Here is a 57671-nt window from a genome sequence, read left to right on the forward strand (position 1 = left end):
GCCCTCCCCGAAGGAGAGGGAGCCGAGAAGTGTTATTATTTACTCCCTATCCTTTCTCCCCTCCTTCGGAGGGGTTGGGGGAGGACTATTTCTTCTTCTTAGGAGCAATGAACATAATCATTCTCTTTCCTTCTAGAACTGGCATCGCTTCAACTTTACCAAATTCTTCTAGATCCGTCGCTAATCTTAATAATAAGATTTGACCTTGATCTTTATAGATAATAGAACGTCCTTTAAAGAAAACAAATGCTTTTAATTTTGCACCCTCTTTTAAGAATTTTTCAGCGTTCTTTCTCTTGAATTCGTAATCATGCTCATCGGTTTGAGGTCCAAAACGAATTTCCTTCACAGTTACCTGAGTAGACTTTGCTTTTAGGACTTTATCACGTTTCTTTTGTTCGTAAACAAATTTCTTGTAATCCATGATTTTACAAACTGGCGGCTCTGCATTAGGTGAGATTTCAACTAAATCCAGTTCAAATTGATCTGCTAAACGCAAAGCTTCTGTAAGTTTAAAAACTCCAGGCTCTATGTTTTCACCTACAAGTCGTACTTCTTGTATACCACGAATAAGGCCGTTTATTCTATGGGCATCTTTTTTTTCTACGCGAGGTTGGTAACCTCTGTTGCTTCTTATTGCTATGACTTTATAATTTAAGTTAAACTGTAAATACTTTTAATGTTTTGCTGATCTCATCATTTACAATTGCAGCAAATTCATCGATTGTAATTGTAATATTTCCTTTTCCTTCCTGACCATGACGGCGGATAGAAACTGTTCCATTTTTCTCTTCTTCTTCACCAACGATCAGCATGAATGGGATTTTTTGCATTTCGGCATCCCTGATTTTCTTACCAATAGTTTCGTTTCTGTTATCTATGAGGGCGCGAATTTCGTGATTTTCTAGCAAATCTAAAACTTTTTTCGCATATATTTCATATTTCTCGCTCAAAGACAATATTATAGCCTGTTCTGGCATTAACCACAATGGGAAATTTCCTGCAGTATGCTCTAATAAAATTGCTATAAAGCGTTCCATTGAGCCAAATGGCGCTCTGTGAATCATCACAGGTCTATGTAATTCGTTGTCAGAACCTTTGTAAGTCAAATCAAAACGTTCTGGTAGGTTATAATCTACCTGAATTGTTCCTAATTGCCATTGTCTTCCTAAAGCATCTTTGACCATGAAATCTAATTTCGGACCATAAAAAGCGGCTTCACCATATTCAATAACCGTATTCAATCCTTTATCGGCTGCAGCGCTTATAATTGCATTCTCTGCTTTTTCCCAATTTTCATCGGTACCAATATATTTTTCTCTGTTTTCTTTGTCTCTTAATGAAATCTGAGCAGTAAAATTCTCGAATCCTAAAGAACCAAATACATAAAGTACAAGGTCAATTACTTTCTTGAATTCCTCATCTAGTTGATCTGGAGTACAAAAAATATGCGCATCATCCTGAGTAAACCCACGTACACGAGTTAATCCATGTAATTCACCACTTTGTTCGTATCTGTAAACAGTTCCAAACTCAGCGTAACGTTTTGGTAAATCTTTGTAAGACCATGGTCTTACATTATAAATTTCACAGTGATGTGGACAATTCATTGGTTTTAATAAAAACTCTTCACCTTCATGCGGTGTACTTATCGGTTGAAAGCTATCTGCACCATATTTTGCATAGTGACCAGAAGTTACATACAATTCTTTCTGACCAATATGCGGTGTTACTACTTGTTCGTAACCGCCTTTTTTCTGTGCTTTTTTCAAAAATTGCTCTAAACGATCTCTTAAAGCAGCTCCTTTTGGTAACCATAATGGTAAACCTTGACCTACTTTTGCTGAAAAAGCAAACAATTCAAGCTCTTTTCCTAATTTTCTATGATCTCTGCGTTTCGCTTCTTCTAATAATGCTAGATATTCTGTAAGATCTTTTTGTTTAGGAAATGATGTTCCGTAAACACGAGTTAACTGTTTGTTTTTCTCATCACCACGCCAGTAAGCACCAGCAACACTCATAATTTTCATCGCTTTGATAATTCCAGTATTTGGAATATGACCACCGCGACATAAATCAGTAAACGTATCATGATCGCAGAATGTAATTGTTCCGTCCTCAAGATTAGTAATTAATTCTGTTTTATAAACATTGTCTTTGTATAATTCTAAAGCTGCTGCTTTAGAAACCGGACGTAATTTAAATTCGTGCTTTCCTCTTGAAATTTCTAGAACGCGGTCTTCAATTTTTTTGAAATCAGCATCTGTAATTTTATGATCTTCAAAATCTACGTCATAATAAAATCCATTTGCAATTGCAGGTCCTAGCGTTAATTTAATTCCAGGATACATTTCTTCTAAAACTTGTGCCATTACGTGAGAAGTAGAATGCCAAAAAGCTTTCTTACCATTCTCATCATTCCAAGTGTATAATGTAAGATTTCCGTCCGTCGTCAATGGAGTAGTGGTTTCAATAGTTGTACCATTAAAAGAAGCCGAAATCACGTTTCTAGCAAATCCTTCACTTATGCTTTTCGCAACATCCATAGGAGTTACATCAGAAGCATACTCTCTAATTGACCCATCGGGTAAAGTAATCTTAATCATTTTTTAAAATTTTATGAATGCAAAGATAGATGATTAGAAAAAGACAACCAATAAATAGCCAAGGTTTGTTAGTCTAAACTTTACAAAATATAGAAGTATTGTAAAAATAGTGTGATTAAGCATGAAAAGTAGCATTCTTTTATATAAATAAGCTTCTGAAATACAGAAATGCAGATTTTAATTTGTAATTCAAGGAAATGATTTACAGATCAATTTTCTTTAATTCTACATAATTTCTATTCAACTTCTTTAATAATATTCCATAAATTAATTGATAAAAAAGCCATACAACACCAATTATAAGTGCTATAAAAAACAGCATTAACAGGCATATGAAAATCATTTTTGCTCCATTGTTGTTGGCATATTCAATTTGAAACTCATTAAAAAACACCACTATTGACATAACAAATACAAGCAATATATTAAAAATAATATAATAGCGTACTGTTTTTCTGGTGTTTAAAATGCATTCCATTAATTTTTTTGTATTCGAAGTAACGGATATAGAACGGTAATTTCTATAAAATAAATACATAAAAAATAGTGCCACTCCGTAGCTAAAATAATCTAAAATACTAATTACTAGCTCCACAATTGTAGAATCGCTTATTTTTTCATTCGGCATTAAATAGCTAAGCGAATTCAAAACTATAAATTCTAAAATACTAATTATAAAAATCCACTTCACAATGGAAGATGATTTTTTATGAATCATTTTGTAAATCTCAGTTTCCGATACTTGTACAAAAGAATTATCAATCTTTTGCCAATCTTTTTTTAGTAAATCCAGCTCTTTCATATTCCTAATGGATTTAATATTTTTTTTAATTTCCCTTTTATCCTGTTCATTTTTACGCGAGCATTTACTTCGCTAATCCCTAATGTTTCTGATATTTCATGATAATCTTTGTCTTCAAGATACATAAATATCAACGCTTTCTCAATGTCATTCAGTTGGTAAACCGCTTGGTACATTAGTTTTAATTGTTCTTCCTCCTCATAATCATATTCTACATCATTCAGAAAATGTTGACGCCCTTCAAATTCTACTGTGTTTATAGAACGTTTGGTTTTTCTATACAAAGTGATCGCGGTATTAAGAGCGACTCGGTACGCCCAAGTAGAAAACTTACTGTCTCCTCTAAACTTCGGAAACGCCTTCCACAACTGAATCGTAATTTCTTGAAACAAATCCTTGTGAGCGTCGTCGTCGTTAGTATATAACCTACATATTTTGTGGATTATATTCTGATTTTCGCGCAACTGCTTTACAAAAGAATGTTCTAGATTATCACTCATACATACGTTAGTAATCCAATGATCGGTTTTGTTACAAAGGACAGTCTTTTTTTTAGGAGCACCAATTTTTTAATGCTTAACAACTAGTCATCCCGCTTTACGCTATATCCTCGCTGTTGCTGTTGCTCCGCACAACATCAGCAAGGGATGCCGCTACAATCGGGGCTAATTACATCATTTAATTTTCATTAAACGTTTTAAGAAAAGTAAATTATTTAAAAAAAGTTCCTAATAATTAGTTTAAATCTGCAAGCAAAAACCGTTGATCTACAATCAGAAATCTATTTTTTCTCAAGGCTAGACTCGCCTCACCTTAGGAGATAAATTAAAAAAGAGGATATTACTTCGTATATTAGCCACTCTTAATTTCAGCATCTCAATATATATGAATATCCCAAATTCAACTTTACCAAGAATAGTAATTATAGGTGGCGGTTTCGCCGGAATTGCATTAGCCAAAAAACTCAAAAATAAAAAAGTACAGGTTGTGCTGTTAGACAAACACAACTATCATAATTTTCAACCTTTGATGTATCAAGTCGCAACTGGCGGACTCGAAGCAGGTTCTATTGCCTATCCAATTAGGAAAGTAATTCAGGAATATGATGATTTTTATTTTAGACTCACTAATGTAGAAGAAATTGATACCAAAAACAAAAAAGTAATCGCTGAAATTGGAGAATTAAGTTATGATTATCTGGTAATAGCAACGGGTTCTAAAACCAATTATTTTGGAAATAAAGAAATGGAACGCAATAGTATGGCGATGAAAACCATACCGCAATCGCTTAATATTAGAAGTCTGATTTTAGAGAATTTCGAACAAGCAGTTCTAACTAAAGATGTAGCAGAGCAAAACAGCCTTATTAATTTTGTTCTTGTTGGTGGTGGACCAACAGGAGTAGAACTTTCTGGAGCTCTTGCCGAAATGAAAAAAGCGATTCTACAAAAAGATTATCCCGATCTTGATATTGCCAAAATGCAAATCAATTTGATTCAGAGCGGAGACCGAATCCTAAACACCATGAGTGAGAAATCCTCAGCTGCCGCAGAAAAGTTTTTAACGAATCTTGGTGTCAAAATTTGGAAAAATGTTCGTGTTACTAATTACGACGGTCGTACAATAACCACAAATTCCGATTTGATTTTTGATACCGCTACCGTAATATGGACCGCAGGAGTGCAAGGAGCAATCGTTGCGGGATTAGACAGTAAATCATTGGTAGAAAAAGTAGAACGCATTCGAGTAAACGAATTCAATCAAGTGGTGGGTTACAGTGATATTTTTGCTTTGGGCGATATTGCTTCTATGGAGTCAGAAGCTTATCCGCAAGGACATCCAATGATGGCACAACCTGCTTTGCAACAAGGAAGATTATTGGGGGAAAACTTGCTTAAATTAATTCAAAACAAACCTATCAAAGCTTTCGAGTATCATGACAAAGGCTCTATGGCAACAATTGGTAGAAATAAAGCCGTGGTCGATTTGCCTCATTACCATTTTAGTGGTGTATTTGCTTGGTTTGTTTGGATGTTTGTGCACTTATTTTCACTTATCGGATTCAAAAATAAAGCCGTGGTTTTCCTAAATTGGGTTTACAATTACATCCGTTTTGATCGCGAAGGCCGACTCATCATTAGACCTTATAAAAAGAAAAGTTTTACTACTTTTATAAGCGACGAGATATAAAGGGTTTAATTTCAAAAATCAATTTCAAAAGTAGATAACAATTTCAAAAGTCAATATCAGTAGCAAAAATCAAGTTCAAAATTAAATTTCACTTGTCATTTAAAATAGTCTACAGCGTTATTTTGTCATACTGACGAAGAAAGTATCTCAGCGATGCTGATTACATGATGGTATCATAAATTGTTTTTTCTTTTTCTAAGTTAAAAATATACAATAAATTTATTCCAGTTTCGGCTCCTCTCTCCTTCGGAGAGGGGTTGGGGGAGAGGATTTCAAAACTCTCTTTCCTTATAATAATTCACCATCAAATTCACGAATTTGCTATAACTCTCTAAACCGTCTTGTTGCTGATTCGCTTTTAGAAATTGATCATAAAAAGCATGAAAACCTTTATCAATAATGGTGTCATACTGTTTCCAGAAAAGTTCACTTTCTTTATAATTTTTCAAAATTCCGGGGTGAACTGTTTTTAATAATTCATCATAAACTTTTTCATCTCTTGCGTACCAATTTCCTAAACAATAGCGCAAAGCATTACTATAGCCAGAATACTGAATATAATAATCTTCATTACTTACACAAGCTAGAAAACCGATAAAGTTACATTCGCTTTCGCTGGCAAAACCCATTTGGTGCGCCATTTCATGATTAGTCGTCATCGGAAAACTATACATCGGACCAAGATAATTTACTTGTGCCTCATTGGTAAACGGATTCAAGTATCCACCAAAACCCATATAAGTTAGTGGTAAGCTGAATAATGATTTTTTGATGCTTGGATTTTTATAGTCAAAGAATGCATATTGATTTGAAAGCATTTTATATCCATTCAAACTCATTTTAAAAACCTTTTCTTGAGAATAAGGAACTACGACTTTCAAACTATCATTTTTAGTAATCAGATTATGGACAGCATTTGTTTTAGCAATAATTTTTTTGGTGAAAGCCAAAAGATCGGCATCAGAATAATCACGCTCAATTGACATTTTTTCAAAGAGAGGTTGGCGGTAGTAATTAAAACCCCAAAGCAGATGAAAGCAAAAATAAAAAATAGACAGAAAACTTAAAACTGCCAAAATATTATTTTTCCAATCTAATTTCCACGTTTTTCTTTTTGCAAATAGCCATTTGATTCCTAAAATAATAAGAACAAAATAAAGGATATCACCAATAGAAAATGGAATGATTCCTAAAATAATTCGTTCAATTTTAGAAATAACAGGGTAGATTCCGTTACTATAATAATGTTCTACAACTTCAGGAAAATAGGGAATGATTTTCAAGAGTACTATTTGCAACAGTAAAAAGAAAGGAAGAATGTATTTGCGTTTCACAGTATGTTTTTCTAAATGTAAATATAATTACAATATCAATTAGTACTGAAAAAGAATTTAAACTTTGTAACTTTGGAATCTTAAATTGTAAAACCTGAAACTAAAATAAATGAGTCAAGAAATAAGAAATCTAGAGCCAAAAGCACTTTGGAATAAATTTGCTGATTTGAATGCTGTTCCTCGCCCTTCTAAAAAAGAAGATCGCGTAATTGAATTCATGAAGAAATTCGGCGAAAGCCTTGGATTGGAAACTTTTGAAGATGAAATCCGTAACGTAATTATTCGTAAACCAGCTACGGCAGGAATGGAAAACCGTAAAGCAATTGTGCTTCAAGGACATTTAGACATGGTGCATCAAAAAAATAACGATACCGTTTTTGATTTTGACACGCAAGGAATCGATATGTATGTTGATGGGGATTGGGTTCGTGCAAGAGGAACTACTCTTGGTGCTGATAATGGTCTTGGAGTTGCGGCTATCATGGCAATTTTAGAAAGTACCGATATTCCGCATCCTGCTATCGAAGCTTTGTTTACTATTGATGAAGAAACAGGAATGACTGGAGCTTTAAATCTTAAAGGAGGTGTTTTACAAGGTCAGATTTTGTTGAACATGGATACTGAAGAAGATGATGAAATTGATATTGGTTGTGCTGGAGGAATTGATGTAACTGCAACTGCAGAATATGATGAAGAGGAAACTCCTGAAGGTTCAGTAGGATATACCATTACGGTTAAAGGTTTGAAAGGGGGACATTCAGGAATGGATATCCACAAAGGTTTGGGGAATGCTAACAAAATCATGAACCGTTTGTTATTTGATGGTTTTGATAATTTTGGATTGCAAATTTCGGAGATAATTGGAGGTAGTTTGCGTAATGCAATTCCTCGTGAAAGTACTGCTAAAGTTAGTATTGCGGGAGTTTATGATGAAGCATTTGTTTTTGATATGCAACAAATTGTAAACGAAATAAAAACAGAATTCAAAACTACAGAACCTGATTTAGAAGTTGTTTTTGAAAAAATGGATGTTGCTCCTGCTAAAGTAATGCCGTCTATTGCACAGTTTTATTTTGTAAGATCGATGTACACCGCTCATAATGGCGTTTACAGAATGAGTGCCGATTTTGATAATCTGGTAGAAACATCAAACAATATAGCAAAAGTAGTTTTAGGCGATGGACAACTTTCTGTACAATGTCTAACACGTTCTTCTGTTGAAACCTCTAAATTCGATTTGGCTAACGCTTTGCGTTCTGCATTTGAATTGATGGGTTGCGAAGTAGAGTTTTCAGGTTCATATCCTGGATGGACTCCTAATTCAGAATCAGAAATATTAGATGTTTTGGTTGGAATCTATGAAAAACAAAATAACGAAAAACCTCAGGTGGTAGCTTGTCACGCCGGTTTAGAATGTGGAATCCTTGGAACTAATTATCCAGAAATGGATATGATTTCTTTTGGTCCAACTATTCACGGTGCGCATTCACCAGACGAAAGAGCTAGTATTACCTCTTCTCAGAAATTCTGGAAATTTGTTTTAGAAATTTTAGCTAATATTCCAGTAAAATAATTTTTAAGTATAAAAATAAAGCATAATTAATTTCCCTTTAGGATTTTAATTATGCTTTGTTATTTAATTTCATTTTAAAATTTAAAAATTAAGCGAAACTTACATGTTATTCGTTATTGTCGGCTAAGTTATTTTTTAGATGCTCGCTATCCCAACTGTGGTTTGTTGCGGCAACTTGCGAATAAATATCAGTCTTAAGCAGTTGTTCTTGTAAATCTACTTCCTCTTTCATTGTAATCATATAGGCCATTTTATCGTGCCTTTTTTCAGCTAATTTTTTAGTTGTAATTTCGTCGTATTTTATAAATTGTTGTCCTTGTCTTGTGGCTGAATATTTGCGATGTCCTAATGCAACTAACGCATCAACACCCATATTTACCGCACTGTATAAAGTTTCTCTATAAATATGTTTAACTTGATGATCAATGAGTTCATAGGCATCATTACGGTTTCGAGCACGTGTTAGGATTTTTAAATTTGGAAAATGCTTTTTTAAGGTTTCAATCACTTGCAAATTGACCGTTGGATTATCAATTGCAGCTATAAAAAGTTTTGCATTTTCACAACCCGCTGCTTTTAATAATTCTAATCGTGTAGCATCACCATAATAGACTTTAAACCCCATTTTTCTTAATAAATCAATACGCTCCGAATCGTAATCTAGAATGGTTAGTTTTACCTTATTGGCTTTTAATAACCGTCCGACAGTACTTCCAAAATGACCAAAACCTGCAATGATAACGGGAGTAGGTTCATCTATATAATCATTTTCTTTTTTTGGTCCAGTAGCTCTTTCTCTATTTCTGGTAAATGGATAAATGAGTTTTTCATTTATTAACAACAAAAAAGGAGTCGCTACCATGCTCATGGCAATGACAGCCATTACTTGATTGGCTAGAATAGTTGGAATGATATTCAATTGCATACAGAAGCTCATGATCACAAAACCAAATTCTCCCGCTTGACTTAATCCAAAAGCAAAGAGAAAATTTTGATCTGTCTTTTTTTTATTAAATCTACTAATAAAGAATAAAACAGTAAATTTTACCAATGTTAAAATGGCTCCAAAAACAAAAATAAAAATAGGATCGTTGAGAATTAATTGAAAGTTTATGGAAGCGCCAACTCCCAAGAAGAAAAGTCCCAAAAGTAATCCTTTAAAAGGAGCAATATCACCTTCTAATTCATGTCTAAATTCTGAGTTTGCCAACACGACTCCTGCCATAAAAGCACCAAGTGCAGGACTTAGGCCTACTAATTGCATGGAATACGAAACACCAACTACCAATAATAAAGCAGAGGCAGTAAATAATTCCTGTAATCTCGTTTTTGCAATAATGTGTAATATAGGAACAAGAACATAACGGCCAGCAAAATAAATAGTAGATATGATTCCCAATACAATTACCGTTTGTAACCAACTAGGAAAACCCGCAATCAATGATTGGGGTCCGTCATTGGTTACATCAATATTAACTGTTGATAAAAGTGGTAAAAAAGCTAGGATAGGGATTACGGCAATATCTTGAAATAGTAAAACTGCAAATGAGGATCTTCCTAACGAGGTGTTTAATAATCCCTTTTCTTTTAAGGTTTGCAATACAATTGCAGTCGAGGATAGTGTTAATGCCAGTGAAATAGCCAATCCTGTTTTCCAATTCCAATCCATAAAAAAGAGGAATCCCAAGAATAAAATTAGTGTTGTACCTGCTAATTGTGCAGAACCTATACCTAGAATGAATTTTCGCATTTTCCAAAACTTCCGAGGCTCTAGTTCTAAACCAATCAAAAACAACATCATTACCACTCCAAATTCAGCAAAGTGCATAATATCTTGACCTTCTTGACCAATAAATCCAAGTACGTAAGGACCAATTACTATTCCCGCTAATAAATATCCTAAAATAGAACTTAAGCCTAATTTTTTTGCAATAGGTACACAAATTACGGCTGCTGCTAAATAGATGATTGCTTGTAATAAAAAATCAGTTTCCATATTAAACTTGTATTGTTGCGAACCACTCGTTTAAATAATGGTATTGCAAAATTCCCTCAGAATCTATAATATTGTTTTCTAGATAATCTAAAAAATAGCCATAAATTATGCCGTTTTTAGAATAATCCTCTTGTGTCATATTGTGAGTTCCATGTACGACAAAAGGAGGTAAATATAGCATGTTACACACTTTTGCCGTCTGATTAAATGGTTCTAATAGTTCTAAAATACTATAACGATGACTTCCTGTTTCGCAATAATTTTCTTTATCCCCGCCAGTTGTAATGACTTGAAAAATAATTTTATCCTGCAAGGCTTTCCCTTTTTTTCCATAAGCCCAATTGTATTCTAAAACCATGTCAATCCACTGCTTCATTAGTGGCGGACAACTGTACCAATACATGGGATGATGCCATATAATGATGTCATGCTCACTTAGCAATGCTTGTTCGCGTTTTACATCAATATCAAAATCGGGATATTCCTCATATAAATCATGAAAAGTGATGTTTTCTGAATTGGGAATATTTTCTACCAATGCTTTATTCGCATGAGATTTTTCGAATAAGGGATGGGAAAACAAGATTAATATTTTATTTTTTGACATAAAGTCCTGTAGGATTAAGTCTATTTAGTTGATTTATAATCGTTTTGTTTGTTTTATGAGATGGAAAGATATAAAATATTGATTAATTCTAATCTTTATTGAAAAGTAAATCCTGTCAGACAAAAAGATAGGGTGACAGGATTCATTAAAAGGAGATAAAACTATTAATTTTTGAAAAATATATTTAATAATTTTTTACTCCCTACCACCCAAAGAATATCATTTTTTTCTAAAATCATGTTTGATTCGGGATTAAGAATTCTTTTTCCGCTTCTTTCAATTCCTACAATCAGAGCATTTGTTTTTTCACGAAGCTGTGATTCCCTAATTGTAGCGCCTATAAATTCTTCTTCTTTAATTTCTAGTTGCTTTAGGATAATATCAGTTTCAATAATTTCAGGAAGTTCAATTTCATTTTGATGCAAATAAAGTTTAAAATCTTTGACTTGATTATCGGTTCCAATGATACAAATTTCGTCGCCTGGAAACAGACGCTCATTTTTATTGGGAATATTTATCGTGAATTCACCTCGTTTGATAAAGGCGATATTAATACCTAATTGCTCTCTAATTCGCAACTCTTCCAATGTCTTTCCCACTACATTTGAAGTTGGAGCAATTTCAAAAGTAGACATATGTCCATCCCAAGGTGTTAAATCACTTCGGCTTCTAACTGCTTTTTTGATTTCTCTAGCATTTAGATTTCTTAGAAAATGATCTTCAATTTTATGGTAATGTGCATTTAGTTTTTTAGGGAAAATAAAGTAACCAAATACCACTACTATCAAGGCTACGAAAGCAATTATAGGAGAAAAAAAGATATTAAGTAACAAACCAATATAAAAAAGCGCTAAAACCATTCTCAATAAGATCATCATCAAAATCGGAGCACGGTATTTGCGTTCTTCTCTTAAAATTGCCACCTCTTTTACTGCTACTCGTCGTAAGGATAATGCCCATAAAAAAGGAGATATTATTACTAAAGTAATTAAGGCGCCAAAGATATTTCCGTATTGAGTGACTTCTACCAATGGTAAAATATATTTAGAAGAAAGCAGTATCATTGCTACGATAATTACCGAGTGTATAATTACTTGGGTTAAAAAAGCGCGAACCACTATTTGCCAATTGGTCACTAATTTGATTGACTGTGCATTGGCACTATATCTTTCAATTCGTTTAATCCATCTTCGGGGTAATTTCTTTTCTAAATATTCAGAAAATGGAGTGGAAAATTTAATCATAAAAGGCGTCGTAAAAGTCGTTACTGCAGATACTGCCACAACAATAGGATATAGGAAATCACTGGTTACTTTTAGCGACATTCCTAGTGTGGCTATGATAAAAGAGAATTCCCCAATTTGAGATAAACTCATTCCTGTTTGGACTGATTGTTTTAGAGGTAAACCCGAAAGTAAAGCGCCTGCTGTTGAGCTAATCGATTGTCCTATGATAACTACAACTGTTAATATCGCTACTGGAAAAGCATATTCATATAAAGTATCTGGATTAATTAACATTCCTACTGAAACAAAAAATACCGCTCCAAAAAGATCTTTTACCGGTTTTACCAAATGTTCAATATGTTCTGCTTGTGTCGTTTCGGCAATAATAGATCCCATTATAAAAGCACCCAAAGCAGGAGAAAAACCAACATTAGCGGCTAGAATAACCATCATTAAACATAAAGCAAGAGAGACTATTAATAGCATTTCGTCGGTTAATATGTTCTTTGCTTTTTTTAACAATGTGGGAATGAAAAAAATCCCTCCTACAAACCAAATGGTTAAAAAGAAAATCAATTTTAATACCGATAGTAATAATTCCGTTCCTGAAAATTGTTGGCTTACAGCTATAGTCGAGAGTAATACCATCATTAAAATAGCAACAATATCTTGTACAATTAAAGAACCTATAACTATTCCAGCAAATTTTTGTGTTTTTACACCTAGTTCTTCAAAGGTTTTGAGAATAATTGTCGTGGATGAAACAGAAAGAATAACTCCTAGAAATACACTGTCCATGGGTTTCCAGCCGATCCATTGTCCTACCATATATCCTATTGCAATCATTGCAATTATTTGTGTGACCGCGGTAATTGATGCTGATCCGCCGACCTTCATTAGTTTTTTAAAACTAAATTCAAGCCCTAAGCTAAACAGTAAAAAAATTACTCCAATTTCAGCCCAAACTTCTACACTTTTTAAATCTTTTACAGAAGGAAAAAAATCAAAATGATTTCCCGCTAAAAATCCAGCAATCAAATAACCTAAAACCAGCGGTTGTTTTATTTTTTTAAATAATAAAACTGCAACAGCAGCTGTCATTAATATTAATCCTAAATCACTAATTAAGGGTTCTAAATGGAGTGATACATTTGCTACTGTTTCTGCGGTACTCATAGGCGTTTATTCGTTTTTTTATGGTTTTCTGTATTTTGGTAAGATATATAAAATATTTTTTTTATAACAGTATGTTTTGTTAAAACGAGCATTTATAGTACGATTTAAATGAAAAATTCCCATTAAAAAGAAGTGTTTTGTTCTTTTTAATGGGAATTGATTATTTTAATTAGAAAACGTAGTATTTATATTCCCAAGAAATTACTAGGAGTAATTTGCATTAATTCAGCTTTGATTTCTGCTGATACGTCAAGTGTTGCTATAAAACCATGAATGGCTTTCTTGTCAATCGCCTCATTGGTTCTAGTTAATCCTTTCAGAGCTTCATAAGGATTTGGATACGCTTCTCTACGCAATATGGTTTGAATCGCTTCGGCAACAACCGCCCAGTTTTTCTCTAAATCTTCGTGAAATTTAGGTTCGTTTAATAATAATTTATTTAAACCTTTTAATGTTGCTTCAAATGCTATCAAAGTATGTCCCATTGGAACTCCAATGTTTCTTAAAACCGTACTGTCTGTCAAATCGCGCTGTAATCTTGACAATGGTAATTTTGCAGATAAGTGTTCAAAAATAGCATTAGCAATTCCTAAATTTCCTTCTGAATTCTCAAAATCAATTGGGTTAACTTTATGCGGCATTGCCGAAGATCCTATTTCTCCTGCTTTTATTTTTTGTTTAAAATATTCCATTGAAACATACGTCCAAATGTCTCTGTCTAAATCGATGATGATAGTGTTAATTCTTTTTAACGCATCAAAAAATGCTGCAAAGTGATCGTAATGTTCAATTTGTGTAGTAGGGAAGGAGTGGTGCAAACCTAAATTTTCTTCCACAAATTTTCCACCAAACTTTCTCCAGTCAATTTGTGGATACGCTACATGATGTGCATTGTAGTTTCCTGTTGCTCCACCAAATTTAGCTGCAAAAGGAATATTAAACAACAAACGCATTTGCTCTTCTAGACGTTCAACAAAAACGCCAATTTCTTTACCCAAACGAGTAGGAGAAGCCGGTTGTCCGTGCGTACGTGCTAGCATTGGAATAGCCGCCCATTCGATGCTTAAATCCTTTAATTTTGAAGTCAAAGTGATCAAAGATGGCATATATACTTTCTCAAAAGCTTCTTTTGTCGAAAGTGGAATTGCGGTATTATTTATATCTTGAGAAGTCAATCCAAAGTGGATAAACTCCTTATATTCTGATAAACCTAGTTTTTCAAAAGCATCTTTAATGAAATATTCAACTGCTTTTACATCATGATTCGTGACTTTCTCCGTTTCTTTAATCCAAAGTGCATCTTCAGTAGAGAAATTTTTGTAAATAGCACGTAAACTCTCAAATAAATCTGGGTTTACGTTTGCAAGTTGAGGTAAAGGCGTTTCGCACAAAGCAATGAAATATTCAATTTCAACCAATACGCGGTATTTGATTAAAGCTTCTTCAGAGAAAAATGGAGCCAGTGAAATAGTCTTGTTTCTATATCTACCGTCAATTGGTGATATAGCATTCAATTCGTTTAAAGTAGTCATTGTTTAGTTGTTTGTTCGAAAGTCGCAAATATAAGCAGATATTAGAAAATAGCCGTATGATTTATAACATTTGAATTAGATAAAGCCCTACTTTCTCTGTTTTTTGTTTTTTAAATAAAAGAACGCAACTTATTTCTCATAATTTCAACACCTTTTGAGGCTACTTCTGGAATTACTTGCAATGGATTTCTAAGATTAGGGATTTTTATTGGCTTAGGATCAATATAAAAAATCGGTATTTCACGAGCTGTAAAATCGATTAATCCAGCAGCAGGATAAACCTGTAAAGAAGTTCCAATTACAGCAAAAAAATCGGCACTTTGTGTAATTTCCAAAGCTCGATCAAGCGCAGGAACGTCCTCTCCAAACCAAACAATATGCGGTCTCAATTGATTTTTATCGTCATCCACATCGCCAAAATTTAAATCCTCATACCAATCCAAAATATAATTTAGGTTTGTTTCACTTCTCACTTTTAATAATTCGCCATGAAGATGTAAAACATTTGTACTTCCAGCACGCTCATGCAAATCATCTACATTTTGAGTAATTATATACACCTCAAATTCCTTTTCCAATTCCGCTAAAATTTGATGTCCTAGATTGGGTTCAACTTCTTTGAGCTGTTTGCGTCTTTGATTATAAAAATCTAATACTAAAGCTGGATTTTTACGCCAACCTTCCGGCGTTGCTACATCCATCACGTTATGACCTTCCCAAAGTCCGTCGCTATCACGAAAAGTTTTAATTCCGCTTTCTGCACTAATTCCCGCTCCCGTTAAGACTACTAATTTCTTTTTCATATTTTTTTATTTTGGGCGTGTTCGCAAAAGCGACCGGGCTTTCGGCTTTATCTTTTCTGTCCTAAAAAGTCCACAAAAGGATATCGCCTCTATCCCTCACGCAAATTCTGCAAAAATTCATAAATCAATTTCTATTCAAAAATATAAACTGAAGATTGAACAAGCCAATTCTAAAGTGATAAAGCTACTCTTTTTTACTATTTTTGCCAAAAAACTTATTCTAATGATTGATATCGATTACCTTAATTTTCTTGAAAATATTCTGACTGACAACCGCAAAGAGAAATTCTTGAAAGTTTTGGAAACTAGAACGAAACATTTCACCATTGCTGTTGAAGATATTTTTCAGATGCACAACACTAGCGCGGTAATGCGAAGTTGTGAAGTTTTTGGAATTCAAGAATTGAATGTTATCGAACAGCGTTACGGTAAAAGTATTGATAAGGAAATTGCTATGGGTGCTCAAAAATGGGTTGATATCAATACTTTTGATAGTATTACGAATTGTGTAGATACTCTTAAAGATAAAGGTTACCAAATCATTGCTACGACTCCTCATGAAGGTGATTGTTTAATGGATGATTTTGATATTACTAAACCAAGTGCTTTGTTTTTTGGAACGGAAAGAGACGGTTTGTCAGAAGAAATTCTCAAACGTGCCGATGGTTTTCTTAAAATTCCAATGGTAGGTTTTACAGAGAGTTTGAATATTTCAGTTTCTGCAGCAATAATAATTCAAAACTTAACCAGTAGATTGCGTAAAACGAACATTGATTGGCATTTATCCGATGATGAAATTTTAGAAAAACGTTTGGCTTGGGCTAAAAATTCTATAAAAGATATCAAAAGAATCGAAACGCGTTATTTTATTGACAATCCGAAATCAGTTTTATAAACCGTACAACATTTTTGCGCGTTCGATGTTAACTTTTTCATCAGTTGGAATTTCTAAAAAATAATCCAATTGCCATTGTTGTGTTTTTTGAGCTTGTTTGCTTGTTGCTTCATCCCAAGGCGGATATACGCGGATCGCTCTTTTACCTTCTTTAGCAGTTGTTGAAATAATCCCTTTTTCACAAAGCACGGATTTAGGAAATACAAATTGTCCAACACGAATTTCTTTCCGAACGCTAATCACAATTAAATCAATTGCATCAGTGCAATCAAAAGGTTGAATTGGTCCTTTATCAATTCTTTTCCATAAAGTTACAAATTGCCCGATTTTGGTTGGAGTAATTTTTGCAACACGAAATACAATTGATTTATTATTTAGTAGGAATGAATACGCTCCGTATTCAGCGCTTTCTTTTTCCTTTTCAGGAAACGAACATTCAAAATTATAGGTGTCATAAAGTTGTTCTTTAGTAAGAAGTAAATCGGTATGAATTGTAAGATCGCTTTTCCAGGACATTTTTTTTGTTTTAAGTAGATTTCAAATGTAAAGAAAATCCCAATTACTGTCGTAATTGTAGATTATAATTAAAATTTTATTATGTTGAAAAATATCAATTAAAAAGATTTTTATCCATTTATTGAAAGCATTTTTGACTAATTATTGTTACTTATCATATTTTAAATCAAGGATAAAAAGTTTGCAATTTGAAAACTTAAAGGTATATTTGTCAAATGAAAATTCTTGTCAAGAAAACAATTTTATTTTATATCGAAAAATATCCAATTGCAAAAACGCAATTGTTAATATGGTATAACGAATTTACAAAACTAAATTTTAAAAATTTCAATGAACTTAAGAGTGTTTATGGAAATGCTAGTATTGTAAATAATGATAGAGTTGTTTTCAATATTAAAGGAAATGATTTTAGATTAGTTGTTTGAATAAATTTTGTGCAAACAGCTTGTTATGTAATTTGGTTCGGTACTCATAAAGAGTATGATAAAATTAATGTTGAAACCGTTGTTTTTGACATAGCGATTTTAAACTATAAAAAGCAATAACTATGAACTGGAAAGTATTAAAAACGGAAGAAGATTATAATAAAGCATCAATCAGATTAATGGAGATATTTCACGCAAAACCCAACACTTTAGAAAGCGATGAACTAGACTTGCTTTTAGTTTTAGTGAAAGATTTTGATGATAAAAATTACCATTTACCAGAACTTGACGCTTTAGAAGTAATAAAATACAAAATGGAAGAAATGGGCTTGAAGGCAAAAGACCTTGAACCAATTATAGGAAGTAAAGGACACGTTTCGGCAATACTTTCTGGAAAGCGTGAGATTACATTAAAAATGGCTCAAAAGTTAAAGAATTATTTCAGTATTCCAGCTGAAGTTTTTCTCCATGGTGTTTAAATCCAGGTGGATAGGTTTTTAAATTTCAGCAATTTTTCTACGCTTCTACTAATGTCGGAACTTTTATAAACCTCTAATATTTTCAAAACGAACTAATTATCTATTAAAAATAATTGTTTTAACGGTGACTAAAAAGTTAACAAAAACACGAGAAAAATCACTCTCTTTTTACTGCAAAAAAAAAGAGGCGTAAAAGCCTCTTGATCCCGACCATTCCCGTTCTTGGAATTGGCACGGATTGCAAATCCGCGCGATCGGGGTTGGAGATTTACATGGAACTCAACCCATCACTTAGCGAACCGCTGTATACGAGACCAGTACGTACGGTGGCGTGAGAGGTACACTCCGTCAGTGTCTGGCGGAGCCGTCTACTCGATTGGTGGTTGTACTTCTTTTACACACGTTATTGTAATTCTTTTATAACTGTATCAGGATATGCAATGTATTCTCCATATTGTCCTTTTTTCATTTCAGCACCTTTACTTTTTCCTAAACTTGTCAAATGCCACTCTTCATTTTTCTTTTCAATCCACATTATTTTTTCAAATTTATGGTGTAAGTCTTTAGCCGAAATTCCTAATTCCTTTGATAGTCCGGTTGCTGATAAAAACTTGCCTTTTAAAGTTGTCGATGATTGAGTAACAGCTTCTTGCTTTTGGGAATTTGAATCAGTTGTCTCACGTTCTACTTTTACTTTTTCCTTAGGAGCTTCCACATAGGCGAAATCTGTAGCGTTATATATAATAGACTCAATGTCTTTCCAAGCATCATCATATACAGGTCGGTCTACTTCAATTTCGTTATCAATTAAAATCCCCATTTCTCTATTATGTTGCTGTGAAAATTCGTAAAGATTCATAGAACAAATAATCATTTTCTTCTCGTTGAGATAGCATTTTGCGTGAAGATTTTTTGAAAAATATAGGCGTACATATTTTAAAGTTTGGATATAACTCATCTCTGTCGGATTCAGTTCTTGCTTTCCAAAAACAATTCGAACTTCTACTTTCTCTCGTTCTTTATCATTAAGTAGTTCTTTAATATTGTCTGAAAGTTTTAGATACGGACTTATTATGTAAAGTCTCGATTTAGCTTCTCTAATTAGTCCTTCTACTTCGGCTGTTATTCCTGATGTTCTCAAATATTTTGGCATTATCTTCTATTTATTCTGTTTTACAAACTTATTTTTTCTTTATATTTCACGGTCATTTCTTAGCATAACCACCAGCTTCTTGGCGCTTGGCTAGGTTGGGGACTTTATAGCAGAGTATTTTCTACCGAAACGAAGATATGATAAAAAACGCTAATTCCACTAAAACCCAATCTCGCCAAACGGCTGTTAGTGGCAGTTTATTTAACTAGTTCTGCTTTTATTATACTATTTATATTTTTCATATAAGAATTAATTGTATCAATATTTGTTTGAATGTCCGAAAAAGAAATGTCAGATGCACTATCGTTATGGTGAACAATTTTGTTTCTTTTTTCGACTATAGAAATTACCTTTTCTTTTTGTTCTTTATAAACTATATCCTCATATAACTTTATTCCAATTTTTTTAAAAAGTTTTTCTGTTTTATACGGACTTCCAGAAATGAATTCGTCCAATTCTTTTTTAGTAATTTTAATTGTTAAATCTTCGAATAGCAAATCATTATCATTAAGTTCACCTAATTCTTTCTTCTTTAAAATACTCCATTTTACCAAGTTGTGAGTGATTTTTGAGTTAGCTAACTTTTGATTTGTGTTATCAATAATTGTCATTGTTATATCTTTTAAAAAGCTCTCTAAATAGGCACAAAGAGTTATCATAAAAGATTTTGTGAAAAAATTTATGTTCTGAGTTATGAAAGCATCTGGCTCGTCACTTATAACTTTGTTTTGTGTTTCTGCATTTAATTCTTTTAATTCTTCAAGTAAAGCCTCGTATGTTGAAAATACTGAAATATTATTCTCCATTATTTCTTATTTCATCTAATTTTTGTTTCCATAGTTTTCTTCTTGCTAATATCGAAGATTTCTGTTGTAATCCTCCAGTCATAGTTCTATTGAATTCTGGGTTTTCGCAAAGTTCTGAATAAGCTAAAACAATTTCTTGTCTATGTGTTGTTAGAAAATTACTGTTTTCATTGGATAATGACCACATAAGTAAATCATATAAAGCAACACTTTGTCTAGGTTGTTGTTTATTTATGTTAGTAAAAACTATATTATCAAAAATATCTATACATTTTGTTAATGTTTCTTTGAATTTAGTTTCCAGCTCCAAAATTTCTTGTTCAGTAATTGCAGTTTGAGATTTCATAAATTTATCAAGATATTTTGATAGTTTATTATCATAATCATCTAAAGAATTATTGAGTGCGAAAAATCTCAAAACTAATTCTTCAGATTCTCTTCCATCCTTTACTGTTGTTCCACTTTCACCTTGTTTAAAATTTTTAATAATTTCAATACCAGATAATTTTGAAAGAAGGTTATCGAAAAGTCCAGGATAAACAGCGTGTCTAATTTCTTGGGGTGTTAATTCGACTGCTCCTTGATTTAGTCGGGCAAAAATTTCACTAACTAATTCTTTTTTATTGTCTTTTCGTAAAACGATACATCTAATTGTAGTTGTTTCCAGTTCAGATCTTAAATCGCCAAGTTCACTAAATTTGAGACCGTCAAGTTCAGTAAAAACTGACAAACCTTCCAATGCGAATTCATCATTGAAAAAGTTTAATATAGTAGTTATTCTTTGGACACCATCTATTACTTCTTGAGAATTATCATCTTTTTCTGCAAAGTAACAAGCTGGTAAAGGGATTCTCATTAAGCAACTTTCTATGAATTTTGAAGCTCTTTCATTTCCATCTTTATCCCATTTATATTTTCTCTGAAATTCAGGGTCTAAGATTAATTTCCCTTTTTGCACTCGGTCAATCAGTGTCTCAAATGGATAATCAATAGGGTATAGGTTTAAAATTTTGTTTTCAGTCATTTTCTTAATATTTTATATTTTTTACGATTTTGTGGTTAAATTGCCACTAAATTAATATATGCCCTATAAAGTAGCGCCAATACACCCATTTCTGAATATATACGCGAAATTTAATACTATTTTTTACTTGCTCTTCAAATATAAAAATTTATTCCGAAATTGCTGATATAAAATTAGTTTTCAAAAGTAATTCCTCTCAACAGAATATATTTACGGAAAACCGTAAAAGCGCTTAATTTATCGAGATCGACTAGCACTGATGGAAGCGGCATCCTTTTATTTTAGGAGGAAGCGATAGCGGAATTCTAAAATAAAAGATACAGCGCACAGCAGGAATAGCTCCTAAAAAAAGAGCATAAAAAAACTCCACTACTTGCGCAGTGGAGTTTTTATTGTTTAGAAATAAAAGGGTTTTTAGTTCACTAATACCCATTGTCCTGAAGCGATTAAGCTTTCGGCTTTTTTGTATTTCATTTCTTGTATTTGTCCGTTAGCCACGTTTTGAACTGTAACGTTATCATTACGATTTATTTTTGGCATATCTCTGGTAATAGTTTCGGTAACTTGGCGTGGTTGGGTTTCTCCCGCTTCACGATTTGCAGCTTCACTATTAGGAATCTCATCTTTACTTAACTCGTAATCTTCTCTTGGTGCAACATCTATTGCCTCTTGAATTTTTTGATTTTCTTGAGCTGGTAGATCTCCTTTGAACAAGAAAGAAATTACTTCTTTGTTTACATTGTCAATCATTGCTCTAAACAAATTAAAAGCTTCTAATTTGTAAATTAGTAAAGGATCTTTTTGTTCGTGAACGGCTAATTGAACCGATTGTTTCAATTCGTCCATTTTACGCAAGTGTTTTTTCCACGCTTCATCAACAATTGCTAATGTAATGTTTTTCTCAAAATCAGCCACTAGTTGCGTTCCTTGAGAATCATAAGCCATTTTCAAATCAGTTACCACATTCAACGATTTAATTCCATCTGTAAAAGGAACTACGATACGCTCAAATTGATTGTTTTTATCTTCGTAAACACTTTTTATAATAGGGAAGGCTTCTCTTGCGCTTCTTGCTGTTTTCTCAGTATAATATTCTAATGTCGCTTTATATACTTTTCCTGTTAGCTCCATTTCGCTCAATTTATTGAACTCACTTTCGGTAACTGGTGAAGTAATAGAGAAATAACGAATCAATTCAAATTCGAAGTTTTTGAAATTATTACTTCCTTTATTTTGATCTACAATTAATTCGCAGGTATCATAAAGCATATTAGCAATATCTAATTTCAAACGCTCTCCAAACAACGCATGACGACGACGTTTGTAAACTACTTCACGTTGTGCATTCATAACGTCATCATATTCTAACAAACGCTTACGAACACCAAAGTTATTTTCCTCTACTTTTTTCTGAGCACGCTCAATAGATTTTGTCATCATCGAGTGTTGAATCACTTCTCCTTCTTGCAATCCCATTCTGTCCATTACTTTGGCTACTCTTTCAGAGCCAAATAAACGCATTAAATTATCTTCAAGAGAAACATAAAACTGTGAACTTCCTGGATCTCCTTGACGACCTGCACGACCACGTAACTGACGGTCTACACGACGAGAGTCATGACGCTCTGTACCTACAATTGCTAATCCACCTGCTGCTTTTACTTCGGCAGATAATTTAATATCCGTACCACGACCAGCCATGTTTGTTGCAATAGTAACTACTCCTGGCTTTCCTGCTTCTTCAACAATTTGAGCTTCTTGTTTGTGCATTTTGGCATTCAACACATTATGTGTAACCCCTCGCATTTTTAACATTCGGCTTAATAATTCTGAAATCTCTACTGAAGTAGTACCAATAAGTACTGGTCTTCCTGATTTTGATAATTCTGTTACGTCTTCAATAACAGCGTTGAATTTTTCACGAGTCGTTTTATAAATAAAATCCTCTTTATCCAATCGTGCCATTCCTCTGTTCGTAGGAATTTCTACAACGTCTAATTTATATATCTGCCATAACTCACCCGCTTCAGTAACAGCAGTTCCTGTCATACCACCCAGTTTGTTGTACATTCTAAAGTAGTTTTGCAAAGTTACTGTTGCAAAGGTTTGTGTAGCCGCTTCAATTTTTACATTTTCTTTAGCTTCAATCGCTTGGTGTAATCCGTCAGAGTAACGACGACCATCCATTATACGACCCGTTTGCTCATCTACAATCATGATTTTATTATCCATGATCACATATTCTGTGTCTTTTTCAAATAAAGTGTAGGCTTTTAAAAGTTGTGTTAAAGTGTGAATACGCTCACTTTTTACACCAAAATCTTGAAATAATTTTTCTTTTTCTTCTGCTTCAACGTCTTTGTCTAATTTTTTCTTTTCGATAGCAGCTATTTCTGTTCCGATATCTGGAAGTACAAAAAAGTCAGCATCAGTATCTCCAGAAAGATATTTTATTCCGTTGTCCGATAATTCTACTTGATTGTTTTTTTCTTCAATAACAAAGTACAATGCCTCATCGATCTTGTGCATTTCTCTATTGTTATCTTGCATATAATGGTTTTCTGTTTTTTGAAGCAATTGTCTAATTCCTTCTTCACTTAAAAACTTAATTAATGCTTTGTTTTTTGGTAATGCTCGGTAAGCTCTTAATAATTGGAATCCACCTTCTTTAGTATTTCCCTCTTTTATTAATTTTTTAGCTTCTGATAAAAAACCGTTTGCTAATTGACGTTGAAGCGCCACTAGGTTTTCGATTTTTGGTTTCATTTCCATGAACTCATGACGGTCTCCTTGAGGAACTGGTCCAGAAATAATTAATGGTGTTCTTGCATCATCAATTAATACTGAATCGACCTCATCGACAATAGCATAATTATGTTTGCGTTGTACCAGATCATTTGGCGAATGTGCCATGTTATCTCTTAAGTAATCAAAACCAAATTCATTATTAGTTCCGTAAGTTATATCTGCATCATACGCTTTTCTTCTGTCATCAGAATTGGGCTGGTAGTTGTCAATACATTCTACAGTCATACCATGAAATTCGAATAAAGGCGCTTTCCAGGTACTATCTCTTTTTGCCAAATAATCATTGACAGTTACTAAATGCACACCGTTTCCTGTTAATGCATTTAAGTACAAGGGTAAAGTTGCCACTAATGTTTTTCCTTCACCAGTTTGCATTTCTGCCACTTTTCCTTCGTGCAACACCATTCCGCCAATTAATTGTACATCATAGTGAATCATGTCCCAGGTAATTTCTTTTCCTGCAGCACTCCATGTGTTACTCCAAACTGAGTTGTCTCCGTCTAAAGTAATGTAGCTTTTTGTGGCAGATAATTCTCTGTCTTTTGGAGTTGCTGTAACTACAATTTGAGAATTGTCTTTGAAACGTCTTGCTGTTTCTTTTACTACAGCAAAAGCTTCTGGAAGAATTTCCATTAATGTTTTTTCAGAAATATCGTAAGCTTCTTTTTCAAGAGCATCAATAGCGATGTAAATGTCTTCTCTTTTATCAATATCCGTGATACTTTCTACTTCCTTTTTAAGAGAGGCAATTTTGGCATCTTTTTCGGAACGATCTTGTTTTATTTTTTCTTTAAAAAATAGGGTGCGTCCTCTAAGTTCATCATTGGTTAATGACATTAAAGGAGTTTCGAACGTTTTAATTTTGTTAAGATAAGGTTGTAATGCTTTTACATCTTTTTGTGACTTATCGCCAACAAAGACTTTAATAAGGCTATTTATGAAACTCATGATATGTTTTTATTTCTATTTTTTTTAATTTTGAGACTTTAAACCAAAAAAAGCCTCTTTAGAGACTTTTTAATTGGGTTACCTTTTAATATTCATCCTCATTCCAAAGATAATCTTCGTCAGTAGGATAATCTGGCCATATTTCTTCCATTGATTCATATATCTCGCCTTCATCTTCTATAGATTGAAGGTTTTCTACTACTTCTAATGGAGCTCCTGCTCTAATAGCGTAGTCAATAAGTTCGTCTTTGTTAGCAGGCCACGGGGCATCACTAAGATAGGATGCTAATTCTAATGTCCAATACATTTGTTGTCGATTTAGTTTTGTGCAAAAATAAAATTTTTACTGAAAGAGACAAGTAAAAAATGATTTATTTTTAGTTAAAGTTAAGAACGTTTAAATTGATTTCAGATTTTTGACTTTAAATTAACAATTTTTTCATTTTGAATACCTCTAAAATTAAAAAACCATTACTCTTTTCTTAAAGCTTCAGGACTGAAAACTTACTTCCTCGGTATCCATTGCACTTCGTTAGCATTCAAGTCATGAGACAACTTTCGTGCCAACACAAAAAGATAGTCAGAAAGTCGGTTTAAGTACTTAATTGCAATCTCGGCAACGGGTTCATTATGACTTAAATGAACGGCTAGACGTTCTGCTCGACGGCAAACACAGCGTGCAATATGACAATATGACACAGTAGTGTGTCCTCCAGGAAGTACAAAATGTGTCATTGGCGGCAAGGCTTCTTCCATAGCGTCAATTTCATTTTCTAATAATTCGATATCAGATTCAATTATTCCTAGTTTTTTTAATCGTAATTCTCCGTTTTTCATGACCTCTTTTTCTGGTGGAGTAGCAAGAATTGCTCCCACTGTAAATAACCGATCTTGAATTTCGATTAAAATTTCTTTGTAATGGATATTCATTTCTTGGTCACGAATTAATCCGATATGGGAGTTTAACTCATCTACGGTTCCGTAACTTTCTATTCGGGCGTGGTCTTTAGGTACTCGAGTTCCTCCAAAAAGAGCTGTCGTTCCTTTGTCTCCCGTTTTTGTATATACTTTCATTTTTTTGAATTAGTGTTTTGGATCAAATTTAGGCTATTAATTTGATTCTTGAAATAGGAGAAACTTCAAATGGATTTATTACTAAAACTAAGCCTTCTGTAAAAGTTTAAAACTTTTTTTAACTATTATAGAAGTTCTTTTTACAACTCGTTACTAGCCCGGATAGTAGTGAAAATCCTTTATTGCTATTTTAGCCTTTTTGGAGGCGAGAAATAGCAATAAAGATTGTAGCGGATAGCCGGATTAGCTCCTTGAAAAAAAATTATTTTGTGGTATCACTTTCTATTAATCCATCGCGCAAACGAATGATTCTATTAGCATAAGCGGCAATTTCTTCCTCGTGAGTTACTAGAATAACGGTATTCCCGTTGGAGTGTATGTCACCAAATAGTTTCATGATTTCTAGTGAGGTTTTGCTGTCTAGATTTCCGGTAGGCTCATCGGCCAGAATGATAGACGGTTTGTTGACCAAAGCTCTAGCGATAGCTACACGCTGACGTTGTCCTCCAGAAAGTTGGTTGGGTTGGTGATCCATTCTATCGGCAAGATTTACTTGTTCTAGAACTTCGGTAGCTCGTTTGTTGCGTTCTGATTTAGAAAAACCTGCATATATCATGGGTAATGCCACATTATCTAGGGCAGTTGTTCTAGGTAAAAGGTTGAAGGTTTGAAAAACAAAACCTATTTCTTTGTTTCTTATTTCGGCTAACTCATCATCTTTCATTTTGCTTACATCTTTTCCGTTCAAAATGTAATTCCCAGAAGTAGGGGTGTCTAAGCATCCTAATAAGTTCATTAAGGTAGATTTTCCAGATCCCGAAGGACCCATTAAAGCTACATATTCGCCTTTATTTATTTCTAAATCAATGCCTTTTAGAACATAAACGATTTCATTTCCAAGTACAAAATCTCTTTTGATATTCGTTATTTTTATTAGCGGGTTTGCCATTAGAATGTATGATTTTTAACCTTAGACTTTGCTCAGGCTACTATTAATTTAGATTTTAAAAGTACAAAAACTTTTGAACTATTAATAAGTAGTCTTTTTTTTAATTTGTTACACTGTTTAGAATAATGAATTTTAATTTCTACATCATTAAGTTTAGTTTAATACTGCGATTTAGATGATTTTTCTAGTGGTTTATAAGCTAAAACAAGTTATAAACTTTTATATTATTTTAGTTAATATTTTTATAATTCAACTAAGTTTTTGTGTTATTTCACAATTTTTAAGATTAGTTGTATAATTATTGGTTTATTATTGAATATTTCACAATCTGATATACATTTGTTTCATAATAATTAATTAAATCAAAAATTATGAAAACTCAAAAACTAGTATTAGGATTAGCAGTAATGGCTATAGGATTTACATCATGTAAAGATGAAAAAGCAGAACAAGCAAAGAAAAAAGTTGATTCGTACGTAACTTACGTAGATTCTCTTGGAAACGTAGCTGAAGCTGAAGCAGCTCAAAATTGGGAAGGTATTGAATCTTCATACCAAACTAGAGTAGGAGAAGCTGAAGTTGCTATAGCTGATATGAAAGATAATGCTGAATCTCAAGCAAGAATTGATGCTAGTAAAGCAAAATATGAAGCTTTAAAAGTTAAAGTTGAAGCTCAAAAAATGGCTGCCGCTGCTGCTGCAAATCCAAAACAACAAATGAGAAATGCTTTGTTTGGTGAAGGAAAAATAGGTGATGATATGAATTTTGGTTGGGTAAATGCCGCTAATATTCATAGTGTTTACCAACAATTTGTTCATACTGTAGAAAACAACAAAGACAAATATTCTCGTGAAGATTGGGATGAAGTAAAAGCAATGTATGAAGCGTTGGATAGCAGAAAAAATACAGTAGAAAAAGAAGGTCTTTCTTCTGAAGACAATAGAAAAATTGCTGGTTTAAAAATTAAATTTGCACCGATGTACACTCTAAATAGAATGGGAGCTAAATCAGAAGAAATGAAAAAAGCTAAACAATAAGCTAAACAATAAGCTGAAGAATAAGGAATAGTTAATTCAATAGGAAGATGACAGTCAGTAATGGCTGTCATTTTTTTTGGTTACCATTTTACGATAACGAATAAATGTATAAAAGGCTGTTTCAATAATTTTGAAACAGCCTTTGTTGTAAATTTTAATTGAAGAGGATTATTTTATTAATCCGCTATTTTATAAATGGATGTAATTTCTTTAAAGATAGCATCAACATCGATATTTAAATCTATTAATTCTCCGTTGTGAATATCAAAAACCCATCCGTACACTTTTAGATTGCGTTGTCTATTGGCTCTCTGAACTTCAGCGGTTTTAATCACGTTGATGCATTGTTCTTGAACATTCAACTCTACTAATCTTTTGTATTTTTGACCTTCCTCTTCTATTGCATCAAGCTCTTGTCTGTGAAGACGGTATACATCACGTATGTTTCTTAACCATGGATTTAAAATCCCTAAATCGGCTTGTTGCATGGCAGCAAGTACACCGCCACAACCATAATGGCCACAAACTACAATGTGATTTACTTTTAAACTCGTTACGGCATAATTAATAACAGACATCGAATTAAGGTCTGTATTGGGAACCATATTAGCAATATTTCTGTGTACAAAAACTTGTCCAGGTTCTAATCCCATTAGATCTTCGGCAGAAACGCGGCTATCAGAACAACCTATATAAAGGAATTCAGGAGTTTGTCCGTCGCCTAATTTGTCAAAATATTTTTCGTCGCTTTGAAGCTTTTTTGCAATCCAATTGCGGTTATTCTCGAAGATCTGTTTGATGTCCATGTAGTATATTTAGATTGCAAATATAATAATCTATACGCGAATGATGAAATGTTCTTTTGGTTGTTCTCTTCTAAAAAATACAAATCCCCACTGAAACGTGTCTATCGTTACGCTAACTTTATTATGTTTTTGTATTATTTTCCAGGCCTCTTCCATATCTTTTGACCAATGAATATCATCAAAAATCCATACCGTTTCGTTGGTAACTGTAGGAAGTAATGCTTCAAAATAATCTAAAGTAGCTTGTTTTTGGTGGTTTCCGTCAAAATAAATAATATCAAATCGTTTAGATTTTAAGTCGCTGTTTTTTAAATAATGACTAAATTCTGAATTTAAAAATTCAATATTTATGCATTTGAATTTTTGCAACTGATTTTGAGCAACAGATAAGGTGTTTTTGCAGCCTTCTAAAGTTGTGATTTGTGCCTTTTTGTTTCCTAGAGAAAGTGCAGCAGTTGCTAATCCTACTGAAGTTCCTATTTCTAAAACAGATGAAGGCTGAAAATAATTTACAATACGGTATAATAATTGGGCTCTTCTTGTTGAAATTCCCGCAGTTGTAGCAATCTTTGAAATTTCTCTTTTATTAGATTTAAAAACTTTGGAACCGGCACCAAAATCAGTGACTTCAATAGTGTTTTTGTTTTCTAAAAGTGAATTCCTAAACTTTTTTAAAACCTCATATTCTGATTTTATTTTACGATCATAAAAGCATTTTGTCAATAAATTAAAGACAAATGGAGAATGAACTGCATGCTCGTTTTTGGAATGCCAAAGAAATTTTAGATATGATTTTACTTGAAATAACATAAAGGTTTATTACACAGAGTTGCACAAAAAAAAGCGAAGATACTCAGAGAATTCTTTACATTAAACACAAATTTTACTAATTACTACAGATTTTCTCAAGAGTATGGGTAAAAAGTATTTTTTGTTATGGCGTGATTCTTTTCGAAAATGAGTTAAACTGATCTCGTAAACTTTTAAAAAACTATATTTGCCGACTTGAAATTTACACTAAGAATAATTCCCGTTTTTTATGATGACGAAAGATGAAATAGCGCCTACGATTGCTATAACCTCAAATGAAATTGACAGATGTATCGCCATTTTGTCACAGTTAAATACTGATACCGATCAAATATTTGATATTGAAAAAGAGCAAAGAACAGCTTTGATAAAAGCAGCGGGACAGTTTTCGAGACCAGATCGTGATGAGCTTTCTCGCAGAAAAAAGGACGGAAGATTAGTGGCAAAACGCAAGAAAGAAAAGCAAGATAAAACGGCACGTAAAGAAACCGGAATTCGTTATGCTCGTGAAGCTAGTGTGTTTGTAGCTCCAAAATTATTGGCTTTTAATGAGCTTAATAGCAAAGAGCAATTAGAATTAGAAACCCCTAGAAATTGTTATGTATGTAAAACACCATTTACAAAGATGCATCACTTTTATGATACGATGTGTACCGATTGTGGTGATTTTAATTATGCCAAACGTTTTCAAACTGCCGATGTAAAAGGACAAGTATCAGTAATTACGGGATCTCGACTTAAAATTGGATACCACATCACACTAATGCTTTTGCGCGGTGGAGCAACGGTGATTGCAACAACTCGTTTTCCGGTGGATTCGGCTTTGCGTTTTTCTAAAGAACCCGATTTTATAGATTGGGGACATCGCTTAAAAATACATGGATTGGATTTAAGACATATTCCAAGTGTCGAAATATTCTGCAATTTTATAGAACAGAAATACGAAAGATTGGATATTCTAATTAATAATGCGGCACAAACGGTACGACGTCCTGCAGGGTTTTATACTCATTTGATGCAGAATGAAGAACGCCTACTTTCTGATTTACCCAAACAAGCACAAGAATTATTATTAGATCACACAAATTGTTTGGATGAATTGAAGATATTGACTTCTGGCGCCTCTTCCAATCAAAATATGCCAGTAACTTGGCACGGACCAGAACCTGGAATTGGTTTGCGAGCTTCCGCTAAATTATCTCAAATTCCGTATTCATTTGATAATGCCTTAGTGGCAAATGAAGTTTTTCCAGAAGGAGAACTTGATGCCGACTTGCAGCAAGTCGATTTAAGGAAAACAAATAGTTGGCGATTGAAATTAGGTCAAATAGAAACTACTGAAATGATCGAAGTACAACTCGTTAATTCGGTAGCGCCTTTTGTATTATGCAACCGCCTTTCGGAAGTGATGAAAAAAGAAAATACAGGACAAAAACACATTATAAACGTTTCTGCGATGGAAGGTAAGTTTCATCGCTTTTTTAAAGAAGCGCGTCATCCACACACGAATATGGCGAAAGCGGCGCTAAATATGCTTACTCACACGGCAGCAGGAGAATTAGCTAAAGTTGGAATTTTTATGAACGCCGTTGATACCGGTTGGGTAACTGACGAAGATCCGGCTGAGTTAGCCAAAAAGAAACAAGAAGAGGAAGATTTTCAGCCACCATTAGATATTGTTGATGGTGCAGCCCGAGTAATGGATCCGCTTTTTGACGGAATTAATACAGGAAAACATTGGTCCGGTAAATTCTTAAAAGACTACAATCCGATTCCTTGGTAAAAAAAATAACTTCAATAAAAAAACCACAACTTGATCTAATTCTGTTGTGGTTTTTTATTATAAATTATCAAAATACTGTAAATAATTACTTGAATTCATTTGTAATTTCAGTATGTCTTTTATCATAATTGGCGCAATCTTTTCCTAATTTAAATATGAAAAAAAATACAATACCTGCCAGAATAATAGTTGGTATTAACTTAATTTCTTTATTTAGAAAAGATTTAGAATTGTATTTTTTCATAATTTGTTTTATTTATTGATTTTAAACTTCTTGTTGTCTCTTCGTTTGCCATGGTTGGAAAATTTAGAAGTAGAGTGTTTATGCTAAGTAACGATATAAATAAAAACTGTAATCCCATTAAAGCCTTACTTACTGAAAAAGGTTGTTTTACGTTTCTTTTTTATTCTTTCAATATTTGCTTTAAATGATATTCTAAATGAACAACATAATCAATTATTAAAAATTCCAAAGTCAAATTTTTATCGTTAATTTTTATTTCTCGTATTAAATTTTCTTTTGGTATTCTTTTGATGATTTCAATGAGTTGTTTATTGTAAACTTTCCAAAAGGAAATTATTTGTTCTTTTTCAATTTCTTGATAGAAATTATATTCATTCCATTTATTTTGATCATACTTTATTTCTGGATTTTCTTCAAATTGTCCACGTATAAATCTTTGATGATTATTTGTAGCGCTATCAATTAAATGTCCAATAATTTGTTTTTTACTCTACTTATTTGCAGAGTGTTTTTTAGAAAAAATTTCATCTTCAATTTTACTAATAATTTCAGGAATTGTTTCAGTTAAATATTCAAGTCGACTAATTGATTGTTGAAGCATCTTTTTATTTTATCAAATTTCTAACATTTTCTCATTTTCTCATTTTTGTAAAAATAGCAAAATTGCTGTATTAATATTTTACAATTAATAACGATTTTTTTTTTAAACTATATAAAGCACTAATGATCCAGAATTTGTGCAGTTTAAATAATTAATTTATAGCTTTAAAACGCTTCATTTCTTCTTGTGGTTCTATAGCATTATATTGTTTCCAAATACTAGCATCGTAGGATTTTACATTTAGAAATTTAAAGTCAACTTCTTTTATTTTTTCAATTGTTTCAGTAGCTATTTTTGATCTTGATATGTTTAGGAATTCAGTAGTAGAGTTTGCGTTTCCCTCTATTTTCATGTCAATTGAAAGTACATCTTTCTCTCCTTTGGCTAACTCAATAAATTTTAATGGGCGATTCACATAAAAATACATTCCTGAATCTATTGTTGCATATTGCAAATAATAGCCGTTTCCTTCTGATTTTTTTTGAAAAATAATTGTTCCCTTGCTCACATTCTGAGACACTTTGATGCCTAATAGCAATTTCATGTTAAAACCCTCTAGTTTCTCGCCTTCATCTAAGGTATAGTCTACTCTTAATACAGCATAGTCGTTTTCTGAAACATATAATTTTCCTGAAAACTTTGCTTTACTTCTTCTAGGTTTAAAGGTTATTACATAGGCAAATTCATTATCAGCAAAATAGGTCGTTCCTTCGTAGGTATAATTATAAAGATCTGGGTCTGTTATAAAATTAAATTTCTTGGTCTGAGCAAAGTTATTTTGTGACAAAAATGATGTAATATTCCTTTTAGCGCTAGTCAACTGATTGGTTGCTTCAATACCTATTTTTTTATTTTTTCTGCTATTAAAATCTTTTCGCAAAGAGATGGAATCACGAGAGCCAAAAAGCCCACTTTTTACTCGATAATATTTAGTAGAATCAAGGTGTTGCAACATCATATTCATCGCTTTTTTTTCTAAATCCTCAGAGGAAGTAGCGCTACCTTCATTTTTTAACTTGGTTGCTTTTAAAACTTCTAATTTTGAAACGAATGAAGTTTTGCTTTCTTTTTTTACATTGGTGGTGTAATAATTACCAAGAATATCCGTAAATTCTTTAGGCGGGTGAGTAATTAGATTATTAGAAAAATTTTTGATATCAGCATTTGCTTTTTGAAGCGTCTGTTTAGTAAATCCTGTTGATTTTTCTATTTCCACATCAATTGTCTTAGGTTTAAAATAGTCCGATCGTCTGTAAAACACCATATCTTTTGATGGTGTACCATCACTTACATAATTACTTTTCAAGTTGGCTTTGACATTCGCCATAATCTGATCAGGATTTGGTTTTACATTGGATATAGTAACATCATTCAATTCATAAACAGCGGGAACAAGTTGAATAATAAAATTTGATTTTTTCAAGTCAGCAACATTAATTTGCTGATTGGCATATCCTAAATAGGAAATACTAAGTTTTGTTTGCTCTGAGCTATTACTTTCTGAAAGTGTAAAAAAACCTTCGGCATTAGAAACTAAATTTTCAGAATCGTTTACTCTGATATTCGCATAGGGAATACTTTCTTGAGTAGTGGCATCTATTATTTTACCTTTAATGTTCTGTGCAACTCCTATTTGATGAAGCAATAGAAGTAGAAACGATTGGATGATGATTTTTTGCATTTTTTGAATAATTGATTTGATGATTAATGATGTTTTCTAATTTAGCTCCTTATTGAATTGATTATAAGATACTATCGTTCTTTTTAGCGTTCCAAATATAGAAGATATTACATCATACTAATTATTAGTGTAACAGTTTATTAACATTTTTCTTACGAGTAAAACTTTTTTTTATAAAAAAGAAACCCAAATAACTTTAGTTTTGACTAAAATTATTTGGGTTTTTTAATACTAAATAGAAATACTATTTGTCTTGAGATATAAGAAGTTTTATCCTTCCATCTTAGCACTCAATTCAAACCAGCGTTCTTCTTTTGCTTCTATTTTGTTTATGATATTTTGCAATTCATTTGCCTTTTTTTCGATACTATCATCAGCTACTTTTCCTTCTGCAAAAAGCTGTTCAATCGAAATTTTTTGAGCTTCTAAATCCTTAATTTCTTTTTCCGTTTTCTGATATTCTTTTTGCTCGTTGAAAGTTAAGTTTCCAGTAGGATTATTTTGTTTCCAATCTTTCTTCTCGGCTTTATTTTCCTCTTTTTGAGCCACATCAGTACTGTCTTCATAAGCTCTAAAATCAGAATAATTACCTGGGAAATTTTCTACCACTCCTTGACCTCTAAAGATGAACAAGTGATCTACAATTTTATCCATAAAATAACGGTCATGCGATACTACTAAAAGACATCCAGGATAGTCTAAAAGGAAGCTTTCTAGCACGTTTAACGTCACAATATCCAAGTCATTTGTTGGCTCATCCAGAATCAAAAAGTTTGGATTCTGAATCAAAACCGTACACAAATACAGTCGTTTTAATTCGCCACCGCTCAATCGATCTACAAAATCATATTGTTTTTTGGCGTCAAAAAGAAAACGCTCTAGTAATTGTGAAGCAGAAATCAACTTCCCTTTCATCAACGGAATAAATTCTCCGTATTCCTTGATCACATCAATGACACGCTGTCCTGGTTTTGGGTTAATTCCGCTTTGCGTGTAATAGCCTAATTTTATAGTTTCTCCAATCACTACTTTTCCGCCATCAAGCGGTAAAGTTCCAGTCAATAAATTCAGGAAAGTCGATTTACCCGTTCCGTTTTTACCAATGATTCCAATACGTTCTCCGGGTTGAAAATCAAAACTAAAATTATCCATGATCACATGGTCCTTGAATTTTTTAGAGATTTTGTGAAGCTCAATAATTTTGCTTCCCATACGCTCCATGTTTATTTCAAGCTCAACCTTATTCTCGCGACGACGACTTTGCGCTTTTTCCTTAATATCGTAAAAATCATCTTGACGCGATTTAGATTTAGTTGTTCTCGCTTTTGGTTGACGGCGCATCCATTCTAATTCTTTTACGAATAGGTTTTGTGCTTTATCCACACTCGCATTTTCAGATGCAATGCGTTCCTCTTTTTTCTCTAAATAATAGGAATAATTCCCTTTGTAGTTGTATAATTTTCCATTATCAAGTTCGATGATTTCATTACAAACACGTTCCAAGAAGAAACGGTCGTGTGTTACCATAAATAAGGTAATATTTTCTTTGGCAAAATAACTTTCTAACCATTCGATCATTTCTAAATCCAAGTGATTCGTAGGTTCATCCAAGATTAATAAATCAGGACGATTGATCAAAATAATAGCTAATGACAACCGTTTTTTTTGTCCACCTGAAAGGTTTTTTACTTTCAGTTTGAAATCTTCTAATTTCAACTTGAACAAGATTTGTTTGTATTGCGTTTCAAAATCCCAGGCGTTATGCTGGTCCATTCCGTCAAAAGCTTTTTGGTACGCTTCTTCATCTTCTGGATTTTCTAATGCTTTTTCGTATGCTTCAATCACCTTTAAAATCTCATTATCCGACGCAAAAATGCTTTCTTCAATAGTTAATTCCTCTTGTAGATTATTGTTTTGCGACAAGAATGCCATTCTAATTCCTTTTCTCAAAACTACTTGACCTGTATCTGATTCTTCCAAACCATTAATGATACTCATAATTGTAGTTTTTCCAGAGCCGTTTTTGGCTATAAAGGCAATTTTTTGGTCTTTGTTAATCCCAAAAGAAATGTTTTCAAAAAGTGTTCTTTCTCCAAAAGACTTGGAAATATTTTCAACTGATAAGTAATTCACAATGCTAATTTTTTTGCAAAAGTAAGCTATTAAATGACTAATTGCGAATTGTTTATTTTAATATGACTTTTTGTCTCTAAAGTGTTGAGATATTTTGATAAAATACGCATTGATTTATTAATTCGGTTTCGTTTTACTCTTATAATCTCTATTAGAATAAAGGCCTATGTTGAATTTTTTTTAAAAAAAATCTTTTGTTTTTAATATATAAGATCTTAGAGTAATAAATTTTAAATGGGTAAATGAATCTATTTAATGTTTCAATAATTAAAAATAATAGTATAAGATTTAAGGTAAACTTTGACTTTTAAACATGGGAATTATGTAATTATCTTACTCTGTTTTGAAAGAATATTTTGTATTTTTTTTATAAATTTGGACGATTTATGAATTTTTTCAATTCATTTATTTTTAAACTTGATAACAATTTTCGGAAAGGTTTTACTTTAATTAAACCATACGATTTACCTCCAATATTAAATGATATTAATTGTAGATGACATTGTAGCAAATATAATTGCCTTAAAAAAAACATTAGAATTGCACAATATCGATGTTGATACTGCAGAATCTGGTGAGGAAGCGCTTAAGAAAATTTTAAAAATTAATTATAGCCTGATTATAATGGATGTTCAGATGCCTGGACTCGATGGCTTTGAAGTGGTAAAGATTTTATCGGGCAACAAAAAAACAAAAGACATACCGGTTATTTTTTTGTCGGCAATTAACATAGAAAAGAAATATATTTTTAAAGGTTACGAAACTGGCGCTGTTGATTATATAACAAAACCCGTAGATTCAGATTTGTTAATTCTAAAAGTAAAAACATTTATAAAAATCTACGATCAGCAGAACGAATTGAAAGTGATGAAGGATTTACTTTCTAAAGAAATTGCTATTCGAACCGAAGCTCAAGATAATTTAGAAATGAAAATTATTGAGAGAACTAAAGAATTAGTTTTGAAAAATGAAGAATTAGAATTCAAAAACCACGAATTACAGCAGTTTTCTTGGGTAGTTTCACATGATTTGAATGAACCAATCCGAAAAATTCAAATCTTTATCGGAATTCTGAAAGACTTATATTTAAAGGACAATCCAAAAGCAATAGATTATGTAAATCGGACAATGAAATCGGCCGAGCGAATGCAAACTTTAATTAGTGATTTGCTAGCTTATTCGAGATTGTCGTCAAAAGTGGTTTTAGAAAAAACAGACTTAAATATAGTTTTACAAGAAGTGCTATCTGATTTTGATTATCAAATAGAAAATAAGAATGCCGTGGTAAAAATATGTGATTTACCCGTAATTGATAGTATTCCGAGTCAGTTAAGACAAGTGTTTCAGAACTTGATAGGAAATGCGCTCAAATTTTCAGGGAATGTTGCTATTCCTACCATAGAAATTAGTTCAGAATTAATCTTGACCAAGGATTTTGAAGGCCAAGCTTCACCAGAAGGTAAATTTTGCCGAATTACTATTTCTGATAATGGAATTGGTTTTGATGAAATTTATTTGGACCGAATTTTTGTTATTTTTCAAAGCTTGAATGATCGCTCTATTTACGAAGGAACCGGAATAGGACTTGCCATTTCTAAAAAAATAATGGAAAAACACAACGGACTGATTACTGCAAAAAGTCAATTAGGAAAAGGTGCTAGTTTTATCCTGGTTTTGCCCTTACAACATGATATTCAAAACAATTAGATTAAAATTTATGAGAAGTAATTTTAAAAGAAATTTATTAATAAGTTCTACGATTTCATTGCTGGTATTAGTAGTAAGTTCTACAGCGTCTTATATTAGTATAAAAAAATTATTAGAAAGTGTTTATTGGGTCAATCATACTCAAGAGATTATTTATAATTTGAATCAGGGTCAAGCCGTATTAACGGACGGTCAAACTAGCATGCGCGGTTTTTTAATTACAGGAAACGAGCAGTTTGTTGATATGTATAAAAAAGCCGAATTGGAATCAAATATCTATTTTAACAAACTCGATGATCTGACAAAAAACAATTCTTTACAGCAAAAATCACTAAAAGAATTAAAGGTTCTCCGAGCCAATTATTTTCAATATCTCAATAAGCAAATTGACAAAAAACGCCTTGGAAAATTGACAGCAACATTTGATCTTAATGAAGGGAAAAAGTTGATGGATGAATTAAGAGAGAATTTTAAACAAGTAGAAAAAAATGAACAAACGCAATTAAAAAATCGTAATCAGAGTTCACAAGATTATGGTAGTTATAGTTTAATTCTAATTATTGTAGCATTTATCATAGCCTTTTTTATCTCAGTAATATTCTTAATTCGTATTTTAAGAGATTTTACAGAACGTGCTAAATTGCAAGAAGAATTATTGCAAAAAGATAAAGAAACAGCTCAAAGGATTGAAGCCATTAGCACTATTGCAGTAAATATAGCTAAAGGCAATTACGATATCAAAGTAGATGATAGTAAAGCAGACGCATTAGGAAGTGTTGGTGATTCACTAAATAATATGAGTACTTCTTTAAAAAAATCGTTCACTTTATTATCTGATAAAGAGTGGTTACAAGCGGGTATTGCTAATCTTAATAGTGTCATGTTGGGAGATAAAAATCTTGAGGAATTATCAAACGATATTATCGAGTTTTTGTGTGTTTACACCAATAGTAGTGCGGGTGCATTTTATGTTTTAGAAGGAGAAACACTTTTTGCAAAAGCAGGATATAGTTACGTTCCTAACAAAAATAGAACACAAATTAAAAAAGGAGAAGGTTTACTTGGACAAACGATTGTTTCAGGAAAACTGCTAGAGATCAAAGGAGTTCCATCTGAAGATATTCAAATTAGTTATGCCTTGGGCGAAATAAAACCTACTCATATTGTTGCCTTACCATTAATAGATAATAAAGTAGAAGGAGCGTTAGAATTAGTTAGTATCACTGGTTTTACTAGCTTGCATTTAGAGTTTTTAAAAATTATTAGTAATAATATTGGAATTGCTTTAAAATCTACTCAGAATAGAAAAAGGGTACTCGAATTACTAGAAGAAACGGAGGCGCAATCTGAAGAATTACGCATTCAGCATAGTGAATTAGAGTCAATGAACGCAGAGTTAGAAACACAAACTGAAAAACTACAAGCCTCAGAAGAAGAATTAAGAGTACAACAAGAAGAATTGGAACAAACCAATGAAGAGCTTTCGGAACGCAGTATTTTATTAGAAGAAAAAAATACTGAAATTTTAAAAAAATCAGAAGCTTTAGAGTTATCAACCCGTTACAAATCGGAGTTTTTAGCTAATATGTCACATGAATTGCGTACTCCGTTAAACTCTATATTACTTTTAAGTAGGTTGTTATCAGAGAATAATAATCAGAGTATGAACAGTGAGGAAATAGAATTTGCACAAGTAATTCAAAGTTCAGGAAATAGCTTGTTAGGACTAATTGATGAAATTTTAGATTTATCTAAAATTGAAGCTGGAAAAATGGAGCTTGAGTTTATAGATGTTACCACGAAAGAAATAACAGATGGTTTATCTAGTTTGTTTACGCAAGTTGCCAAAGAAAAAAATATAGGCTTTGAAATTATAGCCAATGAAGCTCCTATTATTCTTAAAACAGATAAAATGCGTTTAGAACAGATTCTAAAAAACTTAATTTCTAATGCATTAAAATTTACCAATCGCGGTTCTGTAACACTAGAGATTAAAATAAATACTGATGATGACAAAATAATCTGTTTCATTGTAAAAGATACTGGAATTGGAATTCCGTTAGACATGCAACCACTCGTTTTTGAAGCTTTTCAGCAAGCAGACGGTTCAACCAAAAGAAAATATGGCGGAACAGGTTTGGGCTTATCGATCAGTCGCGAATTGGCAAAATTACTTAGTGGCGAAATACTATTAAATAGTGTAGAGGGTGAAGGAAGTACTTTTACTTTATGTTTGCCACGATTTGTATCTCAAAGTAGTAAAGTAGTAATTGATAAAAGACCGTTGCTAACTATTCCTGAAAACAATACTATTGTAGAGAAAGAAACTAAGAAGAAATACATATCTGAAATAATTCCAGAGGAGATAGAAGACGATAGAGATTCTATTTTATCTGGTGATAAAGTTATTTTGATTGTCGAAGATGATATGAATTTTGCTAAATCACTTTTAGCATTTAGCAGGCAAAACGGCTATAAAACAGTTGTGGCTGTTCGAGGAGATTATGCCTTAAAGTTTGCTATTTTATACAAACCAGTAGGAATACTCTTGGATATTGAGTTGCCTATAAAAAGTGGATGGGAAGTATTAGAGGAAATAAAAAATCACTCACAAACTAAGCACATTCCAGTTCATATTATGTCATCACATAAATTAAAACAGGAAAGTTTGCTACAAGGTGCAGTTGACTTTCTTCATAAACCGGTTGCTTTTGATCGAATTCCAGAGGTTTTTACTCGAATAGAACATATCATTAGTAAGGAATCACAAAAAGTTTTAATTATAGAAGACAATCCCAAACATGCCAAAGCATTGGCTTTCTTTTTAGAAAATCACAATATCAATTCGGAGATAAAAAGTGAAGTTTCTGAAGGTTTAGACGCGCTAAATAAAAAAGATATCGATTGTGTAATCCTTGATATGGGAATTCCCGATAAACAAGCATACGAGATTTTAGAAGGAGTTAAGAAAAGTCCTGGATTAGAAAATCTTCCTGTAATTGTTTTTACAGGGAAAAGTTTGTCACTAAAAGAAGAGGTTAAAATTAAAAAATATGCCGATTCTATTATTGTAAAAACGGCTCATTCGTATCAGAGAATGTTAGATGAGGTTTCTCTTTTTCTACATTTAGTGGAAGAGAACAAAGGAACCGATGATAAAAAAGAAAATTTTAAAAAGTTAAATCAACTCAACAATATTTTACATAATAAAAAAGTTCTAATTGTCGATGATGATGTTAGAAATATCTATTCTCTCACCAAAGCTTTAGAAGCTTTTAAGATGAATGTAATAACAGCTTTTGATGGTAATGAAGCTATCAAAATGTTAGCTGAACATACCGATACCGATATTGTTTTATTAGATATGATGATGCCTAATATGGATGGTTATGAAACGGCCGAAAAAATTAGAAACAATCCTAAAATGATAGCATTACCTTTGATAGCAGTTACCGCCAAGGCTATGACAGGCGATAGAGAAAAATGCATTAAAGCAGGCGCTTCAGATTATATAACAAAACCAGTAGATATAGACCAATTACTTTCGTTATTAAGAGTGTGGTTGTATGATAAAGTTTAATTAAAAATTGATTTAAATTTATGAATAAGAAGAAACTCTTAATTATTGACGATGATCCAAGGAATATTTTTGCATTGGTAAATACGTTACGTGCAAGATCTTATGAATGTCTTTCTTGCTTGAGTGCCGAAGAAGCGTTAGTACTTTTAGAAACAGATCAAATTTTCGATGCTGTTTTAATAGATATGATGATGCCAGATATGGATGGTTATGATGCTATTCCATTGATTAAAAAAATTCCTTCTCGCAAGTCAACAACAATTATTGCAGTAACGGCTCAGGCGATGACTGGTGATAAAGAAAAATGCTTTGAAGCAGGTGCGGATGTTTATATCTCAAAACCTGTTGATGTAGATAAACTACTTGTAGCCTTATCTAAAATTTAAGTTTATTATGATAGAGGACATAGAATTAGATACTTTTATTAACGATGTTTATGAATATTATGGTTTTGATTTTGGAAATTACTCTAGGGCTTCCTTAAAAAGACGTGTTAATAGAATCATGCAGTTAGATGGTTTTTCCAGTTTTTATGATTTTTTGTCAAAAGTGAAATACGAAGCCGATTATTACAAAAGAGTTGTTGATGAAATTACGGTGAATGTAACCGAAATGTTCAGAGATCCATCTTTTTATAAAGTTTTGCGGAATGAAATTTTACCTGTTTTAGCGACAAAACCTTTTATACGGATTTGGCATGCTGGTTGTTCTAGCGGGGAAGAGGTTTACTCTATGGCTATTTTATTAAAAGAGGCTGGCTTGCTACATAAATCAATATTGTATGCAACGGATATCAATTCGAAGGTTTTAGAAACGGCAAAAAAAGGAATTTTTCCGTTGCGAATGATGAAAGACTATTCTGAGAACTATAGAGATTCTGGAGGACAAGAAGATTTTTCTAATTATTATATTGCCAATTATGGCAATGCAAAATTTAGTGAAGATTTAATTAAGAAAATGGTTTTTTCGCAACATAATCTTGTTTCAGATACTTCATTCAATGAATTTGATATGATTTTTTGTCGCAATGTTTTAATCTACTTTGACAACGATTTGCAAAGCAGAGCCATTAATTTATTTGACCAAAGTCTTTCTATACTTGGTTTCTTAGCATTAGGAACCAAAGAGACTATAAAATACTCCATTGGTCAAGGAAAATACAAACAAGTGCAGAAAGAAAAATTATGGAGAAAAATAAAGTAGCAGCAAACTGTAAAGTTCTCATTATTGGCGGCTCTGCGGGCAGCTTGCATGCACTTATGGATATATTGCCTAATTTGCCAGCAATACGGTCCTTTGCATTGGTAATTGTCCTTCATAGAAAACATTCTCATGATGTAACTTTAGAAGAATTATTAAAGATAAAATCAAAAACTCCATTAAAATTTATTGAGGACAAAATGCCTTTTGAACCTGGCTTTTTATATGTAGTTCCTTCTAATTACCACTTGCTATTTGAAAAAAATGGTACTCTGGCTTTAGATAGCTCTGAAAAAGTAAATTACAGCAGACCTAGTATTGACGTTTCTTTTGAAGCTGCTGCAGAAATTTACAGCAGTAATGTAATAGGAATTTTGCTTTCAGGCTCCAATGCCGATGGCACTGCGGGATTACAAGCCATTCAGAAATCAGGAGGTACTGTTGTGGTTCAGAATCCAACATCAGCTGATATGCCTTTTATGCCGAATAATGCCATTCAAAATATGATACCAGATTATATTTTGACAACAGAGGAAATATTGAAATTTATTCTTTTGATAAATGGGTGATGAATTCCAATTAAATCAATCGTAATGATAATTTTATGATCAATAAATTTTAGCATCCTATTCTTCCAGTTTCTTTATGCATTGTTCTCTAATTTGCCAAATGCTATCCAAGTCCCTATTTAATAAGTTTTCTTTTATCCAAATCTTTATGTAATTTTTATGATAATTTACTTTAAAAACATTGACTTGTTCAGGTTCAATTTCAATTTCTTCGACAATATCAGGTAGCAACTTTTCAATATCAGAATTATTATTAGTTATGTCTATTCGTAGATTATTTAATTTTAAGTAACAATGTGCCTCTGGAATATATTCTAATCTATTATCTAATAGTATGTTTCCAATCTTTGGAGTATTTAAATGGTTCATTTTATATATACCTAAGATGAGTTTTACGTTTTGAAAATTATTTAGGTCAGCAACTTTTTTTAAAAAGGAATGTTTAGAGCTACAAGTACCCTTTTTTTCTTTAAGAACTAGTGAGAAATCTTCTCGGTTTAAATTTCTTCCATATTCCAGTTTTCTCGTAAACTCAATTAAGTCACTCCAGTTTTTAATCCCTTTTTCAATGATTAAATTAGTCAAATAATCATTGGAATTAAAGTAAAGTTCTTTGATCGAAAATATAACATTAAATCCGTCCGGATCTGAAATCATTAATCCATTTTTTAACCAATATGGATTTTTAGAGACTTCAGTTTTTATATTCTTTTTTCTTATCGTTTCCCTAATCTTATTTAATTCAATTTCAGAGTTCAAATAAAAAACAAGTATATCATCTTGATCAAACTTACGTTTTGGTAGGTCACTTGAAGTGGTGAATTCTAAATGCCAATTAGCATTTTTAGGACCTAAGAAAATTCCATTATAATTATTATGTTTTTCAAAAGATCCAATTTTTTCTAGTCCTACGACTTCTAAATAAAATTTTTCAATTTTCTCTAAATCATCAGTATGTCTTGCGTATCTAAATATCATTTTTATTATTTACATTATAATTTAATCTAAAATTTATTTATGGTATCAAATCATTTAATACTTATGAAATTTTATGTTTAAAGTAGGGAGAGTATCTTTCTAAAGTGTCTTGTTTTCAAATCATTAAAATTTGAATAAAGTCAAAACAAATAAACTCTTCTCTTAAAATTTAATGCTTTTATCTATTGATATCTATATTGTATCATAATGATTTGGATAAAAATCAATTAAAGATTTAACTTTTAATGTTTTACTTAAAAGAAAGAATTTTCATTCAATTTATAAAATTATTGAAGGTATTTTTTAGCGATATTTTTTTTACATCTTCTACAATTTGGTCAGTTGAGAATTCAGCCAAGTTCAAACGAAAATTACCATACCTATCTACTACTGCGGAACTAAAACATGGATAATGCATTTTGAAAAATAACTTTTCAATTACTCGATCGTTATCCTTTTCCCAATTTATTTTTTCTGGATGATAATATTTTAAATCTTCATCAGTTTTATAAATCCAAAAGTGATTGTATTTTGTTATTCTATCAAGTTTATTTTTGTATTCTGTTTCAAAAAAATCTATACTTAAACTATCCGATCTATTATTACATTCATCTTTTCCTGGGTAGAAAATTAATATAGTAATTTCATTTTCTAAAGGTCCAATTTTACTAAGTTCCTTTTTTAACAATGATAATTCTTCATTATTTAGTTTTCCTGTTGTTTTACGTTTATATAGTATTTTAGTAATATGATCTTCAATATCATATTGGTTATAATTAAAAAATTTCTCTTTTTTTACATATTTTTCAAATTCTTGTTTGCTGATTTCTTGAAAATTTATACCATAATACTTTTCAGGTTTTGATTGAGCAATTATTGTTTGAAAGCAAATAAATAAACCTAATGTCAATGTGGAAATTAAGTTTCTCATATAATTTTCGCTTAGTTGTAGGTGTTAATGTGACAGTCATCGTACATTATTAGTTTAGCTAATTTATAAAAATAATATTACAAATTGTATTTTTTAATTAACAGATAGATTTCTGCTAGTTTGCGTGTAGAATAGTAATGAAATTGAAAAGCATCAAATACCAATTAGAATAGGTTTCAACGAGATAAATCGTATTTTTTTTTGAATGAGAAAGATTTTAACGAATTGCCTATTTTGCCTAGGCGTAATGCCACAACAATTTTGAAAACAAACATCACAAAAAAAGCGCTCTCTTTCGAGAACGCTTTCCATATTATAAATTACTATATATTAGTTGTTTTCAATCCATTTTCTAGCATTGACAAACGCTTCGTGCCAAGGAGAAACTTCGTCGTTTCTATCTTTTGGATAATGTGCCCAGTTCCATTGGTAGGTAGAACGCTCGATGTGCGGCATGGTCACCAAATGGCGTCCTGTAACATCACAAAGCATGGCCACATCATAATGAGAACCGTTTGGATTAGCAGGATAGCCCTCGTAAGCGTATTTCCCAACAATGTTGTAACGCTCTTCGCCCAATGGCAATTCGAATTTTCCTTCTCCATGCGAAACCCAAACTCCTAATGTCGCTCCAGCCAAGCTTGACAACATCACCGATTTGTTTTCTTGTACGGTTACTGATGTAAAAATACTTTCGTGTTTGTTACTGTCGTTGTACAACATTTTTGGCATTTGTTCGTGCTCTGAATGGATTAATTCTAATTCGACGAACAACTGACAACCGTTGCAAATTCCTACTGATAAAGTGTCTTCGCGTTTGAAGAAATTATCTAAAGCCGTTTTTGCTTTTTCGTTGTATAAAAAGGCTCCCGCCCAACCTTTGGCAGAACCTAAAACATCTGAGTTAGAGAAACCTCCAACCGCTCCGATGAATTGAATGTCTTCTAAATTTTCACGTCCTGATATTAAATCGGTCATGTGAATGTCTTTGACATCAAAACCAGCTAAATACATTGCATTTGCCATTTCACGCTCGGAATTACTTCCTTTTTCACGAATAATAGCTGCCTTTGGCTTCTCGACTGCGCTCGAAGTGACAGGTAATTTACCTGTAAAGTGTTTAGGGAACGTATACTGTAACGGTTGGTTTTTATAATTATTGAAACGCTCTTGTGCCGTTCCGTTTTTTGATTGTTTTTGGTCTAATAAAAACGAAGTTTTAAACCAAATGTCTCTGTATTTTGCAATATCTAATTTACAAGGACCGAAGTCTAAAGTAGCATCGGTAGTAGCGTTTCCTAATTTGTAGAAAGCAACTCCTTTAGCGTTTAATTTAGCTTCAATCGTCGCATTGTCTTTCGCTTGGAAGACGATTCCGATATTCTCCGCAAATAAATACTTGATGATGTCTTTTTCTTCAAAAACAGAGAAATCTATTTTAGCTCCTAAATTCACATCAGCAAAACACATTTCTAATAAAGTAGTGATTAAACCACCACTTCCGATATCGTGTCCTGCAAGAATTTGATCGTCTAAAATTAATTCTTGAATGGTATTAAACGCTTTTTTGAAGAAAGCAGCACTTTTAATAGTTGGTGCTTCGTTTCCTATGGCATTTAATGTTTGTGCGAATGACGAACCACCTAATTTAAAATCGTCTTGCGATAAATTGATATAATAAATAGCGCCACCGTCTTTTTGAAGGACAGGTTCTACTACTTTTTTGATATCGATACAGTTACCACCTGCCGAAATAATTACCGTTCCTGGTGCGATTACTTCGTCATTTGGATATTTTTGTTTCATAGAAAGCGAATCTTTTCCTGTTGGAATATTGATTCCCAATTCAATTGCAAATTCCGAACAAGCTTCTACCGCTGCATATAAACGAGCGTCTTCTCCTTCATTTTTACAAGCCCACATCCAGTTGGCAGATAATGAAATCCCTTTCATTCCATCTTTAATAGGAGCCCAAACAATGTTTGATAACGATTCTGCAATGGCAGTTCGTGTACCAGCAACCGGATCAATTAAAGAGGCAATAGGAGAGTGCCCGATTGACGTAGCAACACCTTCTATTCCTTGGTAATCTAAAGCCATTACACCAACATTATTCAATGGCAATTGCAACGGTCCAGCAGTTTGTTGTTTGGCAACTTTACCACCTACGCAACGGTCTACTTTATTGGTCAACCAGTCTTTACAAGCCACTGCTTCTAATTGCAATACTTGTTCTAAGTAAGTCGAAATGTTTCTTACAGAATACTCTAATGGACCATAGTTGTAAGCAATTGTTTTATCGTTCATTACGGTTTTTGGAGAACTCCCGAAGAAGTCTTCTAAAGCATAATCCATTGGTTTAGCACCAGTCGATTTTGATTTTTCCTCCATATTATTTGAATTTTGGAAGTCAAGAACCCGCTTTTTATCTCTTTCGGAAAAGAATTTTTCGTTGCGGGTTTCAAAAGTAAAACGGTGATCGCCCGTTACATCACCCACTTGGTACATTGGAGAACGTTCTCTATCGGCCACTCTTTGTAATAAATCAATGTCTTTTTGACCAATTACCAATCCCATTCTTTCTTGAGATTCGTTACCGATTATTTCTTTTGCCGAAAGGGTAGGATCGCCAACAGGTAATTTATCTAGATCGATTAATCCACCCGTTTCTTCCACTAATTCTGAAAGACAGTTTAAGTGTCCGCCAGCACCGTGATCGTGAATAGAAACAATTGGATTGTTGTCACTTTCTACAAAGGCACGAATGGCATTTGCCGCACGTTTTTGCATTTCTGGGTTCGAACGCTGTATGGCATTCAACTCAATTCCGGAACCAAAAGCGCCAGTATCTGCAGAGGAAACTGCAGCACCACCCATTCCGATTCTATAATTTTCTCCACCTATAATAACGATTTTGTCGCCTTCTTGTGGTTTTTTCTTAAGCGCTTGGTCTAATTTTCCATATCCAATTCCACCCGCCTGCATGATTACTTTGTCGTAACCAATTTTGCGATTATTTTCTTCGTGTTCGAAAGTTAAAACAGAACCTGTAATTAGCGGTTGTCCAAATTTATTTCCAAAATCAGAAGCTCCATTAGAGGCTTTAATTAAAATATCCATTGGAGTTTGATACAACCATTTTCGTGCAGCTACGGCATCTTCCCAAGGACGATTTTCTTCTAGTCTAGAATAAGAAGTCATATAAACTGCTGTTCCTGCTAATGGCAAAGAACCTTGTCCACCAGCCAAACGGTCGCGAATTTCTCCACCTGAACCTGTTGCAGCTCCGTTGAAAGGTTCTACCGTTGTTGGGAAATTGTGCGTTTCTGCTTTTAACGATATAACCGAATCAAATTCTTTGATTTCGTAAAAATCAGCTTTGTCAGCCGTTTTTGGAGCAAATTGTTGCACTCTTGGCCCTTTTACAAAAGCCACATTATCTTTATACGCCGAAACGATATCGTTCGGGTTTTCTTGAGATGTTTTTTTGATTAATTTGAAAAGAGATGTTTCTTTTTCTACTCCATCAATTACAAATGTTCCGTTGAAAATTTTGTGACGACAGTGCTCTGAATTCGCTTGTGAGAAAGCAAAAATCTCAGAATCGGTTAATTTTCTACCTAATTTGGTTGCTAAATTATCCAAATATTCTACTTCTTCCAAGCTTAAAGCCAAACCTTCCTTTTTATTGTACGCATCGATATCATCAATGTCTAAAATAGGTTCTGGTTGCACATTTATCGTAAAAATATCTTGATTTAATTCCGTATATTTTTGCGAAAGCATTGGGTCGAAATCAGTGAAATCGGCCGTTGCTTTATGAAATTCCTCAATTCGAATGATCCCTGAAATCCCCATATTTTGAGTAATTTCAACGGCATTAGTACTCCAAGGCGTCACCATAGTGGCACGTGGTCCAACAAAAAAATCCGTGAGTACGGATTTTTCTATTTTATTTGAGTCGGCAAAAAGCCAGTTTAATTTTGAAATGTCTTGAGCCGAAATTTCGTTTTGCGTTTGTACTGCAAAAACAGTTTTGCTTTGGTTTTCAAAGAAATGGATCATTGTTGTGTAGTTTGTTGTATTTAGGTGCAAATTTAGTTTAAAAAAATAGTACGAGCAAGGATTAAAATTCCAAAAATAAAATTTAAATTTCAGTTTATAAATATCAAATTAGGATTAAAAAGTGCTTTTAATTCACTTCAAGTAAAAAGTAGGTGAGGTTAAAAATAATTTTTTTAGTTGTACCAAAAATAATAGAATTTATAAGTGTTGAAATCCTATGTGCTTTTCGTTATTTAAAAACAGAATTAAAATAAAAGAGCAAAATTAATAAATGTCGCTCTTTTATCTCCAGGATTTAATTTACAATTATTTTTTTAGTAACTGTAGTGTTTTCGTTGGTTATTTTTACAAAGTAGATTCCTGTTTGGAGATTTTCAACTGTTGATAAAGGACTATTTTTTAAAGTTTTATCATAAACTTTTTGTCCCAAAATTGTAAATATTTGGATGGTATGTTTTTCATTAGCATCTTCAAATTTTATTTTTATAGTACCTTTTGATGGATTTGGATAAATATTGAAATTACTACTTTCAAAAGTATTAGTTCCTAAAGTGGTTACAGAATGACTACCAATACCATCACAAATATCTTTCCCATAGATATCCCATTCACCAATTTTATCAAATGTAATATTTGGAGCAACAATACTAGGTTTTCTTCTCAAAGTAACATCAGCACCAAATTTAGCAGTTCCTCCGTTGAATGTTCCAACAATGTCAATTAATACTCCATCTTTAAACAATCCTATTGGATCATCTCCGTTGTAAGCTTCCTGATTATTAGAAATTAAGTTTGCGTTAGCAGTCGAGTAACAAGTAACTGCTATTTGAGGGGCGACCACTACGAATACGGAACCGCTGGCCAAGTTTCCTGTTAAATTAAATCCTGTAGTCCATGCTCCAGCCCCGTTACTTTGTTTTTTTATTGAATAACCCGCTAAGTTTACGTCTGCTCCTGTGAAGTTTGCAATTTCTAATGCTTTATTAAAACTAGAGCCTTCTACATATTCCGAGAAAAATAACTCTGTTGCCCCTGAACCTCCTGTTGGAGTTGCAGTGGTAGTTCCAATTGCAGTTGTAGAAGCGATTGATGAATTTCTTTCATCGTCTCGAGTAATTATATAAAAGCTATAAGAAGTGGAAGGCAATAATCCTGTAATTGTTGAAGTTAAGCCATTTTGAGTAGATTTATAAACATTATCTACATATATGTCATATCCAGTAACAGCAACATTGTCAGTAGCCGCTGTCCAATTCAAAGTTGCAGAATTTGAAGTTAAAGCAGTTATGGTGAGATCGGTAACTGCAGTAGGCGCTTCGGTATCGGGTAATTCAGTAGTCCACACAGCAGCAACATATTCAGGATGGTCAATGTAGGGATTTCTATTATTTTGACGCGCATAGATTGCGTTGTTTCTTTCAATTTCTTTGTCACTTACAGGATCCAAATTGTGCCACGCTAACAATTGATTTAAAAAAGATGTTGTAAATGCTTTTTTTGAAGATCCGTTAAACATAGGATAGGTATAACTAGCAATTGTATTCTCGTAACGCGTTGCAAAGTAAAAATACATTCTTGCTATGTCACCTTTAAATTCATCTATTGGTTCAAAAACTAAACCAGAATAGCCCGATGTTGTACTAAGACCTAATTTGCTCCCATTTTGAGTTACAAGAGTTGGAACTGTTACATTTGAATGTGGATAATTAGATCTAATTCCGTTTACTTTTCCGTCTGTAGGTGTGATGAAATGCGCATCAGAAACCATTGGAGATTGCTCATTAAATACAGATTGTGGTATGATGTGTTCTCTGTTGTAACAATCGCCTTCATTATCGTATCCACTTGATCCACAACGTTGAGTAGCATTAATGCTAAAATTATAGGGATCTATTCCTGTTGGATTTTCGGAATACATGTCTAAAACAGATCCGTCATTTTCATAAGAATGATCAACATCAGATGTTTCGTAAGTAACATATAATTCACCGTAACTAAGTACAGTATGCCCTTTGATGATGTTGTATAATTGAGTTTTTAGCGTATATCCACTGCCATTTGCAGAAGAGTAATATCCTGCAGGTGCTTGAGCAAAAATTGTTGTAAAAAGTAATAAAAAAAGTAACGAGTAAATTTGTTTCATTCGGTTATTGGTTAATGTAATTTTAAGTAAATTGTTTTTGCAAATTTTAGCTAATATAAGAAGCTCAATTATTCCTTTGTGTTATTTAATCATTAAATTATTAACAAGAATAAATTTATATAAAAACAATACTAATTAAATAAATATTACACCAATAATCTATATTTGAGTTTTCTGATTTTACATCAAGAACCATTTATAAAGAGTGACTTACTTGGGAAATTCCATACTTTGATACGCACCCAAATCAGGAGGCAAAGTTCTGGTTTTTCCTAAAACGTCTAGCGGAATTAAATAGGCCGAATTCCCTTTTGCGAAAGCCGAAGAACTTGGGTCAATATTTAATTTACTTTTTGAAATTTTAAAAAATTTGGGATCTTTGTTTAAAATTATACCGTTATAATGCAATGGATCTGAAAAGAATTGATAATCTGGATTGGTGGCGAATTTTGTATTGGTATTGTCAAATTTTAGCAAGCAGTTATTGAATTTATACTCAAATGTAGCGCCTGTTTTTTTATTCAAACTCATTTCGTTCGAATAAGATCCGTAAATAATACAGTTGTTAAAAGTGGCTGCAGTCAAATCTTTAACCTCGGGAATTGCACCTGTAATGTAGTTACTTATATAAACTGAAACTTGCTGCGAGCTGTTCCAATTATTGTTAAAAGTAGAATGTGTAAAAGTGTAATCACCTCCATAAGTACACGCTAAATTAGCTTGACCGGAATTATTAATCACTACATTTTGCGCATCAATTTTTGCGGTCTGCGCCAAAATTCCGTAGTTTGTTGAGTTGTAAATTTGAGTGTTTTTGATCAAAACTGTTGAGCCATCATTGTTTTGAATTAATAATCCAATGGAAGCATTTTTAATGGTTAAATGATTGAAAGAATTGTTAGTGCTGCCAGCAGTAAGCCAAATAGTTCCCCATTGTCCTGGAATATTTGTAAAATCAGTTTCTAAGCGATCGCCTTCAAAAGTCACTTCGTTTTCCATTTTTTCTGTTGTAGAAACGGTTCCATTCACTTGTATCGAACCTTTATTAGAAACAATAAGTCCGGAATTTGAATGAAAATAAACTTTAGTTCCGGCTTCAAAAGTGGCTATTTTATTGGATGGTACGGCTGCATAACCATAAATTACATAAGGTTTATTTTTGGTAAACTGTAATTCGTTTCCATTAATGGGATCATTTTCATCCAAATAAAAACCTTCAATTTTTTCATCTCCAATAGGAAGTGTTTCAGTCGTTCCATCGGCATAACGTTTAGGATATAGGAAAACGGCATCTTGAATAAGGGTTACCAATTCTACATTTTGAAGATTTTTCCCACTATCAAACTGAATTTGATCCGTGTATAAAAAATCATTTGGGTTTGCGTCTGCACTATTTGCGGTGGTTTCTATAAAAATATACAAACTGTCTTTGGCAAGTATATCAACATTATTAAAGATTTTTCCATTGTTTCCTTGCATTCCATCAACGGATAATCGGTATTTAGAGTTCAGCCCTTTTCCTAATCGTATACTTGGAATTGTAATATCATTTTTGCTTCTATTATAAACTTTTAGTCGGTAGGTACTAGAACCAATATTTGTAAAAACAGTATCTAGATATATAGTATCTCTAGAAAACTCTAACTTTCCGTTACTAGCTACCGTTTCAAAATCAGAGCGACAAGAACAAATAGAAAATACCATTCCAATAAAAAATAATACTATCTGTGGACGCATTTGAGTTTGTTTTTTTTGTAAAAATAGGTAAAATCTATATTGAAATTAGAATAACAAATATAATTGGAGTCTTCAACCATATCTTTTAATTAATTTTACCAATTAAAATACTGTAACATGACTTTTGACAAAGAAAAAATACTTAATTATTGTAATCTTATTTCTGAAAATACATTAATGAGAACGCTCAATATTACTTACACTGACGCAGGAGAAGATTTTTTAGTAGCTACAATGCCCGTAACACCAGCGGTACATCAACCGGTTGGATTATTACACGGTGGTGCCTCAGTAGCATTAGCGGAAAGTGTTGGAAGCGCTGCTTCGATGCTGTTTGTAAATCCAGAAGTGAGTGAAGTGCGCGGAATAGAAATATCAGCGAATCATTTAAAAGCAAAACGCAACGGAATTGTTACTGCAACTGCCAAAATTGTTCATAAAGGACGTAGCATTCACTTATGGGAAATAAGAATTACTGACGAAAGCAATAATCTAATTTCACTATGTAAATTAACCAATATGATTTTACCAAAAAGAAAAAGTGAAGATAAATAATGGAAACAATTGAAAGAAAAATTCAGAATCAACTGGAGAAAAATCTTCCTTTCGTTTTGTATTCTAAACCCAATTCAGAAGAAACAACCGTTTTTTTACAACATAACGATTCTGTTTTTGAAATCAATGATTTTGGCGAAAAAGGGTTTGTTTTGGCTAGTTTTGATGGATCAAAAACTTATTTGATTCCTGAAAATGAATCCGAAATAGCACATTTTGTTTTGGATAAAACAGAAATTCAGTTTTCTCCCAAAAAAGATACTCTACTAGATGCTGTTTCAAAAACAGATTTTGAAATCTTAGTAGCAAAAGGGGTTCAAGCTATAAAAGAAGAGCATTTCAAAAAAGTTGTTTTATCTCGAACGGAGCAAGTCGAAGTTACTAATTTTGATATGTTCGAAACTTTTAAAAAATTAGTAAATCTTTATCCTACTGCTTTTGTGTATTGTTTTTATCATCCAAAAATTGGAAATTGGATTGGTGCTACTCCTGAACAATTATTAAAAGTAAGCGAAAATAAATTGGGAACTATTTCATTAGCCGGTACGCAAAAAGATACTGGTTCGTCTGAAATTATTTGGGGAGAAAAAGAAAAAGAAGAGCAGCAGTTTGTGACTGATTATCTGGTTGAAAGGCTTAAAAAGGTAGCTTCGGCTGTACAATTTACCAAACCCTATAGCATCAAAGCAGGGACAATATGGCACATAAAAACGGATGTATCAGGAGTGCTGAATTCAGATTCAAGTTTAGAAAAAGTCATAAAATTATTGCATCCAACACCAGCAGTTTGTGGTTTGCCAAAAGAAGTTGCGAAAGAATTTATTTTAAAAAATGAACCTTACGATAGGAGTTTTTACACTGGATTTTTGGGTGAATTAAATTGTAGTTTTGCAAAAGGAACTATAAGTTCTGATTTGTTTGTAAATTTACGTTGTATGCAAATAAAGGATTCACAAGCTCATTTATATATAGGCTGTGGCATTACAAAAGATAGTAATCCTGAAAAAGAGTGGGAGGAAAGTGTTAATAAATCTATGACAATGAAAAAGGTGTTGTAATTTATTGGATTCTCATTTTTTATGGATCTAAATGATACTGATTTGCAACGAATTTTGAAATATTTCAGATAGAGATTCTAATAATTAACTACTATTATTCCTTGAAAATTGGTTTAATTAATTGCTGAAAAATAATTCTTGAATAGAAAATTATATATTAAAAATTAAATTATGAAATTAGATATATTAGCTTTTGGAGCACATCCCGATGATGTAGAATTAGGTTGCGCCGGAACTATTTTAAAAGAAATTTCCTTAGGAAAAAAAGTTGGAATCGTTGATTTGACTCGTGGTGAATTAGGAACACGAGGTTCTGTTGCTATTCGGGATCAAGAGGCAAATGCTGCTGCAAAAATTCTGGGAGTGGTGGCGCGAGAAAATTTAGAAATGCGAGATGGTTTTTTTGTGAATGATGAAAAGCATCAATTGGAAATTATCAAAATGATTCGAAAATACCAACCTGAAATTGTATTGTGTAATGCTATCGATGACCGACATATTGATCACGGCAAAGGAAGTAAGTTAGTTTCTAACGCTTGTTTTTTATCTGGTTTGATGAAAATAGAAACTGAATTAGATGGAGAACAGCAAAAAGCATGGCGACCAAAAATTGTATATCATTATATTCAATGGAAAAATATTGAACCCGATTTTGTCGTAGATATAACTGGTTTTACAGATAAAAAGATTGAAGCAATTTTGGCCTACAGCTCTCAATTTTACGACCCTAATTCAAAAGAAGCTGAATCGCCAATTACGAGTAAAAACTTTTTAGAAAGTTTAAATTATCGTTCAAGAGATTTAGGAAGACTTTCTGGAGTAGAGCATGCCGAAGGTTTTACAGTTGAAAGATATGTAGCGGTAAATAGCTTATCTGACTTAAAGTAAAATTCATTTTGATTTGTAGCTTACGATTGTGAACTGTTTCTGAGCTTAAAAAGTATTTAATATTCATTAGATAGTATATTTCTAGAAACATTGTAGAAAATGATACTAACGAATATTTTATAAAAGCTTCATTTCTTCTTTATAAAGAGAATTAAAAAAAAGGAGTATAATTAAATTTAATTATACTCCTTTTTTTATTTGGATTGCTAATGCGCCAGCTTCGGCCACTGCATGATCATTTTCAACAGAACTTCCGCTTACTCCAATTGCTCCAATAATTTCTCCATGTGCATTTTTTATTGGAATTCCACCTGGAAATGTAATTAATCCGTTGTTTGAATGTTCGATATTAAATAGGGAACCTCCAGGTTGAGATAATTCTCCTATAATCCCAGTATTCATATCAAAAAAACGAGCTGTTTTTGCTTTTTTAATAGAAATATCAAGAGATCCTAACCAAGCGCCGTCCATTCTTGCAAATGCTACTAAATTTGCTCCAGAATCTACTATTGCAATGTTCATTTTTGTATCAATTGCTTTAGATTTTTGTTGGGCTGCTACAATTGCTTTTTCAGCCTGTGCTAATGTAATGTTCATATTATATGTGTTTTAAATGTTAGTTTAATACCACAAATTTAAGTTTAAAGCTTCTAAAATCGCTTACTGTTTTAGTTCAATAACTTATGATATAAGGTCAAATTTTTAATAAGCTTTACGAGAAAGTTGACTTGGGTTACAACCAAATTTATTTTTGAAAGCTATGCTAAAGTTGGACAGATTATTGTAACCAAAATCTAAATAAATATCTGATGGTTTTAATTCTCCTTGCTCTAAAATTTCTTTTGCTTTTTGTAATCTTTTTTCCAATAGCCATTTTCCAGGTGCCATATTGTATTCACTACTAAAACGACGTTTGAATGTAGATAAGCTTATGTTGCATAAAAATGCAATTTCTTCTAATTTTAAATTTGAATGCACTTTACTTTCAACAATTTTTTTAAATGTTGAGGTCTCTCCAACGATCAGAGAGTAGAGATAGGATTCAAATGGTTTTCCATATTTTTGTAATAGGTAAAGCATTAATTCTTCAAATTTTATAGAAAGTAAGTTTTCCATGAAAATTGTAGGTGCTTGACTAATGGTTGATAAAGAATTGAGATATGAAAGTATATAATCATCATTCTTAATAATAAAAAATGGTTTTTCATCATTTCTAATTCCCTGATTTAAAGTGTGGTTTTCTAAGAAATCTTGAAGTTTTTTTTCAGAAAAAAAGAGAAGTTTGCAGTTGTAAATAGCTTCATTATCTAGTAATTCTGTCCAAAGCCAATTCCCTTTTTTTAATAACAATGATTGCTCTTTATTTACACCGACTGATATTCCTGCAAAGTGAACTTGCTTTTTTCCTACTTGTAAAAAACTAAACATATTCATACCTAAATTGACTTTGATTTTAACGATTTCGCTTGTCATTTTGAAATCGTAAACAAATAGGTCAGGACTTCCTTTTTTGTTTTTAAGATAAATTTCAGGTATGTTTTCTATAGACATCCAGATTTTTTTTAGAGTTTATTTAATCTTGATTATGTTTTTTCAAAAATAGTTTTTTTTGATTTCAAAAGCTTTAAATCCCAATAAGAAAGATTTATAGCTAGTACGATTAATTGCTATTATTACTTTTTTCAAATCATTAATTTGAGGAGGAAATTTTAATCTTTATAAAGATAATCTTCAGCAATTCTTAACATGAGATTATTTTTATAATTAAAAGTAAATAAACTTGGATTTAGTTAGCTAATAATTTAAGTTTTTATCATGGACTTTTAAATCAAAATAAACCCTAACTATTTTTTATAATTAGGGTTTCAAAGTATTTGATTAAATTTTATAAGCTCAACTATCTATTTATAAATAGTTGATTTAAAATATTTTTTACTTGAAATTTAATTCAGAAAATCATTATTTTAAATTGTATCATTTAGTGCTAACAGAATAATCGTTTTTAATGATTTCTTTCATGCAATATTCTGCAATAGCAGTGATAGTAAGAAAAGGATTCACTCCAATACTAGCGGGCACTAATGCGCCATCGGTTATGTATAAATTTTTGTAACCTTTTACTCTTCCATACAAATCGGTTGTTTTACCAAGAACTGCTCCTCCTAAAGGATGATAACAAATATCCGGTCCGTAGGCTCCTTTCCACAGTAATCCAGCTGGAGTTCCGCCATTTGCTTTATTCA

46 protein-coding genes (1 of these 46 running past the window's edge) are annotated in these 57671 nt (G+C 32.4%); 15 read left to right on the forward strand and 31 right to left on the reverse strand.

What is annotated here, in order from left to right; all coding sequences use genetic code 11:
* Positions 1–85: 85 nt before the first annotated feature.
* The 4 genes from infC to MW871_RS14530 all read right to left on the reverse strand — a co-directional run bounded on the left by infC (position 86) and on the right by MW871_RS14530 (position 3908).
* Positions 86–643, reverse strand: a complete 558-nt coding sequence (gene infC / locus MW871_RS14515; RefSeq protein ID WP_370566874.1) for a translation initiation factor IF-3 — start codon at positions 641–643, stop codon at positions 86–88.
* A 16-nt stretch (positions 644–659) separates the two neighbouring features.
* Entirely contained in the window at positions 660–2606 is a 1947-nt protein-coding gene (gene thrS / locus MW871_RS14520; protein ID WP_188051215.1) for a threonine--tRNA ligase, read from the reverse strand.
* A 202-nt stretch (positions 2607–2808) separates the two neighbouring features.
* Complete coding sequence (locus tag MW871_RS14525; protein ID WP_210645813.1) at positions 2809–3408, reverse strand: hypothetical protein; 600 nt, start codon at positions 3406–3408, stop codon at positions 2809–2811.
* The gene (locus tag MW871_RS14530; RefSeq protein ID WP_188051217.1) at positions 3405–3908 is read right to left on the reverse strand and encodes an RNA polymerase sigma factor; all 504 of its coding nucleotides are present in this window, start codon (positions 3906–3908) and stop codon (positions 3405–3407) included. Before MW871_RS14530 ends, MW871_RS14525 begins: the two co-directional genes overlap by 4 nt.
* Positions 3909–4293: 385 nt before the next feature.
* Between MW871_RS14530 and MW871_RS14535 the strand changes: the two genes are divergently transcribed.
* Positions 4294–5598: an NAD(P)/FAD-dependent oxidoreductase gene (locus MW871_RS14535; protein ID WP_248429143.1), complete on the forward strand. Its 1305-nt coding sequence runs from the start codon at positions 4294–4296 to the stop codon at positions 5596–5598.
* A 272-nt stretch (positions 5599–5870) separates the two neighbouring features.
* Here MW871_RS14535 and MW871_RS14540 read toward each other — a convergent pair whose 3' ends face one another.
* Positions 5871–6932: a DUF3810 domain-containing protein gene (locus MW871_RS14540; protein ID WP_248429144.1), complete on the reverse strand. Its 1062-nt coding sequence runs from the start codon at positions 6930–6932 to the stop codon at positions 5871–5873.
* A gap of 109 nt (positions 6933–7041) precedes the next feature.
* Here MW871_RS14540 and MW871_RS14545 point away from each other — a divergent pair, with 109 nt between their 5' ends.
* Positions 7042–8505, forward strand: a complete 1464-nt coding sequence (locus tag MW871_RS14545) for an aminoacyl-histidine dipeptidase (protein ID WP_210645816.1) — start codon at positions 7042–7044, stop codon at positions 8503–8505.
* Positions 8506–8611: 106 nt separating this feature from the next.
* Here the strand turns inward: MW871_RS14545 and MW871_RS14550 are convergent, their stop codons facing one another.
* The 5 genes from MW871_RS14550 to MW871_RS14570 form a co-directional block, all read right to left on the reverse strand.
* Positions 8612–10501: a monovalent cation:proton antiporter-2 (CPA2) family protein gene (locus MW871_RS14550; RefSeq protein ID WP_188051221.1), complete on the reverse strand. Its 1890-nt coding sequence runs from the start codon at positions 10499–10501 to the stop codon at positions 8612–8614.
* Between the two features lies 1 nt (position 10502).
* Positions 10503–11108, reverse strand: coding sequence for an NAD(P)H-dependent oxidoreductase (locus tag MW871_RS14555; protein WP_248429145.1), 606 nt, complete (start codon positions 11106–11108; stop codon positions 10503–10505).
* 164 nt (positions 11109–11272) lie between these two features.
* Positions 11273–13510 (reverse strand): cation:proton antiporter domain-containing protein, encoded by a 2238-nt coding sequence (locus MW871_RS14560; RefSeq protein WP_210645818.1) that lies wholly within the window; start codon positions 13508–13510, stop codon positions 11273–11275.
* A 185-nt stretch (positions 13511–13695) separates the two neighbouring features.
* Positions 13696–15042: an adenylosuccinate lyase gene (gene purB, locus MW871_RS14565; RefSeq protein ID WP_188051224.1), complete on the reverse strand. Its 1347-nt coding sequence runs from the start codon at positions 15040–15042 to the stop codon at positions 13696–13698.
* Positions 15043–15152: 110 nt separating this feature from the next.
* A complete protein-coding gene (locus tag MW871_RS14570; protein WP_248429146.1) occupies positions 15153–15845 on the reverse strand; it encodes an SIR2 family NAD-dependent protein deacylase in 693 nt (230 codons plus the stop codon).
* 223 nt (positions 15846–16068) lie between these two features.
* On the opposite strand from MW871_RS14570, the gene MW871_RS14575 reads away from it, so the two are divergent.
* Positions 16069–16740, forward strand: coding sequence for a TrmH family RNA methyltransferase (locus MW871_RS14575; RefSeq protein WP_248429147.1), 672 nt, complete (start codon positions 16069–16071; stop codon positions 16738–16740).
* Here MW871_RS14575 and MW871_RS14580 read toward each other — a convergent pair.
* Positions 16735–17256: a MepB family protein gene (locus MW871_RS14580; protein WP_248429148.1), complete on the reverse strand. Its 522-nt coding sequence runs from the start codon at positions 17254–17256 to the stop codon at positions 16735–16737. The genes MW871_RS14575 and MW871_RS14580 overlap by 6 nt on opposite strands.
* A gap of 215 nt (positions 17257–17471) precedes the next feature.
* Between MW871_RS14580 and MW871_RS14585 the strand changes: the two genes are divergently transcribed.
* Complete coding sequence (locus MW871_RS14585) at positions 17472–17681, forward strand: type II toxin-antitoxin system HigB family toxin (protein ID WP_248429149.1); 210 nt, start codon at positions 17472–17474, stop codon at positions 17679–17681.
* Between the two features lie 122 nt (positions 17682–17803).
* Entirely contained in the window at positions 17804–18160 is a 357-nt protein-coding gene (locus tag MW871_RS14590; RefSeq protein WP_248429150.1) for a helix-turn-helix domain-containing protein, read from the forward strand.
* Positions 18161–18563: 403 nt separating this feature from the next.
* On the opposite strand, the gene MW871_RS14595 is transcribed toward MW871_RS14590, so the two are convergent.
* The 7 genes from MW871_RS14595 to MW871_RS14625 all read right to left on the reverse strand — a co-directional run bounded on the left by MW871_RS14595 (position 18564) and on the right by MW871_RS14625 (position 26922).
* A complete protein-coding gene (locus MW871_RS14595) occupies positions 18564–19313 on the reverse strand; it encodes a phospholipase D family protein (RefSeq protein WP_248429151.1) in 750 nt (249 codons plus the stop codon).
* Positions 19314–19510: 197 nt separating this feature from the next.
* The gene (locus MW871_RS14600) at positions 19511–20119 is read right to left on the reverse strand and encodes a HEPN domain-containing protein (protein ID WP_248429152.1); all 609 of its coding nucleotides are present in this window, start codon (positions 20117–20119) and stop codon (positions 19511–19513) included.
* Positions 20109–21143: a DUF262 domain-containing protein gene (locus MW871_RS14605; protein ID WP_248429153.1), complete on the reverse strand. Its 1035-nt coding sequence runs from the start codon at positions 21141–21143 to the stop codon at positions 20109–20111. Before MW871_RS14605 ends, MW871_RS14600 begins: the two co-directional genes overlap by 11 nt.
* A gap of 414 nt (positions 21144–21557) precedes the next feature.
* Complete coding sequence (secA, locus tag MW871_RS14610; protein WP_248429154.1) at positions 21558–24899, reverse strand: preprotein translocase subunit SecA; 3342 nt, start codon at positions 24897–24899, stop codon at positions 21558–21560.
* An 85-nt stretch (positions 24900–24984) separates the two neighbouring features.
* Positions 24985–25206, reverse strand: coding sequence for a DUF2795 domain-containing protein (locus tag MW871_RS14615; protein ID WP_007138072.1), 222 nt, complete (start codon positions 25204–25206; stop codon positions 24985–24987).
* A gap of 197 nt (positions 25207–25403) precedes the next feature.
* Entirely contained in the window at positions 25404–25973 is a 570-nt protein-coding gene (locus MW871_RS14620) for a cob(I)yrinic acid a,c-diamide adenosyltransferase (protein ID WP_210645826.1), read from the reverse strand.
* A gap of 262 nt (positions 25974–26235) precedes the next feature.
* Positions 26236–26922 carry an ABC transporter ATP-binding protein gene (locus MW871_RS14625; RefSeq protein WP_188051233.1) on the reverse strand — a complete coding sequence of 229 codons (687 nt, stop codon included), beginning with the start codon at positions 26920–26922 and terminating at the stop codon, positions 26236–26238.
* 371 nt (positions 26923–27293) lie between these two features.
* Between MW871_RS14625 and MW871_RS14630 the strand changes: the two genes are divergently transcribed.
* Positions 27294–27959: a DUF6565 domain-containing protein gene (locus MW871_RS14630; protein WP_188051234.1), complete on the forward strand. Its 666-nt coding sequence runs from the start codon at positions 27294–27296 to the stop codon at positions 27957–27959.
* A 176-nt stretch (positions 27960–28135) separates the two neighbouring features.
* Here the strand turns inward: MW871_RS14630 and MW871_RS14635 are convergent, their stop codons facing one another.
* Together MW871_RS14635 and MW871_RS14640 are read right to left on the reverse strand one after the other, a co-directional pair.
* Positions 28136–28765 carry a carbonic anhydrase gene (locus MW871_RS14635; RefSeq protein WP_188051235.1) on the reverse strand — a complete coding sequence of 210 codons (630 nt, stop codon included), beginning with the start codon at positions 28763–28765 and terminating at the stop codon, positions 28136–28138.
* A gap of 30 nt (positions 28766–28795) precedes the next feature.
* Positions 28796–29575 (reverse strand): O-methyltransferase, encoded by a 780-nt coding sequence (locus MW871_RS14640; RefSeq protein ID WP_248429155.1) that lies wholly within the window; start codon positions 29573–29575, stop codon positions 28796–28798.
* Positions 29576–29807: 232 nt separating this feature from the next.
* Between MW871_RS14640 and MW871_RS14645 the strand changes: the two genes are divergently transcribed.
* Positions 29808–31358: an SDR family oxidoreductase gene (locus MW871_RS14645; protein WP_248429184.1), complete on the forward strand. Its 1551-nt coding sequence runs from the start codon at positions 29808–29810 to the stop codon at positions 31356–31358.
* An 85-nt stretch (positions 31359–31443) separates the two neighbouring features.
* Here MW871_RS14645 and MW871_RS14650 read toward each other — a convergent pair whose 3' ends face one another.
* The 3 genes from MW871_RS14650 to MW871_RS14660 form a co-directional block, all read right to left on the reverse strand.
* Entirely contained in the window at positions 31444–31602 is a 159-nt protein-coding gene (locus MW871_RS14650) for a hypothetical protein (RefSeq protein ID WP_188051237.1), read from the reverse strand.
* Positions 31603–32354: 752 nt separating this feature from the next.
* The gene (locus MW871_RS14655) at positions 32355–33884 is read right to left on the reverse strand and encodes a carboxypeptidase-like regulatory domain-containing protein (protein WP_248429156.1); all 1530 of its coding nucleotides are present in this window, start codon (positions 33882–33884) and stop codon (positions 32355–32357) included.
* 270 nt (positions 33885–34154) lie between these two features.
* Positions 34155–36017, reverse strand: a complete 1863-nt coding sequence (locus tag MW871_RS14660) for an ATP-binding cassette domain-containing protein (RefSeq protein WP_188051240.1) — start codon at positions 36015–36017, stop codon at positions 34155–34157.
* Between the two features lie 480 nt (positions 36018–36497).
* On the opposite strand from MW871_RS14660, the gene MW871_RS14665 reads away from it, so the two are divergent.
* From MW871_RS14665 to MW871_RS14685, 5 genes are read left to right on the forward strand one after another with little or no spacing between them, the layout of a single operon-like run.
* Positions 36498–37724: a hybrid sensor histidine kinase/response regulator gene (locus MW871_RS14665; protein WP_188051241.1), complete on the forward strand. Its 1227-nt coding sequence runs from the start codon at positions 36498–36500 to the stop codon at positions 37722–37724.
* A 10-nt stretch (positions 37725–37734) separates the two neighbouring features.
* Complete coding sequence (locus MW871_RS14670; protein ID WP_248429157.1) at positions 37735–41304, forward strand: response regulator; 3570 nt, start codon at positions 37735–37737, stop codon at positions 41302–41304.
* Between the two features lie 20 nt (positions 41305–41324).
* Positions 41325–41690, forward strand: coding sequence for a response regulator (locus MW871_RS14675; RefSeq protein ID WP_248429158.1), 366 nt, complete (start codon positions 41325–41327; stop codon positions 41688–41690).
* Positions 41691–41697: 7 nt separating this feature from the next.
* The gene (locus MW871_RS14680; protein ID WP_248429159.1) at positions 41698–42507 is read left to right on the forward strand and encodes a CheR family methyltransferase; all 810 of its coding nucleotides are present in this window, start codon (positions 41698–41700) and stop codon (positions 42505–42507) included.
* The gene (locus tag MW871_RS14685; protein WP_248429160.1) at positions 42489–43073 is read left to right on the forward strand and encodes a chemotaxis protein CheB; all 585 of its coding nucleotides are present in this window, start codon (positions 42489–42491) and stop codon (positions 43071–43073) included. Before MW871_RS14680 ends, MW871_RS14685 begins: the two co-directional genes overlap by 19 nt.
* Before the next feature lie 57 nt (positions 43074–43130).
* Here the strand turns inward: MW871_RS14685 and MW871_RS14690 are convergent, their stop codons facing one another.
* The 5 genes from MW871_RS14690 to MW871_RS14710 all read right to left on the reverse strand — a co-directional run bounded on the left by MW871_RS14690 (position 43131) and on the right by MW871_RS14710 (position 52927).
* A complete protein-coding gene (locus MW871_RS14690; RefSeq protein WP_248429161.1) occupies positions 43131–44051 on the reverse strand; it encodes a VOC family protein in 921 nt (306 codons plus the stop codon).
* Between the two features lie 274 nt (positions 44052–44325).
* Positions 44326–44982 carry a hypothetical protein gene (locus tag MW871_RS14695; protein WP_248429162.1) on the reverse strand — a complete coding sequence of 219 codons (657 nt, stop codon included), beginning with the start codon at positions 44980–44982 and terminating at the stop codon, positions 44326–44328.
* 330 nt (positions 44983–45312) lie between these two features.
* Entirely contained in the window at positions 45313–49047 is a 3735-nt protein-coding gene (purL, locus tag MW871_RS14700; protein ID WP_248429163.1) for a phosphoribosylformylglycinamidine synthase, read from the reverse strand.
* Positions 49048–49342: 295 nt separating this feature from the next.
* Positions 49343–51190 carry an endonuclease gene (locus MW871_RS14705; RefSeq protein ID WP_248429165.1) on the reverse strand — a complete coding sequence of 616 codons (1848 nt, stop codon included), beginning with the start codon at positions 51188–51190 and terminating at the stop codon, positions 49343–49345.
* A gap of 210 nt (positions 51191–51400) precedes the next feature.
* A complete protein-coding gene (locus MW871_RS14710) occupies positions 51401–52927 on the reverse strand; it encodes a hypothetical protein (protein WP_248429166.1) in 1527 nt (508 codons plus the stop codon).
* 117 nt (positions 52928–53044) lie between these two features.
* On the opposite strand from MW871_RS14710, the gene MW871_RS14715 reads away from it, so the two are divergent.
* The 3 genes from MW871_RS14715 (at position 53045) to bshB1 (ending at position 55428) form a co-directional block, all read left to right on the forward strand.
* Positions 53045–53482, forward strand: a complete 438-nt coding sequence (locus tag MW871_RS14715; RefSeq protein WP_188051250.1) for a PaaI family thioesterase — start codon at positions 53045–53047, stop codon at positions 53480–53482.
* Positions 53482–54540 carry a chorismate-binding protein gene (locus tag MW871_RS14720; protein ID WP_248429167.1) on the forward strand — a complete coding sequence of 353 codons (1059 nt, stop codon included), beginning with the start codon at positions 53482–53484 and terminating at the stop codon, positions 54538–54540. The genes MW871_RS14715 and MW871_RS14720 overlap by 1 nt, the downstream gene beginning before the upstream one ends.
* 171 nt (positions 54541–54711) lie before the next feature.
* Positions 54712–55428: a bacillithiol biosynthesis deacetylase BshB1 gene (gene bshB1, locus MW871_RS14725; RefSeq protein WP_248429168.1), complete on the forward strand. Its 717-nt coding sequence runs from the start codon at positions 54712–54714 to the stop codon at positions 55426–55428.
* 180 nt (positions 55429–55608) lie between these two features.
* On the opposite strand, the gene MW871_RS14730 is transcribed toward bshB1, so the two are convergent.
* The 3 genes from MW871_RS14730 to MW871_RS14740 all read right to left on the reverse strand — a co-directional run.
* On the reverse strand, positions 55609–56025 hold the full coding sequence (locus MW871_RS14730) for a GlcG/HbpS family heme-binding protein (RefSeq protein WP_248429170.1): 417 nt from the start codon (positions 56023–56025) through the stop codon (positions 55609–55611).
* Positions 56026–56130: 105 nt separating this feature from the next.
* Complete coding sequence (locus MW871_RS14735; RefSeq protein WP_248429171.1) at positions 56131–56979, reverse strand: helix-turn-helix domain-containing protein; 849 nt, start codon at positions 56977–56979, stop codon at positions 56131–56133.
* A gap of 423 nt (positions 56980–57402) precedes the next feature.
* On the reverse strand, positions 57403–57671 hold the end of the coding sequence (locus tag MW871_RS14740; RefSeq protein WP_248429172.1) for a GMC oxidoreductase. Its footprint extends 1357 nt past the window's final position; only the last 269 of its 1626 coding nucleotides appear in the window; its start codon lies off the right edge, out of view; its stop codon occupies positions 57403–57405.

Origin of the sequence: Flavobacterium pygoscelis, assembly GCF_023162025.1 — a bacterium.
Lineage (GTDB): Bacteria > Bacteroidota > Bacteroidia > Flavobacteriales > Flavobacteriaceae > Flavobacterium > Flavobacterium pygoscelis.

Bases quoted from the DNA above. Each gene is read 5' to 3' on its own strand.
- thrS (WP_188051215.1), bottom strand. From the start codon at position 2,606: ATGATTAAGATTACTTTACCCGATGGGTCAATTAGAGAGTATGCTTCT.
- MW871_RS14525 (WP_210645813.1), bottom strand. From the start codon at position 3,408: ATGAAAGAGCTGGATTTACTAAAAAAAGATTGGCAAAAGATTGATAAT.
- MW871_RS14530 (WP_188051217.1), bottom strand. From the start codon at position 3,908: ATGAGTGATAATCTAGAACATTCTTTTGTAAAGCAGTTGCGCGAAAAT.
- MW871_RS14535 (WP_248429143.1), top strand. From the start codon at position 4,294: ATGAATATCCCAAATTCAACTTTACCAAGAATAGTAATTATAGGTGGC.
- MW871_RS14545 (WP_210645816.1), top strand. From the start codon at position 7,042: ATGAGTCAAGAAATAAGAAATCTAGAGCCAAAAGCACTTTGGAATAAA.
- MW871_RS14550 (WP_188051221.1), bottom strand. From the start codon at position 10,501: ATGGAAACTGATTTTTTATTACAAGCAATCATCTATTTAGCAGCAGCC.
- MW871_RS14555 (WP_248429145.1), bottom strand. From the start codon at position 11,108: ATGTCAAAAAATAAAATATTAATCTTGTTTTCCCATCCCTTATTCGAA.
- MW871_RS14560 (WP_210645818.1), bottom strand. From the start codon at position 13,510: ATGAGTACCGCAGAAACAGTAGCAAATGTATCACTCCATTTAGAACCC.
- purB (WP_188051224.1), bottom strand. From the start codon at position 15,042: ATGACTACTTTAAACGAATTGAATGCTATATCACCAATTGACGGTAGA.
- MW871_RS14570 (WP_248429146.1), bottom strand. From the start codon at position 15,845: ATGAAAAAGAAATTAGTAGTCTTAACGGGAGCGGGAATTAGTGCAGAA.
- MW871_RS14575 (WP_248429147.1), top strand. From the start codon at position 16,069: ATGATTGATATCGATTACCTTAATTTTCTTGAAAATATTCTGACTGAC.
- MW871_RS14580 (WP_248429148.1), bottom strand. From the start codon at position 17,256: ATGTCCTGGAAAAGCGATCTTACAATTCATACCGATTTACTTCTTACT.
- MW871_RS14585 (WP_248429149.1), top strand. From the start codon at position 17,472: ATGAAAATTCTTGTCAAGAAAACAATTTTATTTTATATCGAAAAATAT.
- MW871_RS14590 (WP_248429150.1), top strand. From the start codon at position 17,804: ATGAACTGGAAAGTATTAAAAACGGAAGAAGATTATAATAAAGCATCA.
- MW871_RS14595 (WP_248429151.1), bottom strand. From the start codon at position 19,313: ATGCCAAAATATTTGAGAACATCAGGAATAACAGCCGAAGTAGAAGGA.
- MW871_RS14600 (WP_248429152.1), bottom strand. From the start codon at position 20,119: ATGGAGAATAATATTTCAGTATTTTCAACATACGAGGCTTTACTTGAA.
- MW871_RS14605 (WP_248429153.1), bottom strand. From the start codon at position 21,143: ATGACTGAAAACAAAATTTTAAACCTATACCCTATTGATTATCCATTT.
- secA (WP_248429154.1), bottom strand. From the start codon at position 24,899: ATGAGTTTCATAAATAGCCTTATTAAAGTCTTTGTTGGCGATAAGTCA.
- MW871_RS14615 (WP_007138072.1), bottom strand. From the start codon at position 25,206: ATGTATTGGACATTAGAATTAGCATCCTATCTTAGTGATGCCCCGTGG.
- MW871_RS14620 (WP_210645826.1), bottom strand. From the start codon at position 25,973: ATGAAAGTATATACAAAAACGGGAGACAAAGGAACGACAGCTCTTTTT.
- MW871_RS14625 (WP_188051233.1), bottom strand. From the start codon at position 26,922: ATGGCAAACCCGCTAATAAAAATAACGAATATCAAAAGAGATTTTGTA.
- MW871_RS14630 (WP_188051234.1), top strand. From the start codon at position 27,294: ATGAAAACTCAAAAACTAGTATTAGGATTAGCAGTAATGGCTATAGGA.
- MW871_RS14635 (WP_188051235.1), bottom strand. From the start codon at position 28,765: ATGGACATCAAACAGATCTTCGAGAATAACCGCAATTGGATTGCAAAA.
- MW871_RS14640 (WP_248429155.1), bottom strand. From the start codon at position 29,575: ATGTTATTTCAAGTAAAATCATATCTAAAATTTCTTTGGCATTCCAAA.
- MW871_RS14645 (WP_248429184.1), top strand. From the start codon at position 29,808: ATGACGAAAGATGAAATAGCGCCTACGATTGCTATAACCTCAAATGAA.
- MW871_RS14650 (WP_188051237.1), bottom strand. From the start codon at position 31,602: ATGAAAAAATACAATTCTAAATCTTTTCTAAATAAAGAAATTAAGTTA.
- MW871_RS14655 (WP_248429156.1), bottom strand. From the start codon at position 33,884: ATGCAAAAAATCATCATCCAATCGTTTCTACTTCTATTGCTTCATCAA.
- MW871_RS14665 (WP_188051241.1), top strand. From the start codon at position 36,498: ATGATATTAATTGTAGATGACATTGTAGCAAATATAATTGCCTTAAAA.
- MW871_RS14670 (WP_248429157.1), top strand. From the start codon at position 37,735: ATGAGAAGTAATTTTAAAAGAAATTTATTAATAAGTTCTACGATTTCA.
- MW871_RS14675 (WP_248429158.1), top strand. From the start codon at position 41,325: ATGAATAAGAAGAAACTCTTAATTATTGACGATGATCCAAGGAATATT.
- MW871_RS14680 (WP_248429159.1), top strand. From the start codon at position 41,698: ATGATAGAGGACATAGAATTAGATACTTTTATTAACGATGTTTATGAA.
- MW871_RS14685 (WP_248429160.1), top strand. From the start codon at position 42,489: ATGGAGAAAAATAAAGTAGCAGCAAACTGTAAAGTTCTCATTATTGGC.
- MW871_RS14690 (WP_248429161.1), bottom strand. From the start codon at position 44,051: ATGATATTTAGATACGCAAGACATACTGATGATTTAGAGAAAATTGAA.
- MW871_RS14695 (WP_248429162.1), bottom strand. From the start codon at position 44,982: ATGAGAAACTTAATTTCCACATTGACATTAGGTTTATTTATTTGCTTT.
- purL (WP_248429163.1), bottom strand. From the start codon at position 49,047: ATGATCCATTTCTTTGAAAACCAAAGCAAAACTGTTTTTGCAGTACAA.
- MW871_RS14705 (WP_248429165.1), bottom strand. From the start codon at position 51,190: ATGAAACAAATTTACTCGTTACTTTTTTTATTACTTTTTACAACAATT.
- MW871_RS14710 (WP_248429166.1), bottom strand. From the start codon at position 52,927: ATGCGTCCACAGATAGTATTATTTTTTATTGGAATGGTATTTTCTATT.
- MW871_RS14715 (WP_188051250.1), top strand. From the start codon at position 53,045: ATGACTTTTGACAAAGAAAAAATACTTAATTATTGTAATCTTATTTCT.
- MW871_RS14720 (WP_248429167.1), top strand. From the start codon at position 53,482: ATGGAAACAATTGAAAGAAAAATTCAGAATCAACTGGAGAAAAATCTT.
- bshB1 (WP_248429168.1), top strand. From the start codon at position 54,712: ATGAAATTAGATATATTAGCTTTTGGAGCACATCCCGATGATGTAGAA.
- MW871_RS14730 (WP_248429170.1), bottom strand. From the start codon at position 56,025: ATGAACATTACATTAGCACAGGCTGAAAAAGCAATTGTAGCAGCCCAA.
- MW871_RS14735 (WP_248429171.1), bottom strand. From the start codon at position 56,979: ATGTCTATAGAAAACATACCTGAAATTTATCTTAAAAACAAAAAAGGA.